Annotated in this window: 58 protein-coding genes (1 of these 58 cut by a window edge); 36 read left to right on the forward strand and 22 right to left on the reverse strand. The window is 69.7% G+C overall.

Going from position 1 to position 55,162, the window contains the following annotated elements; translation table 11 throughout:
* Positions 1-880: 880 nt before the first annotated feature.
* Entirely contained in the window at positions 881-1,456 is a 576-nt protein-coding gene (locus LZ199_RS39885) for a DUF1579 domain-containing protein (RefSeq protein WP_253999050.1), read from the reverse strand.
* A 1,006-nt stretch (positions 1,457-2,462) separates the two neighbouring features.
* Here LZ199_RS39885 and LZ199_RS39890 point away from each other — a divergent pair.
* Positions 2,463-3,284 carry an ATP-binding protein gene (locus LZ199_RS39890; protein WP_253999051.1) on the forward strand — a complete coding sequence of 274 codons (822 nt, stop codon included), beginning with the start codon at positions 2,463-2,465 and terminating at the stop codon, positions 3,282-3,284.
* A 195-nt stretch (positions 3,285-3,479) separates the two neighbouring features.
* Complete coding sequence (locus tag LZ199_RS39895) at positions 3,480-4,100, forward strand: DNA topoisomerase IV subunit B family protein (protein ID WP_253999052.1); 621 nt, start codon at positions 3,480-3,482, stop codon at positions 4,098-4,100.
* Between the two features lie 130 nt (positions 4,101-4,230).
* Here LZ199_RS39895 and LZ199_RS39900 read toward each other — a convergent pair whose 3' ends face one another.
* The 3 genes from LZ199_RS39900 to LZ199_RS39910 form a co-directional block, all read right to left on the reverse strand.
* Complete coding sequence (locus LZ199_RS39900; RefSeq protein WP_253999053.1) at positions 4,231-4,584, reverse strand: hypothetical protein; 354 nt, start codon at positions 4,582-4,584, stop codon at positions 4,231-4,233.
* An 80-nt stretch (positions 4,585-4,664) separates the two neighbouring features.
* Positions 4,665-5,825 (reverse strand): CARDB domain-containing protein, encoded by a 1,161-nt coding sequence (locus LZ199_RS39905; protein WP_253999054.1) that lies wholly within the window; start codon positions 5,823-5,825, stop codon positions 4,665-4,667.
* A 277-nt stretch (positions 5,826-6,102) separates the two neighbouring features.
* Positions 6,103-6,525, reverse strand: a complete 423-nt coding sequence (locus tag LZ199_RS39910; protein WP_253999055.1) for a hypothetical protein — start codon at positions 6,523-6,525, stop codon at positions 6,103-6,105.
* Positions 6,526-6,572: 47 nt separating this feature from the next.
* On the opposite strand from LZ199_RS39910, the gene LZ199_RS39915 reads away from it, so the two are divergent.
* Positions 6,573-7,259 (forward strand): MerR family transcriptional regulator, encoded by a 687-nt coding sequence (locus LZ199_RS39915; protein ID WP_253999056.1) that lies wholly within the window; start codon positions 6,573-6,575, stop codon positions 7,257-7,259.
* Between the two features lie 19 nt (positions 7,260-7,278).
* On the opposite strand, the gene LZ199_RS39920 is transcribed toward LZ199_RS39915, so the two are convergent.
* The 11 genes from LZ199_RS39920 to LZ199_RS39970 all read right to left on the reverse strand — a co-directional run bounded on the left by LZ199_RS39920 (position 7,279) and on the right by LZ199_RS39970 (position 17,763).
* Positions 7,279-8,559, reverse strand: a complete 1,281-nt coding sequence (locus tag LZ199_RS39920; RefSeq protein ID WP_253999136.1) for a hemolysin family protein — start codon at positions 8,557-8,559, stop codon at positions 7,279-7,281.
* Positions 8,560-8,637: 78 nt separating this feature from the next.
* Complete coding sequence (locus LZ199_RS39925; RefSeq protein WP_253999057.1) at positions 8,638-9,021, reverse strand: response regulator; 384 nt, start codon at positions 9,019-9,021, stop codon at positions 8,638-8,640.
* Positions 9,022-9,116: 95 nt separating this feature from the next.
* Positions 9,117-9,968: a metallophosphoesterase family protein gene (locus LZ199_RS39930; RefSeq protein ID WP_253999058.1), complete on the reverse strand. Its 852-nt coding sequence runs from the start codon at positions 9,966-9,968 to the stop codon at positions 9,117-9,119.
* Between the two features lie 63 nt (positions 9,969-10,031).
* On the reverse strand, positions 10,032-11,240 hold the full coding sequence (locus LZ199_RS39935; RefSeq protein WP_253999059.1) for a glycosyltransferase: 1,209 nt from the start codon (positions 11,238-11,240) through the stop codon (positions 10,032-10,034).
* 136 nt (positions 11,241-11,376) lie between these two features.
* Positions 11,377-12,063, reverse strand: coding sequence for a phosphate signaling complex protein PhoU (phoU, locus tag LZ199_RS39940; protein WP_253999137.1), 687 nt, complete (start codon positions 12,061-12,063; stop codon positions 11,377-11,379).
* Between the two features lie 23 nt (positions 12,064-12,086).
* Positions 12,087-12,830 carry a phosphate ABC transporter ATP-binding protein PstB gene (gene pstB, locus LZ199_RS39945; protein ID WP_253999138.1) on the reverse strand — a complete coding sequence of 248 codons (744 nt, stop codon included), beginning with the start codon at positions 12,828-12,830 and terminating at the stop codon, positions 12,087-12,089.
* A 53-nt stretch (positions 12,831-12,883) separates the two neighbouring features.
* Positions 12,884-13,795, reverse strand: coding sequence for a phosphate ABC transporter permease PstA (gene pstA, locus LZ199_RS39950; protein WP_253999060.1), 912 nt, complete (start codon positions 13,793-13,795; stop codon positions 12,884-12,886).
* On the reverse strand, positions 13,792-14,781 hold the full coding sequence (pstC, locus tag LZ199_RS39955) for a phosphate ABC transporter permease subunit PstC (protein ID WP_253999061.1): 990 nt from the start codon (positions 14,779-14,781) through the stop codon (positions 13,792-13,794). The genes pstA and pstC overlap by 4 nt, the downstream gene beginning before the upstream one ends.
* Before the next feature lie 60 nt (positions 14,782-14,841).
* Positions 14,842-15,663, reverse strand: coding sequence for a phosphate ABC transporter substrate-binding protein (locus LZ199_RS39960; RefSeq protein ID WP_253999062.1), 822 nt, complete (start codon positions 15,661-15,663; stop codon positions 14,842-14,844).
* Positions 15,664-15,711: 48 nt separating this feature from the next.
* A complete protein-coding gene (locus tag LZ199_RS39965; protein WP_253999063.1) occupies positions 15,712-16,983 on the reverse strand; it encodes a porin in 1,272 nt (423 codons plus the stop codon).
* Between the two features lie 90 nt (positions 16,984-17,073).
* Entirely contained in the window at positions 17,074-17,763 is a 690-nt protein-coding gene (locus LZ199_RS39970; protein ID WP_253999139.1) for a response regulator, read from the reverse strand.
* Positions 17,764-18,280: 517 nt separating this feature from the next.
* Between LZ199_RS39970 and LZ199_RS39975 the strand changes: the two genes are divergently transcribed.
* The 7 genes from LZ199_RS39975 (at position 18,281) to LZ199_RS40005 (ending at position 26,741) form a co-directional block, all read left to right on the forward strand.
* Entirely contained in the window at positions 18,281-19,675 is a 1,395-nt protein-coding gene (locus LZ199_RS39975) for a hydroxymethylglutaryl-CoA reductase, degradative (protein WP_253999064.1), read from the forward strand.
* Between the two features lie 115 nt (positions 19,676-19,790).
* Complete coding sequence (locus tag LZ199_RS39980; RefSeq protein WP_253999065.1) at positions 19,791-21,467, forward strand: sensor histidine kinase; 1,677 nt, start codon at positions 19,791-19,793, stop codon at positions 21,465-21,467.
* Positions 21,464-22,807, forward strand: a complete 1,344-nt coding sequence (locus LZ199_RS39985) for a sigma-54-dependent transcriptional regulator (protein WP_253999066.1) — start codon at positions 21,464-21,466, stop codon at positions 22,805-22,807. The genes LZ199_RS39980 and LZ199_RS39985 overlap by 4 nt, the downstream gene beginning before the upstream one ends.
* A 231-nt stretch (positions 22,808-23,038) precedes the next feature.
* A complete protein-coding gene (locus tag LZ199_RS39990) occupies positions 23,039-24,580 on the forward strand; it encodes a SulP family inorganic anion transporter (protein ID WP_253999067.1) in 1,542 nt (513 codons plus the stop codon).
* Positions 24,577-25,341: a carbonic anhydrase gene (locus LZ199_RS39995; protein WP_253999068.1), complete on the forward strand. Its 765-nt coding sequence runs from the start codon at positions 24,577-24,579 to the stop codon at positions 25,339-25,341. Before LZ199_RS39990 ends, LZ199_RS39995 begins: the two co-directional genes overlap by 4 nt.
* Positions 25,342-25,446: 105 nt before the next feature.
* A complete protein-coding gene (locus LZ199_RS40000; protein WP_253999069.1) occupies positions 25,447-26,289 on the forward strand; it encodes a sulfite exporter TauE/SafE family protein in 843 nt (280 codons plus the stop codon).
* Positions 26,286-26,741, forward strand: coding sequence for a DUF1634 domain-containing protein (locus LZ199_RS40005; RefSeq protein ID WP_253999070.1), 456 nt, complete (start codon positions 26,286-26,288; stop codon positions 26,739-26,741). Before LZ199_RS40000 ends, LZ199_RS40005 begins: the two co-directional genes overlap by 4 nt.
* A 7-nt stretch (positions 26,742-26,748) precedes the next feature.
* Here LZ199_RS40005 and LZ199_RS40010 read toward each other — a convergent pair whose 3' ends face one another.
* The 6 genes from LZ199_RS40010 to LZ199_RS40035 form a co-directional block, all read right to left on the reverse strand.
* Entirely contained in the window at positions 26,749-27,252 is a 504-nt protein-coding gene (locus tag LZ199_RS40010) for a SixA phosphatase family protein (protein ID WP_253999071.1), read from the reverse strand.
* A gap of 59 nt (positions 27,253-27,311) precedes the next feature.
* The gene (locus tag LZ199_RS40015; protein WP_253999072.1) at positions 27,312-28,256 is read right to left on the reverse strand and encodes a metallophosphoesterase family protein; all 945 of its coding nucleotides are present in this window, start codon (positions 28,254-28,256) and stop codon (positions 27,312-27,314) included.
* Positions 28,257-28,268: 12 nt separating this feature from the next.
* On the reverse strand, positions 28,269-29,624 hold the full coding sequence (locus tag LZ199_RS40020; RefSeq protein ID WP_253999073.1) for a sensor histidine kinase: 1,356 nt from the start codon (positions 29,622-29,624) through the stop codon (positions 28,269-28,271).
* A gap of 12 nt (positions 29,625-29,636) precedes the next feature.
* Positions 29,637-30,317, reverse strand: coding sequence for a response regulator (locus tag LZ199_RS40025; RefSeq protein WP_253999074.1), 681 nt, complete (start codon positions 30,315-30,317; stop codon positions 29,637-29,639).
* Between the two features lie 108 nt (positions 30,318-30,425).
* Positions 30,426-30,935 (reverse strand): hypothetical protein, encoded by a 510-nt coding sequence (locus LZ199_RS40030; RefSeq protein ID WP_253999075.1) that lies wholly within the window; start codon positions 30,933-30,935, stop codon positions 30,426-30,428.
* A complete protein-coding gene (locus tag LZ199_RS40035; RefSeq protein ID WP_253999076.1) occupies positions 30,932-31,855 on the reverse strand; it encodes a hypothetical protein in 924 nt (307 codons plus the stop codon). Before LZ199_RS40035 ends, LZ199_RS40030 begins: the two co-directional genes overlap by 4 nt.
* A 163-nt stretch (positions 31,856-32,018) precedes the next feature.
* Between LZ199_RS40035 and LZ199_RS40040 the strand changes: the two genes are divergently transcribed.
* Entirely contained in the window at positions 32,019-32,621 is a 603-nt protein-coding gene (locus tag LZ199_RS40040; RefSeq protein WP_253999077.1) for a YceD family protein, read from the forward strand.
* 130 nt (positions 32,622-32,751) lie between these two features.
* Here the strand turns inward: LZ199_RS40040 and rpmF are convergent, their stop codons facing one another.
* Positions 32,752-32,940: a 50S ribosomal protein L32 gene (rpmF, locus tag LZ199_RS40045; RefSeq protein WP_141644364.1), complete on the reverse strand. Its 189-nt coding sequence runs from the start codon at positions 32,938-32,940 to the stop codon at positions 32,752-32,754.
* Positions 32,941-33,391: 451 nt separating this feature from the next.
* On the opposite strand from rpmF, the gene plsX reads away from it, so the two are divergent.
* The 25 genes from plsX to LZ199_RS40170 form a co-directional block, all read left to right on the forward strand.
* A complete protein-coding gene (gene plsX, locus LZ199_RS40050) occupies positions 33,392-34,453 on the forward strand; it encodes a phosphate acyltransferase PlsX (protein WP_253999078.1) in 1,062 nt (353 codons plus the stop codon).
* 53 nt (positions 34,454-34,506) lie between these two features.
* Positions 34,507-35,490: a beta-ketoacyl-ACP synthase III gene (locus tag LZ199_RS40055; RefSeq protein ID WP_323390240.1), complete on the forward strand. Its 984-nt coding sequence runs from the start codon at positions 34,507-34,509 to the stop codon at positions 35,488-35,490.
* A 42-nt stretch (positions 35,491-35,532) separates the two neighbouring features.
* Entirely contained in the window at positions 35,533-36,465 is a 933-nt protein-coding gene (gene fabD, locus LZ199_RS40060) for an ACP S-malonyltransferase (protein ID WP_253999080.1), read from the forward strand.
* Positions 36,466-36,469: 4 nt separating this feature from the next.
* Positions 36,470-37,216 (forward strand): 3-oxoacyl-[acyl-carrier-protein] reductase, encoded by a 747-nt coding sequence (gene fabG, locus LZ199_RS40065; RefSeq protein WP_253999081.1) that lies wholly within the window; start codon positions 36,470-36,472, stop codon positions 37,214-37,216.
* 105 nt (positions 37,217-37,321) lie between these two features.
* Complete coding sequence (gene acpP, locus LZ199_RS40070) at positions 37,322-37,564, forward strand: acyl carrier protein (protein ID WP_163869745.1); 243 nt, start codon at positions 37,322-37,324, stop codon at positions 37,562-37,564.
* Positions 37,565-37,648: 84 nt separating this feature from the next.
* Positions 37,649-38,905: a beta-ketoacyl-ACP synthase II gene (gene fabF / locus LZ199_RS40075; RefSeq protein WP_253999082.1), complete on the forward strand. Its 1,257-nt coding sequence runs from the start codon at positions 37,649-37,651 to the stop codon at positions 38,903-38,905.
* Positions 38,906-38,926: 21 nt separating this feature from the next.
* Complete coding sequence (rpiB, locus tag LZ199_RS40080) at positions 38,927-39,370, forward strand: ribose 5-phosphate isomerase B (protein ID WP_163869683.1); 444 nt, start codon at positions 38,927-38,929, stop codon at positions 39,368-39,370.
* A 38-nt stretch (positions 39,371-39,408) separates the two neighbouring features.
* Positions 39,409-40,665, forward strand: coding sequence for a serine hydroxymethyltransferase (locus tag LZ199_RS40085; RefSeq protein WP_253999083.1), 1,257 nt, complete (start codon positions 39,409-39,411; stop codon positions 40,663-40,665).
* Positions 40,666-40,696: 31 nt separating this feature from the next.
* Complete coding sequence (gene nrdR / locus LZ199_RS40090) at positions 40,697-41,200, forward strand: transcriptional regulator NrdR (protein WP_253999084.1); 504 nt, start codon at positions 40,697-40,699, stop codon at positions 41,198-41,200.
* A 12-nt stretch (positions 41,201-41,212) separates the two neighbouring features.
* Positions 41,213-42,376 carry a bifunctional diaminohydroxyphosphoribosylaminopyrimidine deaminase/5-amino-6-(5-phosphoribosylamino)uracil reductase RibD gene (gene ribD, locus LZ199_RS40095; RefSeq protein ID WP_253999085.1) on the forward strand — a complete coding sequence of 388 codons (1,164 nt, stop codon included), beginning with the start codon at positions 41,213-41,215 and terminating at the stop codon, positions 42,374-42,376.
* A 128-nt stretch (positions 42,377-42,504) separates the two neighbouring features.
* Positions 42,505-43,167 (forward strand): riboflavin synthase, encoded by a 663-nt coding sequence (locus LZ199_RS40100; RefSeq protein ID WP_253999086.1) that lies wholly within the window; start codon positions 42,505-42,507, stop codon positions 43,165-43,167.
* Positions 43,168-43,206: 39 nt separating this feature from the next.
* Positions 43,207-43,713: a 6,7-dimethyl-8-ribityllumazine synthase gene (ribH, locus tag LZ199_RS40105; RefSeq protein WP_253999087.1), complete on the forward strand. Its 507-nt coding sequence runs from the start codon at positions 43,207-43,209 to the stop codon at positions 43,711-43,713.
* Between the two features lie 2 nt (positions 43,714-43,715).
* A complete protein-coding gene (gene nusB / locus LZ199_RS40110) occupies positions 43,716-44,138 on the forward strand; it encodes a transcription antitermination factor NusB (protein WP_163869689.1) in 423 nt (140 codons plus the stop codon).
* Between the two features lie 34 nt (positions 44,139-44,172).
* Complete coding sequence (locus LZ199_RS40115) at positions 44,173-44,664, forward strand: M17 family peptidase N-terminal domain-containing protein (RefSeq protein WP_253999088.1); 492 nt, start codon at positions 44,173-44,175, stop codon at positions 44,662-44,664.
* 60 nt (positions 44,665-44,724) lie between these two features.
* The gene (locus tag LZ199_RS40120; protein WP_253999089.1) at positions 44,725-45,099 is read left to right on the forward strand and encodes a response regulator; all 375 of its coding nucleotides are present in this window, start codon (positions 44,725-44,727) and stop codon (positions 45,097-45,099) included.
* Positions 45,096-47,468: a chemotaxis protein CheA gene (locus tag LZ199_RS40125; protein ID WP_253999090.1), complete on the forward strand. Its 2,373-nt coding sequence runs from the start codon at positions 45,096-45,098 to the stop codon at positions 47,466-47,468. The genes LZ199_RS40120 and LZ199_RS40125 overlap by 4 nt, the downstream gene beginning before the upstream one ends.
* A 34-nt stretch (positions 47,469-47,502) precedes the next feature.
* Entirely contained in the window at positions 47,503-48,069 is a 567-nt protein-coding gene (locus LZ199_RS40130) for a chemotaxis protein CheW (RefSeq protein WP_253999091.1), read from the forward strand.
* A complete protein-coding gene (locus tag LZ199_RS40135; protein WP_253999092.1) occupies positions 48,066-48,590 on the forward strand; it encodes a chemotaxis protein CheW in 525 nt (174 codons plus the stop codon). Before LZ199_RS40130 ends, LZ199_RS40135 begins: the two co-directional genes overlap by 4 nt.
* Before the next feature lie 11 nt (positions 48,591-48,601).
* Positions 48,602-48,991 (forward strand): hypothetical protein, encoded by a 390-nt coding sequence (locus LZ199_RS40140; RefSeq protein ID WP_253999093.1) that lies wholly within the window; start codon positions 48,602-48,604, stop codon positions 48,989-48,991.
* Positions 48,988-50,964, forward strand: coding sequence for a HEAT repeat domain-containing protein (locus tag LZ199_RS40145; RefSeq protein WP_253999094.1), 1,977 nt, complete (start codon positions 48,988-48,990; stop codon positions 50,962-50,964). Before LZ199_RS40140 ends, LZ199_RS40145 begins: the two co-directional genes overlap by 4 nt.
* Before the next feature lie 15 nt (positions 50,965-50,979).
* Complete coding sequence (locus LZ199_RS40150) at positions 50,980-51,852, forward strand: CheR family methyltransferase (protein ID WP_253999095.1); 873 nt, start codon at positions 50,980-50,982, stop codon at positions 51,850-51,852.
* A complete protein-coding gene (gene cheB / locus LZ199_RS40155) occupies positions 51,849-52,886 on the forward strand; it encodes a chemotaxis-specific protein-glutamate methyltransferase CheB (protein WP_253999096.1) in 1,038 nt (345 codons plus the stop codon). The genes LZ199_RS40150 and cheB overlap by 4 nt, the downstream gene beginning before the upstream one ends.
* Before the next feature lie 55 nt (positions 52,887-52,941).
* Positions 52,942-53,322, forward strand: a complete 381-nt coding sequence (locus LZ199_RS40160) for a response regulator (protein ID WP_253999097.1) — start codon at positions 52,942-52,944, stop codon at positions 53,320-53,322.
* A gap of 13 nt (positions 53,323-53,335) precedes the next feature.
* Positions 53,336-54,094: an ABC transporter ATP-binding protein gene (locus LZ199_RS40165; RefSeq protein ID WP_163869698.1), complete on the forward strand. Its 759-nt coding sequence runs from the start codon at positions 53,336-53,338 to the stop codon at positions 54,092-54,094.
* A protein-coding gene (locus LZ199_RS40170; protein WP_253999098.1) for a putative ABC exporter domain-containing protein crosses the window boundary here: on the forward strand, positions 54,091-55,162 show its 5' portion. The gene runs 662 nt beyond the window's last position; the window shows 1,072 of its 1,734 coding nt (coding positions 1-1,072); the start codon lies at positions 54,091-54,093; its stop codon lies beyond the right edge, outside the window. Before LZ199_RS40165 ends, LZ199_RS40170 begins: the two co-directional genes overlap by 4 nt.

A 55,162-nucleotide genomic window follows, 5' to 3' on the forward strand; every position in this document is an offset into this window, starting at 1 on the left:
CCTTCTCCACCACCTCGGTCTCCTCAACCCGAGCCTCTTTCACCACCGGATTCATCGTCCCTGCCTGGCTCGCCCTGCACACTAAACTGCTGGGTACGAACTGTCTCACTCACGTTGGCAGAGAGGGCAGCCCCGTAGCCCATGCGCGCACATGTCCTGGACTGAATGGCATCAGTACCTTGGTGCCATTCGTTCTGGCCCCGAGGGACTGCCGGTGACAGTCACGCGGGAGGGAGCCTTCGCGCATCCGAGGCCGCAGGTTCGGCAGTCCAATCCGCTCGGAGCGGAGGGGCTCCCTTTGAAGCCTCGAAAAAAGGCAATCGCACAGCATGATGTGCCGGATACGGCCATGCCGCGCACGCTGTACCTGCTCGCAGAATGCCCAGGAGGGTGCGAGCATGCGGGCGGCCTTCGGATGGTGCTGATCGCCGGCGCGGTCCTCTCCGCCCACGACTACGGCACGGTGGGCGAGCAGCTCATCGCCCTGGGTCGCGGCCTCAGGGTGGGTGGAGCTGCGCAGTTCCTCTTTTCGTGAGGGTTCCGCTTGCCCGGAACGGTTGCTCATCTTGCTCCGGAATCGCTGCTCGGCTGGGCCTGGAATCGGCGCTCGCTGGTGGCCGGTGGCATCCGGAGGAGACGGGGGCCCGACTTGGACGGCCGCTGCAGAGGACAAGTGCGCGCGTGGAGGGAGACGTCAGCGGACGATGAGTCGACCCACCTGGGCGTCGAGTTCATCCACTCCAGATAGGGCACACACAGCAGATACCCGGCCGGTGGGGAAGCCCAGCCCGCCGCGCGATTGTGAAGATGCTTCCCGATTGCTCGGCGGGGCAGCCACGCCGGTGGAGCCTGGGGGCATCGTGCTGGAGGTGCTCGACTCTCACCGCTTGCAGGACAAGGTGTACCCAGTGCTCCAGTTCAGACCCTCCTGTGCGTACTCGCCACGCATGTTCATCTCGCCTGGCGAAACGACATGCTCCGTGTCCTTGATGCTCATCTTGCCCATGGGGCCGCTTGACTCTCCGACCCAGGTGATGCCGTCCGTGGACGAAGAGGTAGAGTATCCGCCCAGGTTGTCGATGATGACATTCATCCACTTGCGAGACGCTGCGTCGAACGTGCGGTACGATGTGAACTTGTATTTGTATTCGCCGGATGACACCGCGAAATCAGTTCGCAGCCATGCCTTGTCGAGGTCTGGCCTGAATTCGACGGTGACTTCGCTTGGGCTCGCACCGCCGGGCCCATGGACAGAGCCGCTACAGGTCCACCTCCCCGTCAGGTCCTTGGCCGCGTCAGCTAGCGCGGATGCGGCGGTGACCACGGGGTCGACCGTGGCGGTCGAGGTTTTCTCAGCGGCAGAGGTCGGGACAGCGTTGGACTGCCACGTCGAAGGCGTGCTGCGACATCCAGCCAGGCTGGCAATGGCGACGAACAAGACGGCGGATGGCCGCATGGACATGTATTCCTCTGGCGGATTTGTTGTGAAGACAGCTCGCATCTAGAGCAGTCTCGGGCCTCGAGGAAAGAGCGCCGTTTACGCATGGATCGGCGGATCCAAGGGTGCTCTGGGTGAGACGCCCTGGCGAGACTGGGAAGGTGCACGCCAGAGAGCAGGGGCGGCGCAATGGCTCCCGCGAGTGACGCGCCGTCAGCGCCACCGCGGGGGCCACGGGTACCTGTGGGGCTCGGCGCACCCGTCAGGCGACACCTGCCTCCGTCATTCCCGAATCCGAAATGGGACGGGAGGCGCTCTTGACGGTGGGCAGGTTCCTGCTGTGCGCGGTTGCTGTTTCACCTCCTGCTCGATCTGTCGAATCGGAGGGCCAGCTTCTACGCGACGGAGACCTTGGACAGTCGGCTAGTAGCAGAGGGGAGATCGACCCACCCGCGTGCAGATGCATTCACCGGGCGACGAGGGGCCCCAGCAGCATGGCACTGTCGTGATCTCGAGGCAGGTGGTGGTCTCCACGAAATCGCAGCTCGCCGCCGCGCATGCCGGAGGTGGGCAGGCCGTGAAGACGCCGTCGCACGTCACGCCCTGGTTGTTCGTGGCAGAGCAGGTTGTCGCGGACGCGGGACAACTGACTGAACCTGTCCCACAAAGGGCAGTGCAGCTTGAGAGTTCGTCCGAGGACGCGGCCAGCTCCGCGCTCTCGCCGGCCACTCCTGCCGGCACGCCTCCGCACGCCATCGCGAGAGTGGCGGCACAGGCCAACAGCCACAGCTTCAAGTTCTTCATTGCAGACCTCCCGTGGAAGGTGTGCGAGCGGAAGACGACCGAGCTGCGGGCCCTGACAAGCTGGCCAGAAAGGAAGTTCCAGAATCCTTGTTGGAAAGCACCCGCCGGTAGACTTCATCCGGGACGAGGCTCAGGATGCCAGCCGAGGCACATCGGCCCACTTCGCGAATCCTGGTCCTCTCGACGCGGATGATGACCAGGAAGGAGGGGTGGTCAGCCCATGAGTCAAGACGAAGAGAATGAGCCGCCAGCCGAGCCCCACCGGCAAGGTCCCCAGAGGCTGGCGGACCTGATGCGAAAGGGCATGTCCCAGGCTCGTGAGCGGCCAGCAGCGGGGCTGGCCCAGCTCGAGGCCGGCTGGAAGCAACGGGAGGTGGAGTCGCGGCAGGCCAAGGCGACGGAGAAGGCCCGGCACGAGGCCGCCCAGGCCGACGCGTGGCCGCTACACCTGAAGCTGTGCCATGCCCCTCCGGAAGCCGTGGAAGCCCTCACCGGGGACAAGGTGCTGGAGACGGCTGCGCTGCGCGCCGCGAGGCACGTCCTGCAGGAGGGGCTGCGCACGCTGTTGCTGTCGGGCGGCACCGGGGTGGGGAAGACAGCCGGGGCGTGCCACCTCTTCAGATATGCGGTGCACCACGAGACGCGCACCGGTCAGCGGCTGCTCGAGTGGGATGCGTCCGCCGGGCTCTTCGTGCGCTGGTCGCAGTTGACGCTCATGCGCGACCCCAAGGCGGAGGACATGCTGCTTCTCCCGCGCGCTGTCCAGGTGCGCGTCCTGGTGGTGGACGATGTCAGTGGGCCGCTGGGCGAGGAGTTGGGGCCGCGCCAGCGGGAGCTCCTCGAGGAACTGGTGGACAGGCGGGACAGGCCCGGACTGGTGACGGCGTACACCACCCGCCTCTCGGTACAGCGGAAGGACGGCGGGCCCTCGGATTTCGCTACCCACGTAGGCGCGCGAGTCGTCTCCCGAATGAGCCGCCAGGGCACGTTCCACCTGGCCGACTGCGGAAACCGGGACCTGCGTCAGGGGGCGAAGCCGTGAAGCGGTTCCTGGCACGCAGAGGGTGCTCTGGGGGCACCTTCGCCACCGAAAGGGACCTCCGTGCCGTCGGGGCTTGGAACGTCAGGCACCGCTCGTCCCATGCAGAGGCCTGACGTTCAGCTCCGGTCCACGAAACGAGTTCCTCCGGCTGTGATTCGGTGAAGGGTATCGGGTCCGTGGTAGGAGAGAACACCCGTGACAAGCATGCACATCAATAAGCTGTGGGGACACGAAGCCATTCGGGCTCGACCGGGGATGTATGTGGGTGGGGAAGACCGGCCCGCACAGGCTGCTTCATTGCTCAAACTGACGGTCGAAGCCGTGGCCTCGACGAGAGATGGACCCGAGAGGATTCCGGTGGAGCTTCGGATATGGCCTGGGCCCGTATTTGAATTGTCCTGCCCGTGGGAGGACGCTCCGTTTCAACTGGTCAGCCATCGAGGGGCTTCCCTCAGCGTCATCGACCTGCACATGACGACCCTCTTCGTTGGGGCGGCTCCCTTGTGGGGCCTGCTGGGTTCGCAAGGAATCATCCTCAATGCCCTGTCGTCCCGAGTTCTCCTACAGACTTCGAACGGTGAGACGCGGCGAGAGGCAATGTACTCACGAGGGGGCATCATCTCTCCCATGATGGACTTGCTGAACTCCTCATTGCACGGCTCGCGCGTCGTCTTTGAGCTCGACCCGTTATTCTTCGATGCCGACGCGCGAGCCCATGCTCATTCGGATGCTGTGATTGAGGATCTGCGTACCCGATTCCCGTGGCTGACGGTTTCGCAACGTGCGGCCGATGCCTCTGCTGGGGACCCGTGGTGACGCGCTCGTGCGCGTATCATCCGAACCGGTCAGGTGCAGACAAGCAGGAGCTGTGCAATCTCCTGCTTGGACGCTGAGGCGAGTCGCCAAGCCTTCGCGAAGTCCAACCCGCCGCCACCCAGGTGTGAACTCATCCGGGTCGTGGAGGGCGCAGGCTGGTCACCGGGAACTGCTGTCCATCCACGGGGAACTGGGTCACCTCTCCACAAGAGTCGCACGTGGCTTCGAAGTGGGTGGACGTCGGGTTGGAGCGGTTCTTCTTCCCGGGGGAGGGGAGCGTGGTGTGAGTGACGGTCACCACATTGCTGTTGTACTTGCCGTCGCACTTGGGGCAGCGGAGCACCTTGATGAACTCATGCACGCCCTTCGGTACGCTCCTTGGTGCGAAGAAGTGACGCTTCACTCCGAGGACCATCATGTAGAGCCAGACACACAGGAAAAGGCCCACTGCGAGCCACGTCAGCGCGGAGGGGGATTCGTCCATGGAGTGCGCCGAGACTATCACGACAGGGCCGAACAGGCCCGCCCGGAATCCTCCCCGGGCGAGCCCTCACGGCGTGCGGACTACGGCAGCGGCAGCAGCGAGCAGAGCAGCCCGCGCCCCGTCGTCCCCGCCGGGCAGCCCGCGCCCTGGCAGTACGTCACGCCCGAGTCCACCGCCGGATTGCCCAACAGCGCCGGGACGCGGACCTGACAGGTGCCCGTGGCCTGGTTGCCCGCCGCGTCCTGCACCCCGTAGGTGAACGTGTAGACGCGCCCGTTGCCCAGCAGCGCCGCCTCCGCGCGGACCAGCGCGGACTTGCCGTCCTGCGACAGCTTGACGTCATCACACGCCAACAGCCGCAGCAGGGACAGCGCGTCGTTCGACTCGTCGGAGCTGACGCGCACCAGCGTGCCCGTCTGCGCCAGCGACAGCTCCCCACCGCAGTTGTCCGTCGCGGGCAGCGCGCAGTCCGCCAGGGACACCAGCACGTAGTCCGAGCCCGCCGAGGGCGTCAGCACGAGCCCGCGGCTGGCTCCGAGTACCGGCGCCGTGGTGTCCACGACGGTCACCGTCGCCGCGCAGCTGTTCGTGCTCGCGCCGTCCGTGACGTCCAGCTGAACCGGCGTCGTCCCCAGCGAGAACGGCCCCGAAGGAAGCTGTGTCACGCTGAATGGCCCCGGGAAGCCATCCGGGTCGTGAGAGCCGTTGTCCACCGAAGCCACGCCCTTGCAGGTCGCGTCCGCCGCCACCGTGACGTTCTTGCAGAGGGCCACCGGACCCTGGTTCGTCGCGCAGGGAATCGGGAAGTCGAACGCGGCGACGTTGTTGGTCTCATCGCCCTCTTCAAAGACTCCGTCATCGTCCGCGACCACCACCACCCGCTGGGTACCCTCGGGCACCGTGAACGAGAGCTGGAAGGGGAAGCTCTCACCCCCCACCAGGAAGGGCACGCTGATGGTGCCCAGACGTGTTCCGCCCGCCCCGGTGCCTCCCGCATAGACAGCCGCCGTGGAGCCTCCAATGCCCGACGTCCAGTTGTTCTTGATGGAGGCGGACAGCGTCAACGCCGTGGTCTGGCAGGACGCCACCAGGTCCTCGACGCTCAAGTCCAGCTCACCCACCGCTCCTTCGTGGATGCCCAATTCGCCCACCGGCTGCGGGGTCTCCTCGGGATTCACACCGTCACAACCTCCCAACAACAGCAGCGCCGCGAGCGCGGGAACTCCCAATGCACGTGTCATGTCTGGCTCCGGTCAAGGCCTCTCATCGAGGCGGATTCCAGATTAATCCAAGAGCTCGTGTCTGTTTAGATGGGTCATTGACTGAGACAAGGGTCCTCGTGGCCTCTGGGTAGCGCATGACGCGTTCGAGGCGATTTGCATGCCTGCTCGTCCTCGCCCTTTCTTGAAAAGCGAGGTGCGCGTCAGGTCCACGAGTGTCAGCGCGCTGTTGGCGGACAGCCATCAAGAGAGTGATTGATGGCGCCAGTGGCTCATGTCGGTGCGGGCCAGAGAGACTTCAGGTCGCGTTGATTCCCGCGAGGATGAGTCCCACGCCGGCCGTGAACAGGCCGAGCGTGAGGCTCGCCGCTCCCACCCACAGCAGGGCGAGGAGCCGGTTGGGCCGCTGAGGGTCCTTGCCCAGCACGGAGAGGAAGAAGCCCGCGGGCATGAGCAGCGCGGCCACCGGCACTCCGAAGCGCGCGACCAGGTCGAAGCCGAGCGGCATCCGGGCCGCGTCGAGCACCACCAGGATGACGAGGCTGAGCAGCAGCAACACGGCCGCATGTGCATGGCCCGCGCGGAAGAAGTTCTTCTGCAGCGCGTTCGCGGGGATACTCCCCCGTCCAACACGCGTCAGGAACCATCCGCCCGATTCCACGGTGATGAGTGACAGCAGCAGGACGCCGAAGAGGATGAGGGTGTGGGGTTGGATACTCATGGTATCCAATGGTAGATACCTTGGGTATCCAATGCAAGGGGCCGTGCATGCGCATCTCTGAACTCGTGGAGCGGACGGGCGTTCCGCTCGCGACGCTCAAGTTCTACCTGCGGGAGGGGCTCCTGCCGGCGGGCGAGGCGACGTCGGCGACGCGGGCCGAGTACGGCGAGGCCCATGTGCGGCGCATCGCGGTGATTCGCGCGCTCACGGAGACGGTGGGCCTCAGCGTGCAGAAGGCGCGGGAGGTGCTCGCGCTCATCGACCGCCCGGAGGACGACCTCTTCGCGACGCTGGGCCGGGCGATTGCCGCGCTGCCGCCCGACGTGACGCCCAAGTCCACCCAGGACCACCCCCGGGCGCGCGCGGTGCTGGAGAAGCTGGGCCAGGTCTATGACCCCGGGTTCGTCGCGGTCGCCCAGCTGGAGCAGGCGCTCGCCGCGGCCGAGTCCGCGGGCATTCCTCTGGATGACGCGCGCCTGGCGGTCTACGGGCCGCACATCCGCGCCATCGCCGAGTTCGACGTCGACAGCATCCCCCGGGAGGCCACGGCCGCCGTTGAGTACGCCGTGCTGGGAACGGCGGTCCACGAGCCCGTGCTCATCGCGCTGCGTCGGCTCGCGCATCAGGATGTCGCGGCGCGACGGCTGGGAAAGAAGGGCCCGGACCCGCGCGCCTCGAAGCGACCTCCCGCGCGAGGTGCGTCGTCCGGTCGCTCCCGGCCCAAGGAGTCCTGAGGTTTCCGCCGCCGGCGGCTCAGGTCTCCTCGAGCTTGGGCGCCGGCAGGTGGATGCGCACCGAGCGCACACGCCGGGGCGTGGCCTCCAGGACCTCCAGCTCCAGCCCGTCCTTCGTCGTGAGCTTGGTGCCGGGCTCCGGAATCGCGCCGCCCGCCAGCGCGATGCTCAGCCCCGCCACGGTGGAGTAGTCCTCGTCCTCGTCCAAATCCAGGCCCAGCTCGCGGTTGATGTCCCGGATGGCGGCGCTGCCCTGCACCACCGCCGCCACGGGGCTCTCGCGCAACACCAGCTCCTCGGGCAGCTCCGACTCGCTGAGGATGTCGCCCACCAGCTCCTCGACCATGTCCTCCACCGTCACCAGGCCCACCACGCCGCCGCGCTCGTCCACGATGATGGCCAGCTGCATGCGTCGTCGCTGAAGCTCCTTCAGCGCGTCCATGGCCCGCATCGTCTCCACGAGGAAGAAGGGCGGCCGCACCACGTCCTCCAGGACGATGAGGTGGCCCTCCCAGGCCACGCCGAGCAGGTCCTTGGCGATGACGTAGCCGACGATGTTGTCCAGCGTCCCCTCGAACACCGGCATCCGCGAGTGCCCGTGCTCCAGCAGCGTCTGACGAATCTCCTCCGCGTTCGCGTGGCGGCGCAGCGCGACGATGCTCTCGCGCGTCACCATCAGCTCGCCCACCGTCAGGTCCCCCATCTCGAACGCCCGCGAGGCGATTTCCCCCGCGCGAGGGTCCAACGAGCCCTGCTTCGTGGCCTCCTCCACCAACGACTGCAGCTCCTCCGCCGACAGGCGGCTCTCGCTGAAGTTCGTCCTGTCGCCGAACAGCCGCAGCACCACGTTGGAGCTGGCGGTGAGGAACCACACCACCGGCCGCATCAGCCACGACAGCCCATTCAGCGGACGGCCGATGAGCAGCGCGTAGCGCTCCCCGGCCCGCAGCGCGAGGGACTTGGGCACCAGCTCGCCCAGCACCAATGAGAGGTACGACACGATGATGACGACGCCCGCCAGCGCGACTTCGTCCGCCGTCTCCGCTGGCAAGCCGAAGCTCGCCAGGAGCGGCGCCAGTCGGTTCGCGATGCTCGCGCCGCCGAAGGCCGCCGCCGTGGCGCCGATCACCGTGATTCCAATCTGCACCGTCGCGAGGAAGCGCTCCGGGTCCTTGCGCAGCGCCTCCACTGCCTTCGCGGAGCCGCTGCCTTGCTCCACCAGCTCCTTCAGCCGCGTGCGGCGCAGGGAGATGACCGCGAGCTCCGCCCCGGCGAACACGCCATTGGCCAGGACGAGCAACAAGATGATGAGCAGCTCCGAAACGATGACGGCCCTCCTGTCAGGAGCCCTCTACCGTAACCCCGGATGCCCGGCCGCTCACTCACCAAGTGACTGCAAGAGGAGAGACAGTTGATCCTGGCTGGCGCCCTTGGGCAGGTAGTAGTGGGGGCCGGACAGCAGGGCGTCGCCCACGTCCTGGGCCGCCGCCGACGTGAGGAATACGACGCGGGGCAGGGGACCGCGGGGCAGTTTCGCCACCACCTCCAGCCCGCTCATGCCCGGCATGTTGAGGTCCAGCAGCATGACCTCGTAGCGCTCTCCGCGCCGGAGGCTCGCCAGGGCCTCCTGGCCATCCGCCGCCTCGGTGGCTTCATAGCCCAGATCTTCCAGGCTCAGCCGAAGGAACTCCCTCCAGTCCGCATCGTCATCGACGACGAGCACCCGTCTCGCGCTTTCTTCATCCGTGTCCAGTCGCGCCAAGCATCCTCCCCGACACGGGGAGAACCTCCCTGCGCACCCTCGACATTCGCTTCCTCGGGAGAAATGGCCCCTGCCTGGAGAGCAGGGGGGCGGGCTCAGAACAGGGCCATGCCCAGCTGAGTCACCAGGTACTGCAGGGCGGGGCGGACGTTGTGTCCCGCCGTCCGAGGCCGCTCGGGCTCCGTCGACTGACACCACTGGGGCTCACCGACCAGGCGACCGTCCGAGTGTTGGAGCAGCCGGAAGCGCCCCAGGTCCGTGGAGCTGCCCGCGTTGAAGACGCGCAAGGGGCGCCCGTGCGCCGTGTCCAGCACTGTCTCGCCAGGCTGGTGACGGTGGCCGTGCAGCACCAGGTCACACCGCCCCTGCACGCGCGTCACCAGCTCCGCGCCCAGGGACAGCTCGGAGGCGTGGGGCCAGCCCATGCGCGTGGCCAGGCGCTCCGGGAAGCTCTCCTCGGGCAGCGGCAGCACATGGTGATGCACCAGCACCGCCACCAGCGCGTCGCGCGGCGCGGCGTCGAGCGCGGCCTCCACCTGCTCCACGGTTTCGAGCGACAGCTCACCGTGGCTCGCGAAGTAGTTGCGGTTGTGCTCGCCCGTGGAGTCCACGCACACGAAGTACACGCCGGGGCGCTCCACCGTGCGGACCTTGAGGCCGTCCATCCACGTGCCTCCCACGTCCTCGCCGGGGCGGTCGTGGTTGCCGGGGATGAAGGTGAGCCGTCCGGTGTCCAACAGCGGCGCGAAGATGTCGACGAACCGACGGTACTCCTCGCGCGAGCCCTGGTGTGTCAGGTCCCCCGTCACCACCACGTGGTCCGCGCGGCTGGCCTGGACGGCGCAGAGCAGCGCTTGCGCGGAGGCATCACTCTCGGGGCTCAGGTCCAGATGGAGATCTGAAAGGTGCGCCAACGTCCGGAGGGGCATGCGAAGCAAGGTAGGCATCCCTCGCGGCGGCTTCACGTCCGTGCGGTGAAACCGCCGCGAGCGCGAGGAAACAGATGTGCATCACCCGGCGACCCACTCGTCCCGTGGGGGGAGGGTGTTGTTCACCGCGGACACCGCCGCGCGCGGAGGCAACAGCCGGGTGCCGGGGCCCACGCGCAGGCGCGTGCCACGCCAGTCCACCGTGCGGAAGAACGCGCCGTGCCACCACGCGGCGAAGAGCAACACGTCCTTGGCGAGCACCGCTGGCGCGGCGCGCCACGACACCGACTGCGGTCGCAGCGCGCGAAACACCGCCAGGTCCACCAGCACCTTGCCGATGATCACCCCCATCGCCACACTCACCGCCTCCGGGGTGGGGCTGGCGAGCACGCCCAGGAGGGCCAGCGGCACCGGGTTGAGCAGGGCCTGCGCGAGATAGGTGGGCGGCGTGACGGCCGTCCGGTGGATGACGCTCCAGCGCAGGTAGCGCTGGAAGAAGGCGCGCACGCTCTTGCCCAGGGACACGTTGTAGACAGGCGCGCACGCGACGACGACGCGCCGACCCAGCTTGCGCGTCACCCACTGGCCGATGACGTAGTCCTCCGCGAGCACGTCCCGCACCGAGTAGAAGCCGCCCAGCGCCTGCACGTCCTCGCGGCGCAGCGCCATGGACTTGCCCACGACGATGTCCTGGTCCGCGCAGCGCTTGGCGCCAATCATCCCCGCCGCCGCGCTGGACGTCAGGTAGAGGTTGTCCAGCAGCGAACCGAAGCTTTTCTCACCGATGCCCGCCACCGGGTGCGTCACGCAGCCCACCGTGGGGTCCGCGAAGCTGGCGGCGATCTCCTCCAGGTATCCGGGGCCCACGCGCGTGTTGCTGTCGCTGATGACGAAGAGGTCGAACCGGGCCCGGTCCGCCAGGGTGATGAGCTGGTTCACTTTCGGATTCAGCCCCGGGGCGCCCTCCTGCAGCGCCAGCCGCATGACGCCGGGCCAGCGGCGCACCGCCTCCACCGCCACCGCATGGGCCGCGTCACGCGTGTCCTTCACTCCCAGCACCACCTCGTACGCGCCGGGGTAGTCCAGGTGGGCGAAGTGCTTGAGGTTGGTCTCCAGGTCGTCATCCGCGCCGCACAGGGGCTTGAGGATGGAGATGCCCGGCCACGCCGCGCCCGGAGGCAGGGCCGCGGGACGCTGCCGGCGGTGGCGGAGCACGAGCACGTACTGGACGACGAGCGCGGTGAGGCCGAAGCAGGCGGCGAAGAGCAGGAGGGCGGAAGCGAGCGACATGCGCGGGCAGTCCCAGGGGGAGGCGCGCGGTCATCGCGCGACCTGGGTTCCACGCTAGGGGCCTCGCGCGTCAGGCCCGCGGAGCGCTCGCGGCGCCGGGGCCAATTCGACGTGACAGCGCAGTGAAGCCGGCTGGCTAGTCGCCCAGGTTGCGGCTGCGCGGGTGGCGGATGTCCTTGCCCCGCACCATGTAGACGACCATCTCCGCCACGTTCATCGCGTGGTCGCCAATGCGCTCCAGGTGCTTGGCGATGAACATCAGCGCGGTGGCCCGGCGGATGTTCTTCGAGTCCTCCATCATGTACGCGAGCAGCTCGTTGAAGATCTTCAGGAAGAGCGCATCCAGCAGGTCATCGCCCTGGAGCACCTCCTCGGCCTTCGTCACGTCGCCGGAGACGAACGCATCCAGGGAGCGCTTCACCTGGCGCTGGGCCAGCTCCGCCAGCCGGGGCGTGTCCACGTAGGGCGCCAGCGGGGGCGCCTGGTTGAGGTCGATGGAGCGCTCGGCGATGTTGACCGTCAAGTCGCCGATGCGCTCCAGGTCGGTGACGATCTTCAGCGCCGTGGTGATGAGGCGCAAGTCACTGGCGGCGGGCTGGCGCAGCGCGAGGATGCGGCGACACAGCTCGTCGATTTCGACCTCCAGCCGGTTGACGTCCTTGTCCGCGGCGACGACCTTCTCCGCCAGCGCGCTGTCGCGGTCCGTGAGCGCCCGCATGCTCTGGGCGATGAGGCCCTCCACCTTGGCGCCCATCGCGAGCAGCTTCTCGCGCAAGTCCCTCAGGTCCTGCTCGAACGCCTTGTCCGTGTGAGTCAACGCCATCGCCGCCACTCCCTTCGCTTCGCTCACCCGAACTTCCCGGTGACGTAGTCCTCGGTGCGCTTCTCACGCGGGTTGGTGAAAATCTGTTCCGTGGCGCCGCATTCCACCAGCTCACCCATGTAGAAGAAAGCCGTCCTGTCGCTCACCCGCGCGGCCTGCTGCATGTTGTGGGTGACGATGGCGATGGTGTACGTCGCCTTCAGCTCGTGGATGAGCTCCTCGATTTTCGCCGTGGCGATGGGGTCCAGCGCGCTGGCGGGCTCATCCATCAGCAGCACCTGGGGCTCCACCGCCATCGCCCGGGCGATACACAGGCGCTGCTGCTGGCCGCCGGACAGGCCCAGGGCGCTCTCGTGCAGCCGGTCCTTCACCTCGTCCCAGAGGGCGGAGCCGCGCAGGGACTTCTCCACCCGCTGCTCCAGCGCTGACTTGTCCTTCATGCCGCCCACGCGCAGGCCGTAGGCGACGTTCTCGAAGATGCTCTTGGGGAACGGGTTGGACTTCTGGAAGACCATGCCCACGCGGCGGCGCAGGTCCACCACGTCCACGCTGCGGTCGTGGATGTCCATGTCGTCCAGGAGGATGGTGCCCGTGTGGTTGGCGCCCGGAATCAAGTCGTTCATCCGGTTGAGCGCGCGCAGGAAGGTGGACTTGCCGCAGCCGGAGGGGCCGATGAGGGCGGTGACGCGCCGGTCCAGGATGGCCAGGGAGACCTTCTGGATGGCCGCCTTCGTGCCGTAGCGCAGGGTCAGCTCGCGCGCCTCCATCTTCGGGCGCGGGGCGTTGGGATTGAGGGACATGGAGGGCGTGTACCGTGGGGTCAGTGGGAGCCCGCGGCCTTGCGGCGCGTGCGGGTCCGGATGATGACCGCGACCAGGTTGAGGGCGAACGTCAGCAGCAGCAGCACCAGCACCGTCGAGTAGAGCAGCGGGCGCGTGGCCTCCACGTCCGGTGACTGGGTGGCCATCACGTACGTGTGGTAGCCCAGGTGCATGAACTGGGAGTTGAGGTGGGTGGGCAGGTCCGGCAGGAAGTAGGCCGCGCCGGTGAAGAGGATGGGCGCCACTTCGCCCGCGCCCCGGGAGATGGCCAGCACCGCGCCGGTGAGGATGCCCGGCAGCGCGCCCGGCAGCACCACCCGCCCCAGCGTCTGGGACTGGGTGGCCCCCAGCGCCAGGCTCGCGGTGCGGTGGTCCATGGGCACCGCGCGCAGCGCCTCCTCGGTGGAGACGATGACGACGGGCAGCGTCAGTACCGCCAGCGTCAGCGAGGCCCAGAGGATGCCCGGCTGCGCCCAGTACATCTCCTCGTGGCCCAGCGCCCGGTCCATGCCCTGGCCGACGAAGAGGATGAAGAAGCCCAGGCCGAACAGGCCGAAGACGATGGAGGGCACGCCCGCCAGGTTCACCACGGCCACGCGGACGAAGCGGGCGGAGAGCGAGTTCGGCGGCGCGTACTCGTGGAGGTACACCGCCGTCAGCACGCCCACCGGCATCACCGCGACTGTCATCAGCAGGGTGAGGGCGGCGGTGCCGAAGATGGCGGGGAAGATGCCGCCCCCCATCATCCCGTCCTCGGGCGGCTTGGAGAGGAACGTCCAGGTGACGCCGCCAGCTCCGTTCTCCACGACGTTGAAGAGGATGATGCCCAGCATCGCGATGATGATGAAGGCGGCCAGGCCGGTGAGCGACGTGAGCGCGAGGCCCACGGCGCGGCGGGTGTTGGGCGTCACGAGGCACCTCCCGTCAGCTTGCGGACGACCCGCCGGGTCCATGTGGACGCGATGAGGTTGAGCACGAAGGTGAAGATGAAGAGCTGCACGCCGATGAAGAACAGGAGCGAGTAGTGGGGACTGCCCACCACCACCTCGCCCATCTCCGCGGCGATGGTCGCCGACAGGGAGCGCGCCGAGTCCCCCAGGCTCCAGGAGATGACGTCCGCGTTGCCGGAGGCCATGAGGACGATCATCGTCTCGCCGATGGCGCGGCCGAACCCGAGCACACACGCGGCGAGGATGCCGGGCGCGGCCGCGGGGAGGACCACCTTCCACGCGGTCTCCCAGGGCGTGGCGCCCAGGGCCAGGGAGGCCTCGCGGTAGCTGCGTGGCACCGAGGTGAGCGCGTCTTCCGACACGGTGAAGATGACGGGGACGATGGCGAGCGCCAGTCCCAGGCCCGCCAGCATGGCGTTGAGCGGCCGGTCGAAGCCGAGGGCCTCCTTCACCACCGTGGACATCACCATGAGGGCGAAGAAGCCCAGGACGACGGAGGGGATGCCCGCGAGCAGTTCAATGACGGGCTTGAGCAACTCGCGCAGGCGGCGGGGCGCGAACTCCGCGGCGAACAGCGCGCCGAAGACGCCCAGGGGCACGGCCACCAGCATGGAGACCGCCGTCGTCTTCAGCGTGCCGACGAACAGCGGAATCATGCTGACCTTGGGGACCTTCGACACCGGCTGCCAGCGGAAGGGCGGCCTGCCCGGTGCCACGTCCTGGGCCAGGAACATCTTGGAGAGGCTGGCCTCGTGGCGGGCCTCCGGCTCCGTGAAGAGCGCGAGGGCCTCCTTCGCCACGAAGATGATGATGAGGATGAGCGCCGCGATGCCGGTGAAGGCCATCAGGGTGATGAACCCCGCGATGACCTTCTCCCGGAGCTGACGCCGCCGCGCGGCCGGGGACAGCAACGGTGCGACGAGCGGCTGAGTGAGACCCTGCTCCATGATGGCCTGTCTATCCATAGTGGCTCGGGTCCTCTCGTGACATTCGTGTGACGGGAGACTTCACTTCACCGGGAAGTAGCCGACCTTCGTGACGACGGCCTGTCCTTCGGGGGACAGCGCGAAGTCGATGAACGTCTTGGCATCCCCGGAGGGCTTGTTGCGCAGGTAGAAGTACAAGTCACGTGACAAGGGGTACTTGCCCGTCTTGATGTTCTCCGCCGTGGGGGCGATGTCCTCGTTGCCCTTCTTTATCTTCAGCTCCTTGATGCCCTTGGCGTACGCGGAGCCGCCATAGCCGATGCTGTTCTTCTCCTTGGCGACGGCGTTCACCACCGCGGCGGTGCCGGGCAGCGTCTGGGCGGAGGCCGCGTAGTCGTCGCCGTCCAGGACGTGGTCCTTGACGAAGACGTAGGTGCCGGAGGAGTTCTCACGGGAGTAGATGATGATGGGCGCGTCGGGCCCGCCGAGCTGCTTCCAGTTGGTGATGTCCCCCACGTAGACGCCCTTGAGCTGCTCCACGGTGAGCGCCGTCACGGGGTTGGCCTCGTTGACGTAGAAGGTGACGCCGTCCTTGGCCACGGGGATTTCCACGCCGATGGTGTTGTAGCGGGCGCGCAGCTTCTGCTTCTCCGCGTCCTTGATTTCACGGCTGGACATGGCGATCTCCGTGGTGCCGTTCTGGAGCGCCGCCAGGCCCACGCCGGAGCCGCCACCGGTGACCTGCACCTTGGTGGCGGGGGTCTTCTTCATGAACTCCTCGGCCCATCGCTGCCCGAGGATGACCATCGTGTCCGAGCCCTTCACGGTGACGTTGCCCGCATGGGCGGAGAGCGGGAGAGCGAGCAGCAACCCGATGACCAGTGAACCGAAAATTGCCTTCATGGCGGATCCAGCTCCTGCGAAGTGGTGGTGTTGGAACGAAGGTAGGGCCTAGTAGCGGGCCTGCATCTGAATCGTGAAGAGGTTGTCGTGCGGGTCCTGGGCATCGCCGGGATGGGCCGTCATGGGCATCTCGTACGCGGCGGTGACCTTGAGGTTCTCCCCGACGTAGTGGAGGACGGCGACGGCCAGGGTGCCCACCGAGTTGGTGCTCGCGGGACGTCCGTCAGACGCGCTGTTCTTGCGTCCATTCTCCGGGTCGAAGAAGTCGTAGCGGACGGCCACCGCGTTCGACAGGCCCACGTTCTGGACCACCAGGCCGTACCAGCCGCTGGCGGGCACGCCGGGCTGCTCCACCTTCACGTCTCCGGAGCTCTTCCAGTACGACGTGCCGGTGATGTACTCGCCCTTGATGGCCGTGGCGCCCAGGGGGAGGACATCCAGGTAGAGCTGCGCGTCCAGCGCCACGCGGTCTCTCGTGTACGCCCTGCGGAAGGTGTCCGAGGGGGCCTTGGTGATGGTGTGGCCGTACCAGCCGGAGACGCCTCCGGACAGCCAGCCCAGGTCGAAGCCCGCGCGGCCGATGACGTCCTTCTCCTTGTCGTTGTCCGAGCCGATGAAGCCCTGGTTGAAGATGCCGTCGCCGTCGAAGAGGCCGGCGCTGACGTTGACCTTCCCCTCGAGGAAGGTGCCGGCGAACTTGACGCCGCGGTCGCGCTCATCGGGCAGGAAGGCGCGCACGACGCGGGTGCGCTCGGGAATCTCGCGGTCCGAGGAGGACTGCACGGCTTCGTAGCCGAAGGGCCACTTCATCTGGCCCAGGGTGAGGCCGGCTTGCTGGTGGGTGCCGGGGATGAAGAGGGTGGCCTCGGCGTCGCGCACGGTGACGAACGGGGAGGTGGGCACCGCGTCGATCTGCAGCAGCAACTGCGACCAGTCCGTGGTGTAGGTCGTCTTGATGCGGCCCCGGCGGATGGCGAAGCGGCTGAAGCCGCCCGTGCCGGTGTCGTCCAGGCTCTCCTGGTACTGGTAGCGCGCCTGGACGTAGCCGGAGATCTTCAGCTTCTTGAGGGAGATGAGGTCGTTCTTCGTCTCCGTGTTCTGCTCCTCCAGGGCGGCGACCTTGCCCTCGGCGTTCGTCATGCGCTCGACCAGGTCCGCGTCGGCGGGCGCGGCGTCGGCGGGGGGCACCTGCGTGCTCGCGCCGTCCTCGGACGTGGGGGCCTGGGCGGCGGGCGGCTCGGGGGGCGCGGTGGGCTCCTGGGCCCGGGCGAGGGCCGGGCTCAAGGAGAGGGTGAGGACCGCGGTGACGAGTTGACGCATCGGGGAGGGTTTCGGGAGGGTCACGAAACTGGCTTCTAGGTAACGAGCGTGGCCGTTTCAGGACCGTTGTGTGACATCGGTGTCACGAAGTCAGTGGGCCGGGTCGACGATGCGGTAGCCGACGCCGCGCACCGTCTCCAGCAGGTTGCGCGCGGGGCCCAGCTTGTCGCGCAGGCGCATGACGTGGGTGTCGATGGTGCGCGTCTCCAGCGAGGAGGACAGCCCCCAGACCTCCTCCAGGAGCTGCTCGCGCGTCTGGACGCGGCCCGTGCGCGTCATGAGGTGTCCCAGCAGGCGGAACTCCAGCGCGGTGAGGGGGACCTCCTTGTCCTCGACGTAGAAGCGGTGCGCGGACAGGTCCAGCTTGAGGGCGCCCAGGGCCAGGGGCGCGGCCTGGGGGGACTGGGGCGTGGCCCCGCGACGGAGGATGGCCTTGAGGCGCAGCACCAGCTCCCGGACGCTGAAGGGTTTGACGACATAGTCGTCCGCGCCGACCTCGAAGCCTCGGACGCGGTCCGCCTCTTCGCCCTTGGCGGTGAGCATGACGATGAGGATTTCGCGGGACTGGGCTCCCGCGCGAAGCTGCCGGCAGACATCGATGCCGGACATGTCGGGGAGCATCAGGTCCAACAGGACCAGCTCCGGTGGGCGCTCGCGAGCGGCGACGAGCGCCGTTTCACCCGTCGCCGCGAGCTGGGTGGAGAAGCCCGCGTCGCGCAGGTTGAAGTCGATGAGGTGGGCGAGGTCGGGTTCGTCGTCGACGATGAGGACGTGGGCCATGGCGGGCCGGAGTCTGCGCGTCTCGGTTTCCATGCACGTGACGCGTTTGCAACGATTGTGTGAGGAAGGCCCAGGGCGGACAGGCTGGCGGGCGCGTGCACCCCGCGCGAAGTCCCGACAGAAGGTGACAGCCCACTCCGGCGATGAGTCCACACGCGATGACGCGTGCGGGGGCGTCAGGCCAGATGTCCCTGCGGGCGAGACGTCGCTGAGACATTCGTGAAAGCCAGACGTGCCGCGGTGGTGCGGGCTCGGGGTGCGGGCTTGTCTGGTGTTTTGTCGGGGAGTCGGGTTGTTTCGATGTCTGGAAAGGGAGGGATTCGGGCGGGTGACGCGCCAGGTACCAGGGGACGACGCGTGTTGTTCCTGGGTACCAATCCACTGTGGGCTGCAGGACCCCGGTTCCCCTCAAGTGTTCAGGGGGTAACAGCAGTCATGGGGGGATGAGGATGTGTCATATTGCTCATGGGTTGTCAGTGACTCATTTGAGAGGGATTGTGTCGATGTGAGGTGATTGATGGCTGAGGAGCTGGTGGATACCCAGGGTGCTCGTGGCAATGAGTCAAATCAGTCGGTATTTTCCGGCTTTCATCATTTGTCGTTGGAGGAGCGTCGCGAGCGTCTGGAATCGGGACTGGGGCTCGATACGGAGGCGTTGGAGGGGCTCACCGGAGCCAGGGGGCTGACCATGGAGTCGGCCCTGTCGATGGCGGAGAACGCGGTGGGGCTCTTCAGTCTGCCGCTGGGGCTGGGGCTGCATCTGAAGGTCAACGGGCGGGAGTACGCGGTGCCCATGGTGGTGGAGGAGCCGTCCGTCATCGCGGCGGCCTCCTTCGCCTCGAAGCTGGTGGGCGCGGCGGGAGGTTTCATCGCGGACGCGGACCCGTCGATGATGATTGGTCAGATTCAGCTCACCCGCTTCGGGCCGCCGAGCTTCGCCATGGCGCGCATCCTGGAAGCGCGCACGGAGCTGCTGGCGCTGGCCAACGGCCTGCACCCGAACATGGAGCGTCGAGGCGGCGGTGCCAAGGACGTGGAGGTCCGGCTGCTGCCGCCACCAGAGGGGCCCGGCATGGAGCCGCTGCTGGTGGTGCACGTGCACGTCGACACGCAGGAGGCCATGGGCGCCAACCTGGTGAACACGATGATGGAGGGGCTGGCGCCCCGCATCGAGCAGCTCACCGGGGGCAAGGTCTACCTGCGCATCCTCTCCAGCCTGTCGGACCGGAGGCTGGCCCGCGCGCGCTGCTCGATTCCGGAGCGGGCGCTGGCGGACTTCGGGCTGAGTGGCGGGGAGATCGCCGAGGGCGTCGTCCAGGCGAGCCGCTTCGCGCTGGCGGACCCGTACCGCGCCGCGACGCACAACAAGGGCATCATGAACGGCATCGACGCGGTGGCGCTCGCCACGGGGCAGGACTGGCGCGCCATCGAGGCGGGCGCGCACGCCTATGCGGCTCGCGGGGGGCGGTATGGCCCGCTGTCGGTGTGGCGCCGGGAGGCGGGCCACCTCCTGGGTGAAATCCAGCTGCCGCTGGCGCTGGGCACGGTGGGGGGCTCGCTGCTGGCGCACCCGGGCGTCCAGGCCGCGTTCAAGGTGCTGGGGCAGCCCTCCGTGCAGGAGCTGGCGTGCATCTTCGCGTCGGTGGGGCTCGCGCAGAACCTGGCGGCGATTCGCGCGCTGGGCTCGGTGGGCATCCAGCGCGGCCACATGTCGCTGCACGCGCGCACAGTGGCGTCCAGCGTCGGCGCGCCGCCCGAGTGGGTGGAGGCCATCGCCGCGCTGCTCGTCCAGGAGGGCGAGGTGAAGGTGGACCGGGCGCGGCAGGTGTTGGACCGGATGCGCGGGGGCGGGGAGCCCGTGACGCTGACGCCGTCCGCGCTGCGCACGGGGCTCCAGGACGAAATCGAGTAGGGCCCGCGTCCGGGGGAAGGGGAGGGGGCCCTGAGCGCGGAGGAACCCGGCGCCGCCGCGTGTTCTGGTTCCCACCCGCCTTGGGGCTGTGCCACAACGGCGGGGTGAGCCCCCCATGACTCCGCCTGACCCGCACTCCTCGCCGCCTTCGTCCCCACCGCTGCGCACCCTGCCGGTGCCCACGCTGACCCCCACGCCGGGCGAGCTGGCGCAGACGCAGCGGCGCGGTGGCCGCTCGGCGCTGCTCGGCCTGGGGCTGGTGGGCGTCGTGGCGCTGACGAGCCCCGTGCTCGGCTACCTGGAGGACGTGGGCAACGCGCGCGAGGAGCTCTTGGGGCACCTGTCCAACCAGGCGCGAGTCCAGGCCGATGCCCTGGGCGTCCACCTGCTGCTGCTGGAGGCGGAGCTGGCGCGCGTGGCGGGACACCCCACGCTCCTCCCGGAGGACGGGGCGTCCCCCGCGGAGCAGGCGCTGCTCGACAGTGCCTTCTACCACTCGTCCCTCTTCTCGGAGGGCGTGGCCCTGCTCGGTCCGCGAGGCGAGCGCGTGTGGAGCGACCCGCCCGGCATGTCGCTGGGGGCGTCCCCCATCACCCGGCGCCCGTGGTTCCAGCGGATGGTGGAGCGCAAGGCGCCGACCATCGACCTCCTGGAGGGCGAGGGCGGGCCGCTGGTCGTCGCGGTGCCGATGATGAAGGAGGGCCAGCTCAAGGGCGTGCTGCTCGGCGAGGTGCGCACGGAGGCGCTGCCCACGCGCTCCACGGAGGAGACGGCGCTGTTCCTGATGGATGCGCGCGGCCGGCTGCTCCTGCCGTCGTCGCCCTTCTCCCACCAGGAGGACTTCTCCGGGGCGCTGCGCTCATTGGCGCGGGCGCCGGGGCCGCTGGTGCTGGAGGGAAACCGGCTGATGGGCGCGGCGGCGTGGGTGGGCCGCAGCGAGCTGCTCCTCGTGGTGCTGGAGGACGAGGAGTCCGCCACGTCCGGGCTGCGCTCGCGCTTCCTGCGCCAGCTCGCCTTCCACATCGCGCTGCTCACCTGCACGCTGGGCCTGTTCCTCGTCCTGCTGCGGCATTCCTACCGCTCGCTGCTGGCCGCGGAGGAGCGGCTGCGCCGGCAGGAGACGATGGCCGCGCTGGGCACCGCCGCGGCGCTCATCGCCCACGAGGTGAAGAACGCGCTCAACGGCATCCAGGCCGCCCTGTCCGTGCTGCGAACGACGCCCGCGGGCAGCGAGCTGCCGGTGCGGGGCCTGCGCTCCCAGGTGGAGCGGCTGGGGCACCTGGCGCGCTCGCTGCTCTCGTTCGGCGCCCCTCGTGCCGCGATGCGGCGCAGCTGCGAGCTGCACCTGCTGGTGGAGGAGGCGCTCCAGGCGGTGCGCATGCTGCCGGAGTCGGAGGAGGTGGAGCTGCGCACGTCGCTGGAGGAGAACCTGGCCGTCCAGGGTGACGCGGCGCTCCTCGTCTCGGCCATCGACAACCTGGTGCGCAACGCGGTGGAGGCGGGCGCGGTCGCGAAGGACACGGGCCTGAGGCCCGCGCCCTGGGTGGCGGTGAACCTGTCGCGGGACGGCGAGGAGGCGCTGCTGGTGGTGGAGGACAACGCGGGAGGCGTGGACCCCCGGCTGGAGCCCCGGCTGTGGGAGCCTTTCGCCACCGGACGCGCGAAAGGCGTGGGCCTGGGGTTGCCCATGGCGCGCACGTCCGTGGAGGCGCATGGTGGAAGCCTGACCTATACCCGCCGTCCACAGGGCAGCCTCTTCACGCTGCGGCTGCCGCTGGAGCGCACCACATGAGCATCCATCTGCTGTTGGTGGACGACGACCGCACTTTCGCCTCGCTGGCCGCCACCGTGCTGCGTCACGAGGGCTTCCGGGTGACGCTGGCGCACTCGCTCCATGACGCTCGCGCGGCGCTCGCCCGGCAGGCCCCCGAAGTCGTCGTGTTGGACCGCCGCCTGCCGGATGGAGACGGCATCCACCTGCTGCCGGAGCTGCGCGCGCAGTTCCCCGACACCGCGGTGATGATGGTGACGGCGCACGGCGATATCGCCAGCGCCGTGGACGCCATCAAGCAGGGCGCGCGCGACTACCTGTCCAAGCCGGTGGAGCTCGACGACCTGGTCCTGCGCGCGCGCCGCGCCGCCGCGGACCTCCAGCTCCACGAGCGGCTGCGTCAGGCGGAGAGCGAGCTGGGCGGGCGGCGTCGGCTGTTGCGGCCGCGCGCGCCGGCGATGGTGGCCGCGCTGCAGATGATTGAGCGCATCGCCACCGCGCCCCGCAGCCCGGTGCTGATTACGGGCGAGACGGGCGCGGGCAAGGAGGTGCTCGCGCGCCACCTGCACAACGTGCAGGGCAACCAGGGCCCCTTCGTCCACGTCAACTGCGCCGCGCTGCCCTCCGCGCTGGTGGAGAGCGAGCTGTTCGGCCACGAGCGGGGCGCCTTCACCGACGCGCGCGCGGCCCGGCGCGGGCTGGTGGAGGTGGCCGACGGCGGCATCCTCTTCCTCGACGAGATTGGCGAATTGCCGCTCAGCCTCCAGGCCAAGCTGCTCACCTTCCTGGACCAGGGTGCCTTCCGCCGGCTGGGCGGGACGACGGAGCTGACGAGCAACGCCCGCGTCGTCACGGCCACCAACCGCGACCTCACGCGCGAGGTGGCGGAGGGCCGCTTCCGCGAGGACCTGTACTTCCGCCTGAGCGTCTTCCGCGTGGAGATTCCGCCGCTGCGCCAGCGCCGCGAGGACGTGCTGCCGCTGGCGGAGTCGCTCCTGGTGGAGCTGTGCGCGGAGCTGGGGCGCAGGCCCGTGGACTTCTCCGACGCCGCGAAGGCGCGCCTGGCGCGCTACCCGTTTCCGGGCAACGTGCGCGAGCTGCGCAACGTGCTGGAGCGCGCGCTGGTGCTCGAGCCCGGACCCGCGCTGGAGCTGCAGGCCCTGGAGCCGAGAGGTCCCCTGGGGCCGTCCGCCACGGACCCGGACGCCTTCGTGGTGTCGGGTGCCCCTCGCACGCTGGACGAGGTGGAGCGCCTGTACGTGAAGCATGTCCTCGGACGGCTGGACGGCCGGCGGATGGAGGCGGCCAAGGCCCTGGGCCTCTCCTACCCCACGTTCCTGCGCAAGCTCGACGAGTCCTGAGGCGTCGGGCGGGCCCTGACGACGCGCCAGGCAGGGGCTTCAAGTTCCTTGCTCAAGTTTCTTGAAGTCCCGCGCGGCCACTTGAAGTTCCTTTCATTGGCAGGCCGCTCCCGGGCGCCGTAACTCTCAGTAAATTCATGCACTTGGGTCATGGCACGGTCATTGCCATGACGCACCGCGAGACTCAGCGTGCGCCACCGTGGGTGGCGTCTTCTCGTGGAGGTGTGTGGCATGACGACGAGTGATGGGAACGCTGGCTCGGCCTGGAAGAACCTGGCCGCTGACCTGCCCGCTTCCCTCGTGGTTTTCCTGGTGGCGCTGCCCTTGTGCATGGGCATCGCGCTGGCTTCGGGTGCGCCCATCGTGTCGGGCCTCATCGCCGGCGTGGTGGGTGGCGTGGTGGTGGGCCTCTTGGGTGGCGCGCCACTTCAAGTGAGTGGGCCCGCGGCCGGCCTGGCGGTGATGGTGTTCGGGTTCATCCAGACCATGGGTCTGGCGATGACGTGCGCGGCGGTGGCCGTGGCGGGCGTGCTGCAGATGATTTTCGGCGGGCTCAAGGTGGCCCGCGCGGCGCTGGCCATCTCGCCCGCCGTGATTCACGGGATGCTGGCGGGTATCGGCATCCTCATCGTGCTGGGGCAGGTGCACATCGTCCTGGGTGGCAGTCCCCAGTCGAGCGCCTTCCAGAACATCAAGGAGTTGCCGGAGCAGATCATCGGCCTGCATGGCCCGGCCGCGGTGCTGGGCCTGGTCACCATCGGGTTGATGGTGGTGTGGCCGTTCCTGGCCAAGGGCAAGCTGAAGCTCGTGCCGGCGCCGCTGGTGGCGGTGGTGGGCGCGACGGCGGCGTCGGTGTTCTGGGGCGCGGACGTGGCGCGCGTGGTGCTGCCGGACAACGTGTTCAGCAACATGCAGCTTCCGACGATTCCCACCGGCAACTGGGGAGCGTTCATCGCGGCGGTGCTGTCGCTGGCGCTGGTGGCGAGCGCGGAGTCGCTCCTGTCGGCGGTGGCCACGGACAAGATGCACACGGGGCCGCGGGCCAACCTGGACAAGGAGCTGTTCGCGCAGGGCGTGGCGAACACGGTGTCCGGGCTGGTGGGCGGTCTGCCGATTACCGGCGTCATCGTCCGCAGCGCGGCGAACATCTCGGCGGGCGCGAAGTCGCGCTGGTCCGCCATCATCCACGGCGTCTTGCTGCTGGTCTTCGTCACCACGCTCGGTTCGGTGGCGGGCCTGGTGCCGCTGACGGTGCTGGCGGGTCTGCTCGTCGTCGTGGGCACCAAGCTGGTGAACCTGCACCACATCCGCGAGCTGCAGAAGCGCGGCGAGGTGCTCGTCTACGCGGTGACGGTGGCGGGCGTCGTCGGCATCAACCTGCTGGCGGGCATTGGCCTGGGATTGATGGTGGCCATCCTCCGGTTGTTGTGGCGGCTGGGCAGCGTGAAGGTGGACGTCAAGGAGACGCATGGGGAGTACCTCGTGCGCGTGACGGGCTCGCTCACCTTCGTCGGCGTGCCGCGGCTGTCCATGGCGCTGGCGCAGGTTCCCGCGGGCTCCAGGGTGAAGGTGGACCTGTCCGTGGAGACGCTGGACCACTCGGGCTTCGAGGCCATCGAAAGCTGGAGTGACACGCATCGCAAGACGGGTGGCTCGGTCGTCATGGAGTCGCTCGAAGAGGTCTGGGTCCGCAGTGGGACGTCCAAGTCCTCCAGTTCCGAAGTCGGTTCGCAGGTCTCCACCAACACTCTTGCCTCTGAAGGTGCCCGATGAAGAAGCTCATCCGTGGTCTGCTGGACTTCCAGCTCAAGAGCCGGCCCGCCTACCGAGACGTGTTCGCGCGACTGGCCAACGGGCAGTCGCCCGATTGTCTCTTCATCTCCTGCTCCGACAGCCGCCTGGTGCCCAACCTCATGGTGTCCACGGACCCCGGCGACCTCTTCGTGGTCCGCAACGTGGGCAACCTGGTGCCGCCGTCGGACAAGCACGGCGTCTCCATGGGGGACCAGTCCGAGGCCGCGGCGCTGGAGTTCTCCATCGCCAACCTGGAGGTGGAGGACCTGGTCATCTGCGGCCACTCGAGCTGCGGCGCGATGAAGGCGGTGCTGGGGGGCGGCGAGGTGGCCGGTGCCCCCAACCTCTCCGCGTGGCTTTCGCACGGCAAGCAGTCCCTGGCGACGCTCAAGGCGGGGACGACGGTGGGCGAGGGACTGCCCGAGTACGACAAGCTGTCGCAGCTCAACGTGCTGCAGCAACTGGAGCACGTGTCCAGCTACCCGCTGGTGAAGGAGCGCGTGGCGGCGGGCAAGCTGCGGCTGCACGGGTGGTGGTTCGACATCGCCAGCGCCCAGGTGCACGTGTGGCGTCCGGCCCACGGCCGCTTCATCCCCATGACGGAGCTGGTGGGAGAGGCGCTCTTGCGCGAGCTCGGCGGCGACCCGCTCTACCACCCCGACGAGGGCCGGGCGGCGAACCAGGCGGGGCCCGGCGAGGGTGTCGCCCGGATCCACTCCGTGGCGGCCAGCGGACACTGAGCGGCGGACTGTCGTAGCAGGCAGGCAAGGGGCACGGCCCGCACGCGGCCGTGACTCCTGATTGGAAATCCGGCGCTGGAGAGGAAGGATGCGGCCTGGCGCCGCATGACCCCCTTCCTCTTCACGTTCGTCGTCCTGGGCTTCTCCGTCGGCGCGGGACTGCTGGGCTCGCTGCTGGGCATTGGCGGCGGGCTCATCCTCATCCCGGTGCTCACCCTGCTATTGAAGGTGGACATCCACTACGCGGTGGGTGCCTCCATCGTCTCCGTCATCGCCACGTCGAGCGGCGCCGCGGCGGCGTACGTGCGCGAGCGCATGGCGAATTTGCGCGTGGCCATGTTCCTGGAGCTGGCGACGACGGCGGGCGCGCTCACCGGGGCCTTCCTGTCGGGCCGGGTGGGCGGGCGCGGGGTGTACCTGGTCTTCGGCGCCGTCATGGCCTGCTCGGCGCTGGTGATGCTGCGGCGGATGAATTCGACGCAGGTCGCTCCGGTGCCCGAGGACGCGCTGGCGGACCGGCTGGGGCTGCATGGCAGCTACTGGGACGAGTCCACGGGGCGCGAGGTGGGCTACCGCGTCACCCGGCCGCTGGCGGGGCTGGGGTTGATGTACGTGGCGGGCACGGTGAGCGGCATGCTGGGCATCGGCTCGGGCGCGCTGAAGGTGCCCGCCATGGATTTGACGATGCGGCTGCCGCTGAAGGTCTCCACGGCCACCAGCAACTTCATGATTGGCGTGACGGCGGCGGCCAGCGCGGGCGTCTACTTCGCGCGAGGCCACATCGACCCGTTCATCGCCGGCCCCGTGTGCGTGGGCGTCACGCTGGGCGCGTGGCTGGGCTCGCGGCACCTGATGGCGAAGGTGAATGCGTCGTGGCTGCGCGCGCTCTTCGTCTGCTTGTTGCTATGGGTGGCCCTCGAGATGCTGCGCAAGGGGTGGACGTCATGAGCGAAGCGCCGTCGTCCGAGCCTCGTCCCCCGCAGCCCGCCAGCGTCATGGTGCCCCCGGGGCCGGAGGCGGTGCCCCTGGTGCCGGAGCTGCTCATCAGCGACCTGCTGCGCTACGGCGTCCTCATCAGCCTGTCGCTGGTGACGCTGGGCACGACGGTGACGTTCTTCCGCCACCCCGACTACCTGGTCTCATCCGAGGCGCTGGAGCGCCTCACCGCGCCGCACCCCGTGCCGCACGGGCTGGCGGACGTGGTGGCGGGCGCCATGGCCGCGCGCGGTCAGTCCTTCGTCATGGCGGGGCTGTTGGTGATGATGGCCGTGCCGGTGATGCGCGTGGCGCTGTCGCTGCTCATCTTCCGGCAGCAGAAGGACCGGCTCTACGTGGCCATCACCACCGTGGTGCTGACGCTGCTCCTGGTGTCCTTCCTCGTGGGCGCGGCGGAGGGCTGAGCCCTGCTCACTCGTGCGTGTCGTAGCGCTTGAGCGCGCGGCCCGGCGCGGCCCACCAGACGAACTGGAAGCCCGCGTCATCCCCCGTGGACTGGAGCGCCACGGCGGTGCCCTTGCGCAGCTTCTCCGGCGCCTGCGTGTCGTCGCCCAGCGCGAGCGCGAGCGCCTGCTCCAGGGAGGGGTTGTGGCCCACCAGCGCGAAGCCCGGCCCCAGCTCCCGCGCCAGCTCGAGGATGCGCCGGGCGCCGCTCCTGCGCGGCACCAGCGCGGGGTGCACCTCCACGCGCGACAGGCCCAGGGCCTCGGCGAGCAGCTCCGCCGTCTGGACGGCGCGGACCAGCGGACTGGTGACGATTCCCCGCAGCGGGGTGAGGCGGGCCAGCTTGCGCGCGTGCTGACGGAAGAGGGCGCGGCCCTCCGGGGTGAGGGCGCGGGCTTCGTCACCCAGGACGTGGGTGTCCTCGGCCTTGGCGTGGCGGACGAGCAGCAGCGGCAGTTCGCGAGCGGACATGGTGGCCTGCCTCAACCACCCTCCACCCGTCCGGGCAAGCAACGTCCTGGCGACAAACCTCAGCCGTCCAGGTCGTTCAACACATCCAGGGGCAGCGGAGTCGCATCCGTCACGGTGCCGTCCATGTCCGTGGGCAGCGAGGCGGGGTCCATGTCCGGAGGCGCACGGCCTTCCATGGGCACCGCCGCGTTGCGGATGGGGGCGCCCGGTGGAGGCCGCAGCACGGGGCCCGGAGGCGGCAGGCCGGAGTGGCGGCGCGCGGCTTCCATCAGCGCGTTGTGGTGGCGGTAGCGCGCCTCCACCAGCTTGTGGATGAGCAGCGGGCCACCGGGGACACGGCGCGCGGTGAGGGCCTGGGTGGCCTTGCGCACCGGGTAGCGCACCCGGCGAATCTGCACGCGCCAGCCCTTGGGCGTGTACGTGAAGACGCCGTAGGCGGGGCGCAAATCTCCGTCGCGCGGAATGCCCGCGCTGGCCACGTCGGCGATGAGCATGCGGCCCACCCGGCGGCGGTAGGGGAAGTGCAGGTGGCCGAAGGCGCACGCCGCCGCGTCCAGGTGCGCGAAGTAGCGGCGCACCGCGACGTCATCCAGCGTGGGGTCCAGCGACTCCTCGAGGTTGCGCGGGTTGGCGTGGCAGACGAAGAGGTCCTGTCCCTTGCGCGGCGTGTAGCGCACGGAGAAGGGCAGGGCGCCCAGCTGGCGCAGGTGCGCGTCGCCGAGCTGGTCTCTCGTCCAGCGCAAGAGCTCCGTCTTCCAGTGGTCTCTCTCGCGGTACGCACCGCCCAGGTAGTTCCCGGCGAGGTAGCAGTCGGTGTTGCCCATCAGCACCGAGTCGCAGCGGTCGAAGAGCAGGTCCACCGTCTCGCGAGGGTGCGCTCCGCGCAGCGCGAGGTCGCCCGCGGCGACGATGAAGTCGGGCGCCACGGAGCGCGCGATGTCCTCCAGGACGGCCTCGCAGGCGGGGAGGTTGCCGTGAATGTCCGCGAGGATGGCGACCCGCATGGTCGTGCCATCCTACCCCGTCGCAGACCGAGCGGGAGCCGCCTGGGGCAGAAAAATGGTGAAGGTGCTGCCCTCGTTCGGTTGGCTCTCGACCTTGACCTCGCCGTCCATGGCCTGGAGCAGGTGCTTGACGATGGAAAGACCCAACCCGGTGCCTCCCATGTCCCGGCTCCGGCCCTTGTCCACCCGGTAGAAGCGCTCGAAGATGCGCGACAGGTGGCGCGGCTCAATCCCCACCCCGGTGTCCCGCACCCGCACCACGCACCGCCCGTCCTCACACGCCCCGTCCACGTCCACCCGGCCCCCCGCCGGCGTGTACTTCACCGCGTTGTCCAGGAGGTTGAGCAGCACCTGCTCCACCGCGCGTGGGTCTCCCACCGCCACCAGCCCCGCTGGGACGTGGAGTGAAACCACCTGGCCCTTGCCCTCGGCCTTGGGGCGCACGGTGTCGGCGGCGCGGGCGGCGGCCTCCGCCAGGGGGACGTCGGTGAGGTTCAGGCTCACCTGCTGCGACTCCAGGCGCGACAGCTCCAGCAGGTCCTCCACCAGCTCGGACAGGCGCTCGGACTGGCGGTGGATGATTTCCACCATGCGTGGCGCCACCTGCGCGTCGCCGAGCGCCCCGCCCTGGAGCGTCTCCGCGTAGCCGCGGATGGCGGTAATCGGCGTGCGCAGCTCGTGGGAGACGTTGGCGACGAAGTCCTGGCGCACCTTCTCCAGCCGGCGCAGCTCGGTGACGTCGTGGAAGACGGCGGCGCTGCCCGGCAAGTCGCGCCCCAGCGGCGTCACGCGCACGGACAGGGTGCGGGGGAACAGGCCTTCCAACTCCAGCTCCAGGTGGGTGGAGGCCCCCTCCAGGCAGCCGCGCATGACGGCGTCGTGGAGCTGGTCATCGCGCAGGACGGCCAGGGGGCGCTGCCCGACGATGGGGGCGCCCGTCTGGAGGATGTTCCGGAGCGCGTCGTTGTGGCGGACCACGGTGCCCTCCGCGTCCGTCACCCAGATGCCCTCGGCCATGCTGTCCAGCACGGCGGAGAGGGTGCGGGACTCCTGGTTCAGCTCCGTGTTTCGCGCGGACAGGCGGGTGTGCAGCGTGTCGATGGCGCCCTCCAGGCTCGCCACCTCCTCCAGCCGGTCCGGGTCCGGCGCCGAGCCACCGCTGCCCTCGGCGCGGCCGCGCGTGCTGCGCGCCAGCCGGTCCAACTGCCGCTGCAGCGCGCCGCGGCTCAGGCCCAGCGCCATGAGGGAGCCCGCCAGGGTGATGAGCGCCACGGGCACCGCGGCGCCCGGCGTGCCCAGCATGGCCACGAGCAGCCCGACAAGAGTGGCCGGCAGGAGCAGCGGCAGGAGCGTGTAGCGCAGGGGCATGAGGCCGAACGCCTAGGGAGGACTGAGCTTGTAGCCGACGCCGCGCACCGTCTCGATGATGTCGCCCGCGGGGCCCAGCTTCTCCCTGAGGCGCTTGATGTGCGTGTCCACCGTGCGGGTGTGGATCTCCGCCTGGATGCCCCAGACGTCGGAGAGGAGGACCTCGCGCGTCTGCACCCTGTCGCTGCGCTCCAAGAGCGTGCGCAGCAGGCGGAACTCCAGCGCGGTGAGGACCACCTCCACGTCCTTCACGCGCACCTGGTGGCGGGACGTGTCCAGGAGGATGTCCCCGGCGGCGAGCACCTGCGCGGGCCCCTCGTCGGCGTCGCCCCGGCGCAGCACCGCCTTGACGCGCAGGAGCAGCTCCCGCACGGAGAAGGGCTTCACCACGTAGTCGTCCGCACCCAGCTCCAGGCCCTGCACGCGGTCCGACTCCTGGCCCTTGGCGCTGACGATGATGACGGACGTCTTTCGCAGCTCCGGGTCCTGCTTGAGCATGCGCAGCACTTCGCCGCCCGCGATGTCCGGCAGCATCATGTCCAAGAGCAGCAGGTCGGGGGGATTCGCCCGGGCGCGGGCCAGGCCTCCGGCGCCGGTGTTCGCCGACTCCGTCTCGAAGCCCGCTGCCCGGAGGTTGTATTCGACGAGCCCGGCGAGGTCCTGCTCGTCCTCGATGATCAGGATGCGCGTCATAAGGTCCTCTGGGGTGTCCTCGGGTGGCTCGGCGAAAGAAGGTGTAGCGGAAAGGGGCCGCGAGCGTGGGTGTCATGGGCACCCGCGAGGACGCGGGCGCCGGCTCGCTCAGGGGGAGATGGAGGGGTCGCAGGACTGCTCGGTCAGCACGAGCGGCGCGGCGACCACCGGCACGTTGTCGCCGGAGTTGACGACCTTGAGGTAGTTGCAGGAGCTGCCGAGGAAGCGCGACGGCGAGCCCACGGCGATGGCCTCGATGACGAGCGCGTAGTCGCGGCCCACGGGCACGTCCACCTCCAGGGCCTGGCCGACGCCGTTCTGCATCGCGGCCAGGTCCACGGTGAAGCGCAGCGCGCGACCCTCGTTGCCGCGCACGTCCTCCAGCACCACCAGGTCCTCTCGCTTGACCTGGGTGTTGAGGCAGGTGCGCTGCAGCTCGGTGCAGCTGCGCCGCGAGCCGTCCTTCAGCACGCTCACCTGGAGCGCATGGACCTCGCTGGCCACGGCGCGGGACATCGTCACGTCCAGGCCGAAGCGGCCCACCGTCGCGGAGTCATCGGGGCCGCACGCGCAGAGGACGGCGGCGAGCGGCAGGAACTTCAGGATGCGGAGGCTCATGGCTGGGCGGGGTCCACGCGGATGGTGATGGGGACGCGGCCGCGGTCCTCGGAGGAGGAGAGGGCCACCACGCCGGCGGTGCCACCAATGGCCACCGCGCCCACGGCCACCCAGAGCCAGGCGCTCTTGTACCAGGGGCGTCCCTCGGAGACCTCGGCGGCGGCCGCCGTCGAGCGCTGCGGTGCCACCTGGAAGAGCAGCGGCTGGAACGAGTCGCCCCGGCCGGCGAGCCGGCGCTGCGCGGCGTCCACCACCTCGAAGTAGTACTCCACCTCGTAGGGCTCCGGCTCCACGGGCACGTCGTAGGCGGGGACGACGGCGCGGAAGCGCTCCTTCTCGCCACGGTCCTTCGCGAAGTCCACGGAGTTGTAGGCCTGGTCTCCGGCGCGCCGGTAGAACAGCCGCGCGCGGGCACCCAGCGCCAGCTCCTGGATGGTGGCCTCCACGACGATGGGCTCGCCACCGGGCGGGTCCGGAATCGGGTCCACGTCCAGCGTCACGGGCCTCACGCGCCGGCTGCGGATGTCCTCCTTGATTCGCGCGTAGAGCGAGCGCAGCTTGGGAGGCGCGGTGCGGGGCAGCTCGTAGTCGGGGCGGGCCTGGAGCAGCTTCTCGTAGGCCTCGCGCGCCTGGTCCTCGTCGCCCAGGTACAGGGCGGTGAGGCCGAGCAGGCGGTAGAGCTCCACCAACTGGTCGTCGGTGACGTCCGGGGCGTCCAGGCCCGCCTGGAGCGTGCGGCGGGCCTCTTCGAACTCGCCGTCGTCAATTTGCTCGCGGGCGCGGGTGATTTCTGGGCTTGCTGGCCCGAGCTGGGAGAGGGCGGGCGCGGGGAAGAGGGGACGGGCAAGCCCCGGTGGAGCCAGGAGGCCCACGACGAGGAAGAGTGCCCCCACGCGCAACGGCAATTCGTGCCTGTGCATCAAACCGACCCTATCAAAGCGTTGTCTGGAGGATCCACGAAGGCCACCCCACCGGTGGTGACGGCGCAGTGACATCTTCGCGGTGCTGTTGAACCCGGGCGTGTTGACGGTGGAGGGGCCGCCCTCTATGTTGCCCGCCCAATTTTACCTGGATGTCGCGTAAATGCTCGTAAAGGTTGAACAAATTCATGAGGCGGGGCTGAAGCTGGACGAGCCCATCTCGCCGGAGCTGCTGAGCACCGCGCTGGAGGGGACGACGTCCGGGTTGGACACCGGCTTCCGGGCCACGCAGGCATCCCAGCTCAAGGCCACGCTGCGCAGGGTGAGCGGCGGGGTGCTGCTGAACGGCAACTTCACCGTGCACGTCACCAGTCCCTGCAAGCGCTGCCTCAAGGACGTGGAGCTGGCCCAGCCCGTGGTCTTCTCGCTGAACCTGGTGCCCGAGTCGATGGTCCGGGGCGACGACTTCAAGGACGAAGACGAGAAGTCCATGGAGAAGAAGGAGCGCCAGCAGGGGGAGACGGGCGGCTCGTTCGAAATCGATGGCGTGGACCAGGAGGTCTTCAATGGGAAGACCATCGACCTGGACCCTATCGTCCGCGAGCAGCTGCTGCTGGCCCTGCCGATGAACCTGGTCTGCAAGGACGACTGCAAGGGCCTGTGCTCGCAGTGTGGAACGAACCTCAACGAGGCCCAGTGCGAGTGTGACACGAAGCAGGTGGATCCCCGCCTCGCGGCGCTGAAGAACATCAAGCTCGGCAACTGAAGTCCGGTGAGGACGCCGGCCCCGGTGGGATTCGGGGCCGGAAAAGAGCAAGGGCCGCGACCTCCGATTGGGGAGGCGCGGCCCTTCGTGCTGCTCGACGCCCCTCTTCAGGAGCGTCACTGGCAAGGCCTCAGGCCTCGGCTTGGGGCAGCAGCTCCCGCCCCTTGTACTGGCCACACGACGTGCAGGCGCGGTGAGGCATCACCGGCTCCTTGCAGTTGGGGCACTTGGTCACCTGCACGGCGGTGCGCAGGTTGTTGTTGCCAGCGCGACGAGTGTCACGACGCATCTTCGAAGTACGCTTCTTGGGGACGCCCACGGCTCACCTCTGTCTCACGCGCTGTGCCGGGGTCCCCGGCTGCCTGCGCAACATGTCGGTCAACACCGGCCTGGAAGCAGTCGCGACGAACTCGCGTACTCCCGGTCCGGCTTGAAAGGCGGCGGACCCTAGCGGCTCATCAGGCCCGAGTCAATGCGCGTGTACTGCCCAGTCACACCACGAAGTGTCTCGGGGCCGCCCGACCGCCAGATACCTCACGCGGTCCGCCGGGACAACGCTGGTGATGGGCTCATTTCTGCCCGCCCTCGTGGATCATCCCAACCCGGGAGCCTCCCACGCGAGCCACCCCGGCGCCGCCCACCTGGACCCACCCCACGTGGGGAGGCAAGCGAGTCGTTGCCCCCCTGGGAGGTTCCTGGTGTGCTGCGCGCCGCCCGGCGGACCGGGTGGGTTTCTGGATGACACGCACGCAGGCACGGAGAGGGCGCGGATGAGGCTGGTCCTGGACGCGATGGGGGGAGACTACGCGCCGGGGGCGCCGGTGGAGGGCGGGGTGCTCTTCGCCCGGGCCCACCCCGAGCACGAGGTCGTCCTCGTGGGCGACACGGCCCGGGTGACGCCCTTGTTGGGGCGAGGGCTGCCTCCGCCCAACCTCCGCGTGCACCACGCGTCCGAGGTGGTGGAGATGGATGACCACGCCTCCACCGCCTTCCGCCGCAAGCGGGACTCGTCGCTGCGGGTGGGCTTCGAGCTGGTGAAGGACGGGCACGGGGACGCGCTGGTGTCCGCGGGCAACTCGGGCGCGGTGATGGCGGGCGGGTTGATGACGCTGGGCCGGCTGCCGGGCGTGGAGCGTCCCGCCATCGCCGCGCTCTTCCCCGCGCTCAAGGGCGGCGGGCGCTGCCTGCTGCTGGACGCGGGCGCGAACGTGGACTGCCGCCCGTCGCACCTGGCGCAGTTCGCCGTGCTGGGCGAGGCCTATGTCCGCCTGCTGCTGGGCGTGGCCCGTCCCCGGGTGGCGGTGCTGTCCAACGGCGAGGAGGCCTCCAAGGGCACGCTCCTGACGCGCGAGGCGAGCGATTTGCTGCGCCAGTCAGACCTGGACTTCGCCGGCTACGTGGAGGGCAAGGACCTCTTCTCGGGTGACGTGCAGGTGGTGGTGACGGACGGCTTCACCGGGAATGTCGTCCTCAAGACATCCGAGGGCGTGGGCATGGGCGTCATCGGCATGCTGCGTCAGGCCATCGAGAAGCGGGGCGGATTGTCCGAGAAGCTGGGGGCGCTCCTGCTCCAGCCGGCGCTGAAGGGCCTGCGGAAGATGGTGGACTACGCCGAGTACGGAGGCGCTCCACTGCTGGGCTTGCGGGGCGTGGGAATCGTGGCCCACGGGCGCTCCTCTCCTCGGGCCATCCACAACGCGCTGGGGGCCGCGCTGGCCACCGCGAAGGGGGGACTCCAGGAGGAGCTGACGCAATGCATCGCCCGCGCCTCCGCCTGGCTCCCTACCCACCCGAGGGGAAAAAGAGGGACAGAGGAAGCCGTTTCCGATTAGAGACCGGCGCCTGGGCGTTGGGTTCGATGAAGCTCCTCTTGCGGAGAACCCTCGTGGCATGCACGCAGATCATCGGCACCGGCTCCTACGCTCCCTCCCGGGTCATCACCAACCAAGAGCTGGAGGCGTGCGTGGACACGTCCGATGCCTGGATTCGTGAGCGCACGGGAATCCACGCGCGGCGGCGCGCCGCGGACGACGAGGCCACCAGCGACCTGGCCGTCGCCGCCTCGCTGAAGGCCCTTGAGATGGCGGGCGTGGCGCCGGAGGAGCTGGACCTCATCGTCGTGGGCACCATCACCGCGGACATGCCCATGCCCTCGTGCGCCGCCTTCGTGCAGGCGAAGCTGGGCGCGCGCCGGGCCTTCGCCTTCGACGTGGCCGCCGCGTGCGCGGGCTCGCTGTACGCGATGAGCATCGCGGATCAATTCATGCGCTCGGGCCACGTGAAGCGGGCGCTGGTGGTGGGCGCGGAGCTGCTCACGCGGGTGGTGGACTGGACGGACCGGAACACCTGCGTGCTCTTCGGAGACGGGGCGGGGGCCATGGTGCTGGCGCCCTCGGAGGCGGAGGGGCGGGGCATCCTCTCCACCCACCTGTTCACCGACGGGACGCTCGCGGACGCGCTCACCATTCCGGGCGGCGGCTCTCGCACGCCGATGACGGAGGAGGGCGTCCGGGCCCACCTCCACAAGCTGAAGATGAAGGGGCGCGAGGTGTTCCGCTTCGCGGTGCGCGCGCTCGTGGATTCCACGCGGGGTGCGCTCGCCTCTCACGGGTTGACGGCGCGGGGCGTGGACCACGTGATTGCCCACCAGGCCAATGTCCGCATCCTGGACGCGGCGCTGGAGCGGCTGGAGATTCCCCGCGACAAGTGCTGGCTGAACCTGCACAAGTACGGCAACACGTCGTCCGCGTCCCTGCCCATGACGCTGGACGAGGCCCACCGCGCCGGAAGGCTCCGGTCCGGAGACGTCATCGCGATGATGGCGATTGGCGCGGGCATGACGTGGGGCAGCGCGGTGGTGCGCTGGTAGTCGGGCAACGGGACTGGACGTTTCAGGAGGCAGAGACCGCACATGGCGAAGGTCGCATTCGTGTTTCCCGGGCAGGGCAGTCAGGCCGTGGGGATGGGCAAGGACCTCTTCGAGAAGTTCCCGGAGGCCCGCGCCGTCTTCGAGGCCGCTGACGACGCGCTCGCCGAGAGCCTCTCCAAGCTCTGCTTCGAGGGGCCAGAAGATGCGCTGAAGCTCACGGCCAACACGCAGCCGGCCATCCTCACGGTGTCGGTGGCGGCGCACGCCGTGTTTTCGAAGCGGGGCCCGGCGGCGTCGTTCGTCGCGGGCCACTCGCTGGGCGAGTACTCCGCGCTGGTGGCCGCGGGCGCCATGTCGCTGGGCGACGCGGCGAAGTCCGTGCGGGCGCGCGGCGGCTTCATGCAGGAGGCGGTGCCCGCGGGCGTGGGCGCCATGGCCGCGATTCTGGGCCTGGAGCCGGCGAAGGTGAAGGCGGCCTGTGAAGAGGCGGCCGAGGGCCAGGTGGTGTCTCCGGCCAACTACAACTCGCCCGAGCAGACGGTGATTGCCGGCGACGCGGCGGCGGTGGAGCGCGCGGGCGTGAAGTGCAAGGAGGCCGGGGCCAAGCGGGTGATGCCGCTGCCCGTGTCCGCGCCCTTCCACTGCGCGCTGATGGAGCCGGTGAAGCCGAAGTTGGCGGCGGTGCTGGGCGGCGTGAAGCTGGTGGCGCCGTCGGTGCCGGTGGTGACGAACGTGGAGGCCAGGCCCAACTCGGACGTGGCGCGAATCGTCCCGCTGCTGCTGGAGCAGGTGAGCGCGCCGGTGCGGTGGATTGAGTGCGTGGAGGCGCTGAAGGCCGAGGGCGTCACGCGCGTGGTGGAGCTGGGCCCGGGCAAGGTGCTGTGCGGCCTCATCAAGCGCATCACCAAGGACATCGAACTCTTCAACGTCGAGGACGCCGCGAGCCTGGAGAAGGTCCTCGCGGCGCTGGGGTGAGCGCATGAGCTTCAAGGACAAGGTGGTGCTGGTGACAGGTGGCTCGCGCGGCATCGGCCGTGCGTGCGCGGTGGCCTTCGCGAAGGCGGGCGCCTCCACGGTCATCATCAGCTATGCGGGCAACGAGGCGGCGGCCCAGGAGACGGTGGGTCTGCTCACCGCCGAGGGCGCCAAGGCGGAGGCCCTGCGCTTCGACGTGGCGGACACCGACGCCTGTACGAGCGCCGTGGAGGGCATCGTCAAGGCGCACGGCCGGCTGGACGTGCTCGTCAACAACGCGGGCACGGCGGTGGACGGCCTGGTCATGCGGGTGAAGGACGAGGACTGGGACAAACAGCTCGACACCAACCTGCGGGGCCCTTTCGCCCTCATCCGCGCGGCCTGCAGGCCGATGATGAAGCAGCGGGGCGGCGCCATCGTGAACGTCACCTCCGTCGTGGGAGATATGGGCAACCCCGGCCAGTCGGCCTACTCGGCGGCCAAGGCGGGGCTCATCGGCTTGACGAAGACGGTGGCGAAGGAGCTTTCCAGCCGTGGCATCCGCGTCAACGCCGTCTCCCCGGGTTTCATCTCCACGGACATGACGGCCCACCTGAATGACGACCTGCGCCAGAAGATGATTGGCGGCATTCCGCTGGGCAGGCTGGGCACCCCGGAAGAGGTGGCCCAGGCCGTCCTCTTCCTCTCAGGTGACGCTTCGACCTACATCACCGGCGAGGTCCTGAAGGTCAACGGCGGCATGTACATGTAACCCAAGGTTGGATTGCCGGCGGCCGTGGGATATACCGCGCCGGCTTTCGACAGGGCTCGGGAAGCCTTCCGGGCCTACATCTGGTTCCTGGAGGGTTCAGCACTTATGTCGACGTCCGTAATTGAGACCAAGGTCAAGGGCATCATCGCCGATCAGCTTGGGGTGGGTGAGGATGAGATCAAGCCCGAGTCTTCCTTCATCGAGGACCTTGGCGCCGACAGCCTCGACATCGTGGAGCTCGTGATGGCGATGGAAGAGGAGTTCGAGGTCGAAATCCCCGACGAGGAGGCCGAGAACATCAAGACCGTCGGCGACGCCATCAACTACATCACCACCCACAAGAAGTAGGCAGCACCACGGCGTGCCGGGGGGCGGGGAGATGCCGCGTCCAGCGCGGCGTCCCCGGCGTCCCAGGCGCCACCGGAGAGGACCGTGTCACACCGTCGAGTCGTCATCACCGGTACCGGGCTCATCTCGGCACTGGGTACAGGAACCGAGAAGAACTGGCAGGCGCTGCTTGCCGGCACTTCAGGCATTTCCCTCGTCTCTCGCTTCGACCCCAAGAAGATAGACACGCGAATCGCCGGCGAGGTGAAGGACTTCGAGCCGGAGAAGTTCATCGACAGGCGCGAAGTGCGCCGCATGGACCTCTACGCGCAGTACGCCATGGCCGCGGCGGCGATGGCGGTGGAGGAGTCTGGGCTTCCCGTAGGCCCGGACGTGCCGCACGGCTACACGCCGGAGCGGGTGGGCGTCATCGTGGGCTCGGGCATTGGCGGCATCTCCTCCTTGGAGGAGCAGCACCGCAAGGGCCTGGAGAAGGGGTTCGACCGGCTGTCGCCCTTCTTCATCATCCAGATGATCGTCAACATGGCGCCTGGCCTCATCTCCATGCGCTACAACTGCAAGGGGCCCAACTGGGCTCCTGTGTCCGCTTGCGCCACCAGCGCCCACGCCATTGGCGAGGCCTGGAAGTCCATCAAGCTGGGCGAAACGGACGCGGCCATCGCCGGCGGCGCCGAGGCGGCCATCACCCCTCTGGGGCTGGGTGGCTTCTCGGTGATGAAGGCGCTGTCCACGCGCAATGATGACCCGGCAGCGGCCAGCCGCCCGTTCGACAAGGACCGTGACGGCTTCGTCATGGGCGAGGGCGCGGGCATGCTCATCCTCGAGGAGATGGAGGCCGCGAAGAAGCGCGGCGCCAAGATTCTCGCGGAGCTGGTGGGCTATGGCGCCAACTCGGATGCGTACCACGTGACGCAGCCGGCGCCGGAAGGCGAGGGCGCGGCGCGCTGCATGCGGCTGGCGCTCCAGTCCGCGGGGATGAACCCGGAGGACGTGGGCTACATCAACGCCCACGGCACCTCCACGCCCTTCAACGACGCGAACGAGACGAAGGCCATCAAGGCCGTGTTCGGCGACCACGCCCGCAAGGTGGCGGTGTCGTCGACCAAGTCCATGACGGGCCACATGCTCGGCGCGGCGGGCGGCTACGAGGGCGTCGTGAGCGCGCTGGCGCTGGCGCGCGGAATCCTTCCGCCCACCATCAACCAGACGAGCCCGGATCCGGAGTGTGATCTGGACTACGTGCCCAACAAGGCCCGCGAGGCCAAGGTGGACGCGGTGATGAGCAACTCGTTTGGATTCGGTGGCACCAACGCGGTGCTGCTGTTCAAGCGCTTCAGCTAGGTGCAGGAGAGGAGACCCCGCGTGAAAGTCATTCTTGCTTCGGACCACGCGGGCCTGGAGCTCCGCCAGGAGTTGGTGGCGGCGCTCAAGGAGCGCGGCGTGGCCCACGAGGATGTGGGTCCATTCGCGCGGGACTCGGTGGACTACCCGGACTTCGCGGCCCGGGTGTCCAAGGCGGTGACGTCCGGTGAGGCCACCCTGGGCGTGCTGGTGTGTGGCACCGGCATTGGCATGAGCATCGTCGCCAACAAGCACCGGGGCATCCGAGCGGCCCTGTGCACCACGGAATTCGAAGCGCGCATGGCGCGCGCCCACAATGACGCCAACGTGCTGTGCCTGGGCCAGCGCGTGGTGGGCTCGGGCGTGGGCCGGGCCATCCTGGAGGCGTTCCTCGGCACCGCGTTCGAGGGCGGTCGCCATGAGCGGCGCGTACAGATGATTCGCGAGGCCGAGTCCCAGGGCTAGTGGCCGTCGCGGTACCCGTTGTCGAGAGGAAAGCCGCCATGGAGAACACCCGCACTCTGGCCGACGTGGACCCCGAGATTGCCCGGACGGTCCGTGAGGAGACGCAGCGCCAGGAAGATGGCCTGGAGCTGATCGCCTCCGAGAACTTCGTCAGCCCCGCCGTCATGGAGGCGGTGGGCTCCGTGCTCACCAACAAGTACGCGGAGGGCTACCCCGGCAAGCGCTACTACGGCGGCTGCGAAGTGGTGGACGTGGTGGAGAACCTCGCCATCGACCGCGCGAAGCAGCTGTTCGGCGCCGACTTCGTCAACGTGCAGGCGCACTCCGGCAGCCAGGCGAACATGGGCGCGTACATGGCGCTGATGAAGCCGGGCGACACGATGCTGTCCCTGGACCTGAACTCCGGCGGCCACCTCACGCACGGCGCCACGTTCAACTTCTCCGGCAAGCTCTACAAGGTCGTCCACTACGGCCTGACGCGCGAGACGGAGACCATCGACTTCGCGCAGGTGCAGTCGCTGGCCCGCGAGCACAAGCCCAAGGTCATCGTCGTGGGCGCCAGCGCCTACCCGCGCACGCTGGACTTCGCGAAGTTCCGCGAAATCGCCGACGAGGTCGGCGCGGCGATGATGGTGGACATGGCGCACATCGCGGGCCTGGTCGCCGCGGGCGTGCACCCCTCGCCGGTGCCCTTCGCGGACATCGTCACCAGCACCACGCACAAGACGCTGCGCGGTCCGCGCGGTGGCCTGGTCATGGGCCGCGAGCCCTACGCCAAGAGCATCAACAGCCAGATCTTCCCCGGCATCCAGGGCGGTCCGCTGATGCACGTCATCGCCGGCAAGGCGGTGGCCTTCCGCGAGGCGCTGACGCCCGAGTACAAGACGTACCAGCGCCAGATTGTCGCCAACGCGCAGGCGCTGGCGGAGGCGCTGAAGGCCGCCGGGCTGCGGCTGACGTCGGGAGGCACGGACAACCACCTGATGCTGGTGGACCTGCGGCCCAAGAAGCTCACGGGCAAGGTGGCCGAGGAGGTGCTCGGCAAGGCGGGCATCACCGTGAACAAGAACATGATTCCGTTCGACCCGGAGAAGCCGATGGTGACGTCGGGCGTCCGGGTGGGCACGCCGGCCATCACCACGCGCGGCATGCGCGAGGCGGAAATGGCGACGGTGGGCAAGCTCATCGGCGCGGCGCTGGACGCGGCGCAGGACGACGCGGCGCTCGCTCGCATCCGCGGCGAGGTGAAGGAACTCTCCCAGGGCTTCCCCCTGTACGCCTCGCGCCTCAAGTAATCGAAGGGACCAGGAGCTCAGCTCCGTCTCCATGCGCTGCCCGTTCTGCCAGGACGCCGAAAACAAGGTCATCGACTCTCGCGAGTCGCACGAGGGCTCCGTCATCCGACGGCGCCGCGAGTGTCTGGCCTGCAAGCGCCGCTTCACCACGTACGAGCGGGTGGAGGAGCTCTACCCGCTCATCGTGAAGAAGGATGGCCGGCGCGAGGCGTTCGACCGGGAGAAGATTGTCAGCGGCCTTAAGAAGGCGTGCGAGAAGCGGCCGGTGTCCGCGGATCAGCTCGAGGAGACGGTGGTGGCCATCGAACGGCTGCTGCAGGGGATGGGCGAGAAGGAGATCAACTCGTCCGTCATCGGCGAGGAGGTCATGCGCCGGCTCCAGGAGCTGGACGAGGTGGCCTACGTGCGCTTCGCGTCCGTGTACCGGAGCTTCCGGGACATCTCCGAGTTCATGCACGAGCTGAAGGATTTGCTCGAGGACCAGGAGCGCGAGCGCAAGGCGAAGCCGCCCCTCGCTCCGGGCCGGGGAAGCTGAGAGGGACACACCATGCGGCTGCTCACGCGGGCCAGGTTGGAAGCCACCAGGGCGCCCCGGGCGAAACGGGCGGCGGACTTCGACCGCGCCGTGGCCGAGTTCTTCATGCGCATCGCGCTGGAGGAGGCCGCCAAGGGCCTGGGCCGCACCAGCCCCAACCCGGTGGTGGGCGCCGTCCTGGTGAAGGGTGGCCGCATCATCGCCCGCGGCTATCACAAGAAGGCCGGCACCGCGCACGCGGAGGTGGTGGCGCTGGAGGCCGCCGGCTCCCGCGCGAGGGGCGCGGACCTCTACTCCACGCTGGAGCCGTGTGACCACTACGGCCGCACGCCGCCGTGCAGCCTGGCCATCATCGAAGCGGGCGTGCGCCGCGTCTTCACCGGCTCCTCGGACCCGAACCCGAAGGTGAGCGGCAAGGGCGTGGCCCGGATGCGCCGCGCCGGGGTGAAGGTCGTCACCGGCGTGCTGCAGGAGGAGGCCGACAAGCTCAACCGGCCCTTCTTCAAGTCCATCCGCACGGGCATCCCCTGGGTGACGCTGAAGGCCGCGGCGACGCTGGACGGCAAGCTGGCCACGGCCACGGGGGACTCGCGCTGGGTGACGGGCGAGAAGGCGCGCGAGTGGGTGCACCGGCTGCGCGACTCCGTGGACGTCATCCTCGTGGGCGCGAACACCGTGCGCCACGACGACCCCAAGCTCACCACGCGGCTGCCCGGCGGGAAGGGCAAGGACCCGCTGCGCGTCGTGGTGGACAGCCACCTGCGCCTGTCGCCCGGCTACACCGTCTTCACCCAGAAGAGCCCCGCGCGCACCATCGTCGCCACGCTGGAGGACCCGGAGGGGCGCAAGGCGAAGCGCTTCCTGGCCCAGGGCGTGGAGGTGTGGCAGCTGCGCAAGAAGGGCGACCGGGTGGACTTGAAGGCCCTGCTGCGCCGGCTGGGCAAGTCCGGCCTCAACCACGTGCTCGTGGAGGGTGGGGCGGAGATGTACGGCTCCTTCCTGCGCGAGCACCTGGCGGACGAGCTGGCCCTGTTCCTCGCCCCCAAGCTGCTGGGACGCCAGGGCATGTCCTGGGCGGGTGACCTGGGCGTGAAGGAGATGACCCAGGCCCTCTCCGTGAAGGACCTCACCTTCGAGCAGCACGGGCAGGACATCCTGCTCCAGGCGCTGCTGTAGGCGTCCCTCCGAGACTCCGCCCGCGGGCTCATGCATGAGTCGGAGTGACGGGGCCGTTGAGTGGCGGACGTCGGGGGCCCCGGCTGTCCGTGGGCGTGGCGACGGCGGGTCCGTTATAAGCCCCCGTCATGTTCACCGGGCTCATTCAGGACATCGGCGGGGTGGAGCGCGTCATTCCGGGCGGGATGACGGACTTGTGGATTCGCACGTCGCTGGGCGCGGCGGCCTTCGCGCTGGGCGAGTCCATCGCCGTGGATGGCGCCTGCCTCACGGTGGTGGAGCGCACGGGGGACACCTTCCGCGTGCAGGCCGCGCCGGAGACGCTGCGGCGCACCACGCTGGACGCCGTGCGGCCGGGCGACCGCGTCAACCTGGAGCGGGCCCTGGCGCTGGGGGACCGGCTGGGCGGGCACCTGGTCTCCGGGCACGTGGACGGCGTCAGCACGGTGCTGGAGACCTGGCCGGAGGGCGGCTCGTGGGTGATGGTCTTCGGGCTGCCGGAGGCGCTGGCGCCGTACTTCATCGAGAAGGGCTCGGTGGCCATCGACGGCATCAGTCTCACCGTCAACACCGTGGGCGTGGACCGCTTCAGCGTCCAGCTGATTCCGGAGACGCAGGAGCGCACCACCCTGCGGGCCAAGAAGGTGGGCGCCCGGGTCAACCTGGAGGCGGACCCGATTGGGAAGTACGTGGCGCGCCTGTACCTGCTCCAGCGCGGGCAGGCGGGCGCTCCGGCCCCGGGTGGGGTGTCCGAGGCGGCCGTCCGGGCGGCGGGCTTCGGGACGCCGTAGCAGGCGACGGCGGAGCCTGGGTGGTGTAGGAAGCCCCGCATGCCTCGCTACATCGAAGGTGATTTCCTCCCCCCCAAGGGCCGCTTCGCCATCTGCGTCGCCCGCTTCAACGGCTTCATCACCGAGGAGCTGGCCAAGGGCGCTGTCGACACGCTGGTGCGCCACGGCGTGGCCGACGCGGACGTGGACGTGTACCGCTGCCCCGGCACCTATGAGCTGCCCGGGCTGGTGCGCCGCGTCGCGGAGTCTCGTCAGTACGCGGGAGTCATCGTCCTGGGCGCCGTCATCCGGGGTGGCACGCCTCACTTCGACTACGTCGCGGGCGAGTGCGCCAAGGGCATTGGCGCGGTGGCCTTCAGCGCCGCGGCGGCCAGCCCCCCGTCGGCCGTCACGTTCGGCGTGCTCACGTGTGACACGGTGGAGCAGGCCATCGACCGGGCCGGCGTGAAGGCCGGCAACAAGGGCTCCGAAGCCACGCTGGCCTGCATCGAGATGGTGAACCTGTACGGCAAGCTGGCCACGCTCGATGCGACGAGGAAGGGGTAGTCATGGGCGCGCGCAGAACGGGACGTGAGCGGGCGTTGCAGGCGCTCTACCAGTTGGAGATGGCGGCGGGCGCGTCCGTGAATGACGCCCTGGAGTCGGCGTGGACGGCGTCGGAGGAGGAGAAGCGCGAGCCGGACGCGGTGAAGTTCGCCCGCGAGCTGGTGGAGGGCGTGCAGGCCCACCGCGCGGAAATCGACCGGCTCATTGAGTCGCACAGCCACAACTGGCGGCTGGACCGCATGTCGCGCATCGACCGCAACGTGCTGCGCGTGGGCATCTTCGAGCTGAAGTACCGTCCGGACATCCCTCGCAAGGTGACCATCAACGAGGCGGTGGAGCTGGGGAAGAACTTCGGGACGGAGGAGTCCAGCGCCTTCGTCAACGGCCTGTTGGACCGGGTGGCGGTGGCGCTGAACAAGGCCTGAGCGCCGGAGCTTCGAGCCGAAGGAGGGAGGCGCCGTGAGCCAGACGACGACGCACGACATCGGGATGGAGGGGCTGGACTCGCTGTCCGGAGTGGACGCCCTGTGTCTCTTCGTGGCGCAGGATGACCGGCCCCTGCCGGCCACCGCGGGCTACGTGGACTGGCGCCTGTGCGGCGTGCTGTCGCGCGTGCTCAAGGGCGGCTTCTTCTCCGGCGAGAAGGACGACTGGCTCCTCTTGCCCTCCGACGGGAAGCTGGAGGTGCCTCGCATCTTCGTCGTCGGCCTGGGGGCGCGGCGTCAGCTCGACTCGGAAGGACTCCAGGAGGCGCTGGCCGGGGCGGGCAAGGTGCTGAGCCGGGCCAAGGTGGCGTCGGTGGCGCTGGAGATTCCCGCCGGGGGGGCGCTGGATGACGCGGCGCGGGCGGAGGGCTTCCAGAAGGGCTTCGTCCCAGCGTTCAAGGGCGGACGGGTGGCCCTCCTGGTGGACAAGGCGCTCGTCCGGCTCCTACCAGGCAGGAAGGGCTGAAGCACAGCGACCGGGCAGGCCTTCTGTTAGCATGGGGGGTACCGTCCGGGGCGTGCGCACATGCGTGTCAAGGTGCTGATTGTCGAGGACTCCAAGGCGTCGCGCGAATACATCGCGTCGACCGTGGAGGCCGTGGAGGGCATCGAGGCCGTCGTCACCTCGAGCGGCTTCGAGGCCCTGAAGCTGCTGCCGCGCCACCGCTTCGAGCTCATCATCACCGACATCAACATGCCCGACATCAACGGGCTTGAGCTCATCAACTTCGTCAAGAAGAACCCCAACTACCGCGACGTCCCGCTCTTCATCATCACCACTGAAGGGCGCGAGCAGGACCGCGACAGGGGCATGGCGTTGGGCGCGGCGGAGTACCTGGTGAAGCCGTTCCAACCGGGGAGCCTGGAAGGGCTTCTGCGCCGGTACCTGAAGCTGCCGTGAGTCCTCCGAGCAAGGCGCTGGCCGAGTTCGTGGCCGAGGCGACCGAGATTCTGGAGGCGCTCGGCAAGGACCTGCTCGTGCTGGACGAGCGGCGCGGCCACGAGGCGGACCCCGACCGGGTCAACGGCATCTTCCGCGCGGCGCACTCGCTCAAGGGCCTGGCGGGGCTCTTCGGACAGGAGCGCATCTCCCGGCTGGCGCACGGGACGGAGGACCTGCTCGACAGGCTGCGGCTGGGCAAGCTGCACTTGAACGACGCGGTGCTCGACACGCTGATTGAGGCGCTGGACGCCTTCCAGGCGCTGCTGGCGGAGACGGCGCGGGGCACGGAGACGGACGGCCTCACCCGGCGCGCGGACGGCATGGCGGAGCGGCTGGGGCGGCTGGGCGAGGTGTCCGTCGCGCTGGACGAGGACCCGTTGGAGCGCCTGGAGCTGGACGCGCAGGTGCGCTCCGTCTTCACCGAGTACGAGGAGCACCGGCTCCGGGAGAACGTGCGCAAGGGCGTGTCGATGTGGCGCGTGCGCGCCGCGTTCGACTTGTCCGACTTCGACATGGGCCTGGCGGACCTGAACACGCGCCTCAAGCCCCTGGGCGAGGTCATCAGCACGCTGCCGTCGGCCCAGCCCGGTGGCGCGCATGGCATCGCGTTCGACCTCATCTTCGGCACCCAGGTCTCCATGCCGGAGCTGGAGTCGGGGCTGAAGGGCACGCCCGCGGAGCTGGCACGGCTCGCCGTGCGGCCCGCGACGACTCGAAGCGCCGAGGCCCTGGCCCGCGCCACCGAATCGCCCGCCATCGTCCTGGGGACCCTGGGCGTCGCCTCGGCGCCCGAGGCCTCCACCGGCACTTCGCCTCCCACGAAGCGCGGCGTGCGCGCAGCGGTAGAGGGGGGGACTCACCAGCCCCTGCTCCCGCTGGCCTCGGAGCGCTCCGACACGGAGCAGGGCGAGACGGGGGCGTCCGCGCACGGTGTGCCCGGGTTGGATTCCGAGTCCGACGAGGAGCACGCTCCCTCGGCGAAGGGCCCCTCGCTGGTGACGTATCTCCAGGGGCCCGGAGGTCGTGCGCCCGCGCTCGCGGCGACGCCCCCGGGCGCGTCCCAGGCAGGGGCCGGGGCCGCATCGTCGTCGTCTGCCTCGGCGGAGCCTTCGCTGCGCTCCCTCACGCAGACGGTGCGCGTGGACATCGGCAAGCTGGATGGCCTCATCAACATGGTGGGCGAGCTCTTGCTCATCAAGGCCAGCCTCCAGCGGCTCGCGGAGTCGGCGCGGCAGGATGGCGTGGTGCCGCTGTCGAAGCTGTTCGGCCAGGAGCTGGCGCGCGAGACGCGGGGCCTGGAGCGCAAGCTGGAGGCGCTGCAGGAGGGCCTGCTGGAAGCGCGGATGGTGCCGGTGGGCCAGGTGTTCGACAAGCTGGCCCGGCTGGTGCGCCGCATCACCCGCGAAGCGGGCAAGGAGATCGACTTCGTCATCGGCGGCGGCGAGGTGGAGCTGGACAAGCTCATCGTCGAGGAGCTGAGCGACCCGCTGATGCACCTCATCCGCAACGCCATCGACCATGGCGTCGAGTCACCGGACACGCGACTGGCCGCGGGCAAGCCCCGGCGCGCGGTGGTGTCGCTGCGGGCCGAGCAGAAGGGCAACCACGTCGTCATCCAGGTGAGTGACGACGGAGCGGGCATCGACGAGCTGCGCGTGCGCGAGGTGGCGCTGACGCGCGGCCTCATCACCCACGCGCAGGCGGAGGAGATGGGGCGCCGGGAGCTGCTCAACCTCATCTTCCTGCCCGGCTTCTCCACCGCGCGCAGCGTGTCCGAGCTGTCCGGCCGGGGCGTGGGCCTGGACGTGGTGAAGAACAACCTGGGCAACCTCTCCGGCATCATCGACGTGTGGAGCGAGCGCGGGAAGGGCACGGCTTTCCACCTGACGCTGCCCGTCACGCTCGCCATCATCCGCGCGCTGGTGGTGGGGGTGAGCGCTCGCACGTACGCGGTGCCGCTCAACAGCGTGCTGGAGATTCTCTCCGTGCAGCCCCGGGAGATTCGCACCATGGAGCGCCGCGAGGTGCTGGACGTGCGGGGCCAGACGTTGCCCTTCGTGCGGCTGGCGCGGCTGTTCGGCCTGCCGGAGCGGCCGGTGAGTCGCTACTTCGTGGTGGTGGTGGGGCTGGCGCAGGAGCGGCTGGGCATCGCCGTGGACGAGCTGCACGGTCAGCAGGACATCGTCACCAAGCCCCTGGGCGGCAGGCTGCAGTCCGTCCGGGGCATCTCCGGCGCCACGGACCTGGGGAACCGGCGGCCGGTGCTGGTGCTGGACGTGGCGGCGCTGCTGGAAGAGGGACTGGCCCTGGAGCGAAGGCGGGCCTGACGTTCGCCCTGGCCGGCTGCTATCCTCACGCGCTGTGTCCCGGTTCGCCGAACTGCTCGACGACTTCTTCTTCCGTCCGGACGAGGATGTCAGCGGCCTGCAGGACTTCGCCGCCGGCAGCGACGGTGTCGCCTCGGCCGCGCCCGAGGAAGTCCCCGAGGAGTACCTGTCCTTCCGGCTGGAGGGCGAGGCCTACGCGGTGCCCATCCGCGCGGTGCGCGAAATCTCCAAGGTGCCCCCGCTGACGGAGATTCCGAGGGCGGAGCCCCACCTGCTCGGGGTGATGAACCTGCGTGGGGAGCTGCTGCCCGCGTACGACATCAAGGTCCGGCTGGGGCTGGCGGAGCGGGCGCCCCTGGTCGCCGGTCCGGACGCGCCCGTGCCACCTCGGGACGCGCGCATCCTGGTGCTGCGCACGGAGACGGGGCCCGCGGGCGTGTGGGTGGACACCGTGTCCGGCGTGGTGAAGCTCAAGCCCTCCATGCTGGAGCCGCCACCGCCCGGCCTGCGCCGGGGGGACAAGGACTGTGTCGTGGGTATCGGTCGACGCGGGCCCTCGCTCTACATCCTGCTGGACCCTGAACAGGCGCTGGCGCCATGAAGGACTCGGTCAACCTGCTGGCGCGCCACCCCATGGGGGGGCCGGATGCGCCCGGTGAGCAGCCGGACACCGTCGTGCAGCTCTGCGCCTTCTTCCTGGGGGAGGAGGAGTACGTGCTGGATATCCAGCGCGTGGAGGAGGTGCTGCCGCTCCAGCGCGTGACGCCCATTCCGCATGCCCCCTCGTTCGTGGAGGGCGTGCTTCACCTGCGGGGCGTCATCCTTCCGGTGGTGGACCTGCGACGCCGGCTCCAGGGCCAGCCCTCGGTGGAGTCGCGCAAGGCGCGGCTTTTGGTGTGCCGGCTGGGCGCGCGGCGGGTGGCGGTGCGGGTGGAGCGCGTGGCGGAGGTGCTGCGCGTGCGGCGGGGCGATATCAAGCCCGCGCCGGCGCTGCGGGTGTCGGGTCGCTCGCCCTTCGTGGTGGGCGTGTGTGGCCCGCCGGACCGTCTGCGGTTGCTGCTCGACTTGAAGGCGTTGCTGCGCGCGGAGCTGGAGCGCGAAGCGGTGCGCCCGACGAAGTGAAGAGGGTGACGATGGACATGCAGCGCAGTGACTTGGACAACCACCGCCGCATCCTGGGCATCGGGTTCATCGCCATCAACGCGCTCACCGTGCTGGCGGGCATCGTGTTGGCCATCTTCTTCGCGTTCGGCGGGTTGATGATGGTGAGCGAGGAGGCCCAGGCCCGGGACCGTGTCGCCTACTTCCTCATCGGCGGCGGACTCAGTGCGTGCGTCCTGGCGTTCGGCCTGCCAGGCGTCATCGCCGGCATTGGCCTGTTGAAGCGTCGCAGGTGGTCGCGGGTGCTCGCGCTGGTGCTGGGAATCATCGGGCTGTTCAACTTCCCGCTGGGCACCTGCCTGGGCATCTACGCCATCTGGTTCTACGCCCAGGAAGGCTCCGACCGGGTCCTCGCGTCATGAGCCACCTGCCCGTCTTTCCCGCGGAGGAGGAGCGCTACCGGTCGCTCCAGGAGTTGGATCCGCGTCGCGAGGGCAGCCTGGACGTGCTCGTGGCGGGGCTGCACGACGAGAGCTGGCGGGTGCGCCACGCGGCGGCGGAGGGGCTCCAGCGGCTGTCCTCGCCCGCGGCCGTGGCGCTCCGGCTCGTCGGCGTGCTGGGCGAGCGCGGTGAGACGGGGGCTCGCAACGCGGCGGCCGAGGCGCTGGTGGGGCTGGGCCTTCCCGCGCTGGGGCCGCTGGTGAAGCTGCTGGGGCATCCGGACCCGGACCAGCGCAAGTTCGCGGCGGACATCCTCGGGCAGTTGGGGCTTCACGCGGCGGAGGCGCCGCTGGTGCAGGCGCTGGAGGACCCGGACCTCAACGTGCGCGTGTCCGTGTCGGAGGCCCTGGGCCGGGTGGGCAGCGAGCCCGGCGCGCGCGCGCTGGAGCGCCTGTTGAACGACGCGGAGCCGCTGCTCCGCCTGTCCGCGCTGGAGGGCCTGGTGCTGCTGCGCCGTCCGCCGCCGCTGCCGGTGGTGGTGGCGCTGCTGGACGATGCCCGGCTGCGGCGCAGTGCCTTCCGGGCGCTGGGCCTGATTCCCCAGGTGGCGGCCACGGAGCTGCTGTGCCAGGGCCTGGAGTCCTCCACCCGCTCGGTGCGCGAGGCGGCCCTCGCGGCGCTCGGCGTGCAGGCGTCGCTGGTGGAGCCCGCGCGGCAGGGCGAGCTGGAGGCGGTCATCCACGCGGCGCTGCGGCGCTTGCCGGACGCGGTGGCGCGACTGGCGCAGGCGCTGGAGTCGGAGGACGTGACGGTGCGCGCGGGAGCGCTGCTGGCGGTGGCGGCGCTGGGTGAGGCGTCCCTGGCGGTGCCCGTGGCCGAGGCCGCTCGCGAGGACCGCCTGCTTCGGGACGTGCTGAGCACGCTGGGGCGGCTGGGCGCGGAGGGTGGGCGCACGTTGCTCGCGGCGATGTCGGACCTGTCAGCGCCCGCGCGGGCGGCGGCGGCCGAGGCGCTGGTGGACCTGGTGGATGCGACGTCCGTCACGCCGCTGTGCGCGCTCCTGGAGTGGGCGGAGGACGACTTGCGCGGCGTGGTAGTGCGAGCGCTGGGGCGCACGCGCTCTCCGGAGGCGGCGAGCCCCCTGGTCGACTTGCTGCGGGACTCGGTGACGGCGGGCGCTGCGACTCGGGCGCTGGGCGTGCTCGCGGGAAGTTGCCGTGGGGCGGTGCTCGCGGCGCTGGAGGAGGCGGTGGCTCGGAGGGCGACGCCCGTGGCGGTGGCGGCGCTGGGGCGGGTGGGTGGCGCGCCCGCGTTGCCCTCGCTGCGCAAGCTGGCGCGGGACGTGGACCCTCGCTGGCGGGCGGCGGCGGTGGAGGTCGCCGGCGAGGTGGACGGCGGGGTGGGCCGGGAGCTGGCGCGCGCGGCGCTCGCGGACGAGGCGGCGCCGGTGCGGGCGGCGGGGGCTCGGGCCATGGGGCGACTGGGAGGCTCGGAGGCGGGGGCGCTCCTGCGCTCCGCGCTCCAGGACGAGGAGTCGTCGGTGCGACGGGCAGCGGTGGACGCGGTGGGCGAGAGTGGCGCCATGGACCGCGTCGCGGAGCTGGAGCCGCTGGTGCGCCACCCCGATGGGGCGCTGGCGGTGGCGGCGGTGCGCGCGTTGTCCAGGCTGGGACGGGTGGGTGCGCGCGTGTTGAGAGAGGCTTCCAATCATCCGGACGCGGAGGTGGTGAAGGCGGTGCTGTCGGCGGGGGCGGTGTCTCGGGAGGGTGTGGCGCTGGCGGAGTCGCTGCTGGAGCATCCGCACTGGGACGTGCGGGCGGCGGCGGCGCGGGTGCTGGGGGATTCGGGCGGGCCGGAGAGCCTGGGCCCCACCCGCCGCGCGCTGGAGGCGGAGTCGGACGCCCTGGCCCGACAGGCGCTGGCGGACGCGGTGGAGCGCCTGGCTCGGCGCTGAGGGAGGGGACACGGGGTGGCGCGCTTCGATGACAGCCGGCCGGAGATGTCCGCGGAGGAGTTCCGGCTCCTGAGGGACCACGTGTACTCGCACTGCGGCATCCTGGTGCACGAGGACATGAAGTTCGTCATGGAGCGGCGGCTGTGGCCCCGGCTGGAAGCGCTGGGCGTTTCCGACTTCAGCGCGTACCACCGCTACCTGCGCTACGACGCGAACCGGCACGCGGAGCTGGAGGCCGCCGTCGAGTCGCTCACGACGCACGAGACGTACTTCTTCCGCGAGCCCTCGCAGCTCAAGGCGTTCCGCGAGGAGCTGCTGCCGCTGCTGGAGAAGCGCAACGCGCGCACGAAGCGGCTGCGGCTGTGGTCGGCGGGGTGCTCCTCCGGAGAAGAGGCGTACACGCTGGCGATGCTGCTCAAGGACGAGCGGCGCTTCGAGGACTGGGACGTGGAGGTGTACGGCAGCGACATCTCCCGGCGCGTGCTGTCCATGGCCCGGAGCGCGGAGTACGGGCCGTCCGCGCTGCGCGCGACGTCGGCGGACTTGCTGGAGCGCTTCTTCGTGCCGGCGGGCAAGGCGAAGGTGCGGGTGCGTGACGACGTCCGGGCGATGGTGTCCTTCGGCCACCACAACCTGCTGGACGAGGCGGGCAGCCAGCTGGTGATGAAGATGGACGCGGTGTTCTGCCGCAACGTGATGATCTACTTCGACCAGTCCGCGCGCAGGCGGGTGCTGCGCATCCTTCGCGACAGGCTGGTGCCCGGGGGCTATCTGCTGCTGGGCCACTCGGAGAACCTGCTCAACCTGGGCGCGGACTTCGAGCTGGTGCACCTGCGAGGCGACCTGGTGTATCGGCGGCCGGAGCTGACGGGGGGCGAGGCGCGATGAGCGGGCAGAAGGGTGTCGCCGTGCTCGTCATCGACGACTCCGCGCACAACCGGCACACGTTGACGACGCTGCTGGAGTCCGCGCCGGACGTCCGGGTGTTGGACCGCGCGGCCGACGGCGAAGAGGGGTTGAAGAAAGTCCTCGAGCTGAAGCCGGACGTGGTGACGTTGGATTTGGAGATGCCGAAGCTGGGCGGCTACACGTTCCTGCGGCTCTTGATGCGCACGGCGCCCACGCCCGTCATCGTCATCTCCAGCTATGCGCACCGCTCGGACGTCTTCAAGGCGCTGGAGCTGGGCGCGTTCGACTTCATCGCCAAGCCCGCCAAGGGCACCCCGGCGGAGCTGGAGGTGCTCCGCCAGGAGCTGCTGGAGAAGGTGCGCGCGGCGCTGCACGTGCGGCCGGGGCAGCGTCATGCCTCGCCCGGAGCGCGAGCGCTGGCGGTGGCGGGAGAGCTCCCGCTGGTGGTGGCCATCGGCGCGTCCACGGGAGGACCACCGGCGGTGCAGCGCGTGCTGGAGGGCCTGGCCGCGGAGCCCACGCCGTGCGTGCTGGTGAGTCAGCACATGCCCGCGCAGTTCACTCGGGCCTTCGCGGATCGGTTGGACCGAATTGGCCCCTTCACGGTGACGGAGGCGAACGAGGGAGACCCGGTGCAGCCGGGGCACGTGTACATCGCTCCAGGTGGGAAGCACCTCGTGGTGGTGGAGCGCGGCACTCGACTGGAGCTGCACACGCCGCCCCCCACGCCGCTGGACAAGTACGCACCGAGCGTGGACCGACTCTTCACCAGCGTGGCGCAGGTGCTGGGCAGCCGCGCGCTGGCGGTGGTGTTGACGGGCATGGGCGCGGACGGGGCGGCGGGGGCGCGCGAGGTGCAGCGCGTGGGCGGCGAGGTGTGGGCCGAGTCGGAGGAGACGGCCGTCGTGTTTGGCATGCCAGGGGAGGCCATCGCCTCGGGAGCGGCGAAGCGGGTGCTGCGACTGGGGGAAATCGGACCCGCGCTGGCGGCGCTCGCCCGACGACGGCGATGAGGGGACGCGGAACTGCGGGCGGTGGAAGAGGCCCGGGTGTTAGTCTGGGCCGGTCATGACGCAGCAGATTCGAGCTTTGGTGGTGGACGACTCGCAGGCGATGCGACGCAGCATCATGTACGCGTTGCAACGCATCAGCGGGATGGCCTGCACCGAGGCGCAGGATGGCGTCGAGGGGCTGAAGAAGTTGACCCAGGGCCGCTTCGACCTGGTGCTCACGGACATCAACATGCCGTTGATGGATGGACTCAAGCTCATCCACCACATCCGTCATGCGACGGACCATCGCCATGTGCCCATCGTCGTCATCACGACGGAGGGCGCGGCGGCGGACCGGGAGCGGGCCATGTCCCTGGGCGCGAGCGCGTATCTGGTGAAGCCCGTGCAAGCCAAGGTGGTGATGGACACCGTCAAGGACTTGCTGAAGCTGGACTGAGGCGAGCGCGCGAATGGACTTCGTCCTGCGGGTGGCGGGCCTGGAGAAGCGCTACGGCGCGGTGAATGCCGTGCAGGGCCTCACCTTCGCGGTGGCGCCCGGCGAGGTGCTCGGGTTGGTGGGCCCCAATGGCGCGGGCAAGACGTCCACGCTGCGGTGCCTGGCGGGCATCCTCCCTCCCACGTCGGGGCGGGTGGTGGTGGCCGGCTACGATTTGGCGAAGGACGCGGTGGACGCCAAGCGCGAGCTGGCCTTCCTTCCGGACGAGCCTCGCTTCTTCGACTACCTCACGGTGTGGGAGCACCTGAACTTCACGGCGCGCCTCTACGGCGTGGAGGACTGGGAGGAGCGGGGCAAGGCGCTGCTGGAGGAGATGGAGCTGACAGGCAAGGAGAAGGCGCTGCCGGGCGAGCTGTCGCGCGGCATGAAGCAGAAGCTGTCCATCGCCTGCGGCTTCCTGCACTCGCCCAAGCTCATCCTGCTGGACGAGCCCCTCACGGGCCTGGACCCGATTGGCATCCGCCGGATGAAGGCGTCCCTGCGGCGCCGCGCGGAGGAGGGAGCGGCGCTGGTGTTGTCCTCGCACCTGCTCCCGCTGGTGGAGGAGCTGTGCCACCGGCTGCTGGTGATTGCCGGCGGACGGGCCATGGCGCTGGGCAGCCTGGAGGCGATTCGCTCGCGGCTGAGCGGCCCGGAGGGGGAGAGCGCGTCGCTGGAGGACCTCTTCGTGCGCATCACCAGCGGAGCCGGGACGGAGAAACCCCCGCCGTGAGCTTCTCGAGCGCCGTCGTCTTCCTGTGGCTGGCCTCCTCGCGCAACCGCCTGCGGCTCCAGCTCCAGCGACTGCGCAGGCCGCGCTACCTCGTCGGGGCCCTGGTGGGGCTGGGTTACATCTACTCCATCTTCCTGCGGCGGCTGGAGTTCGGCGGGGCGCTGAGCAGCGTGCCTCCCGGCGTGCGCCTGTTCGCGGAGCTGTCGCTGGTGCTCTCCGCGCTCGTCACCGTGTTCTCCGCGTGGGCGCTGGGGCCGGACCGTCCCTCGCTGACCTTCACGGAGACGGAGGTGGTGCAGCTGTTCCCCGCGCCCGTCACGCGGAGCTCGCTGCTGCACTACAAGCTGGCGCGCGGCATCCTGGGCGCGGCGGTGGGCGCGCTGTTCGCCTCGCTGTTCGTCGGTCGGCTGGTGAGTCCCGCGCCGGGCCTGTTCTTCCTGGGCGCGTTCCTGTCGTTGGGGACGCTGTACCTGCACGCCACGGCCGCGTCCTTCATGCGCACGCGCTGGGCGGAGGCGTGGGGGACGCGGGGCCTGGTGGCGCGCTGGGCCGTGTTGGGGTGCGTGCTCGCGGCGGTGGGCCTGGCGGCGTACGCGGCGCTGGAGGCGCACCCCTTTCCGAGGACGCTGTCGATTCCCGGGGTGCTGCGCAACTGGGTGCAGGCGGTGGTGGCCTCTCCGGGGTTGAGCGCGGTGCTGTGGCCGGCGCGGCTGCTGGTAGCGCCTGCGCTGGCACAGGACTCGAGTGCCTTCCTGAGCGCGGTGCCGCCGGTGCTCGGGCTGGCGCTGGCGCACTACGTCTGGGTGCGGCTGGCGGAGGTCCCCTTCGAGGAGTCCGCGGTGACGCAGGCCGAGACGCGCACGCGCGAGCGCTCGCAGCGGGCCTCGGGGGGCGTCGCGAAGGGGAGGGCGCTCTCGTCGCGCAAGGCGCCCTTCCGGCTGTCGGCGCGCGGGCGGCCCGAGGTGGCGCTCATCTGGAAGAACCTCATCACCCGCAGGCGGATGGCGGGCGGGGTGGCGTCGGTGCTGGCCTCGCTGCTGTTGGGGTGCGCCATCGTCGCGATGATGG

It is taken from the genome of Myxococcus qinghaiensis (assembly GCF_024198215.1).
Classification (GTDB): Bacteria; Myxococcota; Myxococcia; order Myxococcales; family Myxococcaceae; genus Myxococcus; species Myxococcus qinghaiensis.

Bases quoted from the DNA above. Each gene is read 5' to 3' on its own strand.
- LZ199_RS39885 (WP_253999050.1), bottom strand. From the start codon at position 1,456: ATGCGGCCATCCGCCGTCTTGTTCGTCGCCATTGCCAGCCTGGCTGGA.
- LZ199_RS39890 (WP_253999051.1), top strand. From the start codon at position 2,463: ATGAGTCAAGACGAAGAGAATGAGCCGCCAGCCGAGCCCCACCGGCAA.
- LZ199_RS39900 (WP_253999053.1), bottom strand. From the start codon at position 4,584: ATGGACGAATCCCCCTCCGCGCTGACGTGGCTCGCAGTGGGCCTTTTC.
- LZ199_RS39905 (WP_253999054.1), bottom strand. From the start codon at position 5,825: ATGACACGTGCATTGGGAGTTCCCGCGCTCGCGGCGCTGCTGTTGTTG.
- LZ199_RS39910 (WP_253999055.1), bottom strand. From the start codon at position 6,525: ATGAGTATCCAACCCCACACCCTCATCCTCTTCGGCGTCCTGCTGCTG.
- LZ199_RS39915 (WP_253999056.1), top strand. From the start codon at position 6,573: ATGCGCATCTCTGAACTCGTGGAGCGGACGGGCGTTCCGCTCGCGACG.
- LZ199_RS39930 (WP_253999058.1), bottom strand. From the start codon at position 9,968: ATGCCTACCTTGCTTCGCATGCCCCTCCGGACGTTGGCGCACCTTTCA.
- LZ199_RS39935 (WP_253999059.1), bottom strand. From the start codon at position 11,240: ATGTCGCTCGCTTCCGCCCTCCTGCTCTTCGCCGCCTGCTTCGGCCTC.
- phoU (WP_253999137.1), bottom strand. From the start codon at position 12,063: ATGGCGTTGACTCACACGGACAAGGCGTTCGAGCAGGACCTGAGGGAC.
- pstB (WP_253999138.1), bottom strand. From the start codon at position 12,830: ATGGAGGCGCGCGAGCTGACCCTGCGCTACGGCACGAAGGCGGCCATC.
- pstC (WP_253999061.1), bottom strand. From the start codon at position 14,781: ATGGAGCAGGGTCTCACTCAGCCGCTCGTCGCACCGTTGCTGTCCCCG.
- LZ199_RS39960 (WP_253999062.1), bottom strand. From the start codon at position 15,663: ATGAAGGCAATTTTCGGTTCACTGGTCATCGGGTTGCTGCTCGCTCTC.
- LZ199_RS39965 (WP_253999063.1), bottom strand. From the start codon at position 16,983: ATGCGTCAACTCGTCACCGCGGTCCTCACCCTCTCCTTGAGCCCGGCC.
- LZ199_RS39970 (WP_253999139.1), bottom strand. From the start codon at position 17,763: ATGGCCCACGTCCTCATCGTCGACGACGAACCCGACCTCGCCCACCTC.
- LZ199_RS39975 (WP_253999064.1), top strand. From the start codon at position 18,281: ATGGCTGAGGAGCTGGTGGATACCCAGGGTGCTCGTGGCAATGAGTCA.
- LZ199_RS39980 (WP_253999065.1), top strand. From the start codon at position 19,791: ATGACTCCGCCTGACCCGCACTCCTCGCCGCCTTCGTCCCCACCGCTG.
- LZ199_RS39985 (WP_253999066.1), top strand. From the start codon at position 21,464: ATGAGCATCCATCTGCTGTTGGTGGACGACGACCGCACTTTCGCCTCG.
- LZ199_RS39990 (WP_253999067.1), top strand. From the start codon at position 23,039: ATGACGACGAGTGATGGGAACGCTGGCTCGGCCTGGAAGAACCTGGCC.
- LZ199_RS39995 (WP_253999068.1), top strand. From the start codon at position 24,577: ATGAAGAAGCTCATCCGTGGTCTGCTGGACTTCCAGCTCAAGAGCCGG.
- LZ199_RS40000 (WP_253999069.1), top strand. From the start codon at position 25,447: ATGACCCCCTTCCTCTTCACGTTCGTCGTCCTGGGCTTCTCCGTCGGC.
- LZ199_RS40005 (WP_253999070.1), top strand. From the start codon at position 26,286: ATGAGCGAAGCGCCGTCGTCCGAGCCTCGTCCCCCGCAGCCCGCCAGC.
- LZ199_RS40010 (WP_253999071.1), bottom strand. From the start codon at position 27,252: ATGTCCGCTCGCGAACTGCCGCTGCTGCTCGTCCGCCACGCCAAGGCC.
- LZ199_RS40015 (WP_253999072.1), bottom strand. From the start codon at position 28,256: ATGCGGGTCGCCATCCTCGCGGACATTCACGGCAACCTCCCCGCCTGC.
- LZ199_RS40020 (WP_253999073.1), bottom strand. From the start codon at position 29,624: ATGCCCCTGCGCTACACGCTCCTGCCGCTGCTCCTGCCGGCCACTCTT.
- LZ199_RS40025 (WP_253999074.1), bottom strand. From the start codon at position 30,317: ATGACGCGCATCCTGATCATCGAGGACGAGCAGGACCTCGCCGGGCTC.
- LZ199_RS40030 (WP_253999075.1), bottom strand. From the start codon at position 30,935: ATGAGCCTCCGCATCCTGAAGTTCCTGCCGCTCGCCGCCGTCCTCTGC.
- LZ199_RS40035 (WP_253999076.1), bottom strand. From the start codon at position 31,855: ATGCACAGGCACGAATTGCCGTTGCGCGTGGGGGCACTCTTCCTCGTC.
- LZ199_RS40040 (WP_253999077.1), top strand. From the start codon at position 32,019: ATGCTCGTAAAGGTTGAACAAATTCATGAGGCGGGGCTGAAGCTGGAC.
- plsX (WP_253999078.1), top strand. From the start codon at position 33,392: ATGAGGCTGGTCCTGGACGCGATGGGGGGAGACTACGCGCCGGGGGCG.
- fabD (WP_253999080.1), top strand. From the start codon at position 35,533: ATGGCGAAGGTCGCATTCGTGTTTCCCGGGCAGGGCAGTCAGGCCGTG.
- fabG (WP_253999081.1), top strand. From the start codon at position 36,470: ATGAGCTTCAAGGACAAGGTGGTGCTGGTGACAGGTGGCTCGCGCGGC.
- acpP (WP_163869745.1), top strand. From the start codon at position 37,322: ATGTCGACGTCCGTAATTGAGACCAAGGTCAAGGGCATCATCGCCGAT.
- LZ199_RS40085 (WP_253999083.1), top strand. From the start codon at position 39,409: ATGGAGAACACCCGCACTCTGGCCGACGTGGACCCCGAGATTGCCCGG.
- nrdR (WP_253999084.1), top strand. From the start codon at position 40,697: ATGCGCTGCCCGTTCTGCCAGGACGCCGAAAACAAGGTCATCGACTCT.
- ribD (WP_253999085.1), top strand. From the start codon at position 41,213: ATGCGGCTGCTCACGCGGGCCAGGTTGGAAGCCACCAGGGCGCCCCGG.
- LZ199_RS40100 (WP_253999086.1), top strand. From the start codon at position 42,505: ATGTTCACCGGGCTCATTCAGGACATCGGCGGGGTGGAGCGCGTCATT.
- ribH (WP_253999087.1), top strand. From the start codon at position 43,207: ATGCCTCGCTACATCGAAGGTGATTTCCTCCCCCCCAAGGGCCGCTTC.
- nusB (WP_163869689.1), top strand. From the start codon at position 43,716: ATGGGCGCGCGCAGAACGGGACGTGAGCGGGCGTTGCAGGCGCTCTAC.
- LZ199_RS40120 (WP_253999089.1), top strand. From the start codon at position 44,725: ATGCGTGTCAAGGTGCTGATTGTCGAGGACTCCAAGGCGTCGCGCGAA.
- LZ199_RS40135 (WP_253999092.1), top strand. From the start codon at position 48,066: ATGAAGGACTCGGTCAACCTGCTGGCGCGCCACCCCATGGGGGGGCCG.
- LZ199_RS40140 (WP_253999093.1), top strand. From the start codon at position 48,602: ATGGACATGCAGCGCAGTGACTTGGACAACCACCGCCGCATCCTGGGC.
- LZ199_RS40145 (WP_253999094.1), top strand. From the start codon at position 48,988: ATGAGCCACCTGCCCGTCTTTCCCGCGGAGGAGGAGCGCTACCGGTCG.
- cheB (WP_253999096.1), top strand. From the start codon at position 51,849: ATGAGCGGGCAGAAGGGTGTCGCCGTGCTCGTCATCGACGACTCCGCG.
- LZ199_RS40160 (WP_253999097.1), top strand. From the start codon at position 52,942: ATGACGCAGCAGATTCGAGCTTTGGTGGTGGACGACTCGCAGGCGATG.
- LZ199_RS40165 (WP_163869698.1), top strand. From the start codon at position 53,336: ATGGACTTCGTCCTGCGGGTGGCGGGCCTGGAGAAGCGCTACGGCGCG.